Genomic DNA, 57,671 nt, shown 5'->3' with positions numbered 1-57,671 from the left:
TTGTAGAACAGGGCGATGGTGTTCACAGTGGGTGCCAGGCCGTACACCTTGTCCTTGTACGTGCCGGCGCTCAGCACGCCTTCAGCGAAGTTTTCCGTGCTGACTTTGAAATCGGCAAGGGGAGCCAGGGCGCCGGTGGCCGCGATTTGCTGGAGATCCGGGTTGTCCAACATGAGGACGTCAGGGAGGGTCTTGGAGGAGGACTGCTGGAGAACTTTGGAAATGAGTGATTTTCCGGGGACAGTTTCCCGCTTGACTGTAACGCCCAGCTGGGTGCCGCACTTGGTTAGGGCATCGCCGATGAACGACTTGTCGGGCTCGTTGTTGTAGTAGTCCATCACGGAGAGTTCCGTGACGGCCTCGGAGGACGAAGCGGCGGTGGAGGTGCCGCAGCCGGAGATGACCAGCGGCAGGCCGACCAGGGCGGCCACTGCCAGTGCGAGCGGACGGGATGTCCTTTGTGCTGACTTCATTGTCTGTTCCTTCTTCTGGGGATCGATTTATCGATGCGTATCGACGATGCGTATCGATGAGTTCGGAAAGGGATGCGGATCGGGGGCTACAGAGAGGGACTTAGCTGCCGTGGGGTGGGCGGAGCGTGCTTGAACGGTGCGTAATGACCGTAGGTACCAGTTCCAGGGATTCGTGTGGTCCTTGGTTCTCGGCTTCGAGGAGGTCGCAAATAATCTTCACCGCGCGGCGGGATACCTCTGCCGGGCGGAGGTCAATGGTGGAAAGCGGAATGGGCTGGAGTTCAGCCAGGGTGGGGGAGGCACTGCCAATGACGGAGACATCCACCCCCGGAGTCAGGCCGCGGTTGTTCAATACCCGACGGAGTACGTCCTGGACAGTCCCGTCCGGTGCGATGAACGCCGGAACTCCGGTGGTTTCGGCAAGAGCCTTGTCAACAGAGGTGGCGATGACATCGCGGTCGGTGCCGCCCGGCAGGTGCAGTACGCGGACGCCGGCATCTTGGGCGGCCTTGTCGGTGCCGGACATGAAGCGTTCTACGTAATTTACGTGGCGCTCCACCACCTCCGGTTGCCAACCGATCACGGAAATAACACTATGTCCGGCCGCTGCCAGATCTTGGACGCATTGTTCCCCGGCCATTTCAAAGTCCGCATCGATGCAGACCAAGCCGGAGGGATCGTGCGGGATTCCGATCAGCACCACGGGTACGTTAAGGCTGCGAACCACGGGGAGGCGTTCGTCATCCCCTTCAACCTGCATGAGGATCAGGCCATCGCAAATCTGCTGGCCCACCACGCGCTGCAGTCCGGGTGCGCCTTCGTCCTCTGTGACCAGGAGAATGTCGTGGTCATAGAGTCTCGCGGTGTTGGCGATGACGGACACGAACTCCATGATCGAGGCCATGTGCAGTTCGGGTATGAAGGGGATCACCAGGCCGATGACCCGGGTCTTGCGGCTGGCAAGGGCACGAGCGCCGGCATTGGGTTGATAGGTCAACTGCTGAATAGCGTCTTCAACCTTCTTGCGGGTCTTCTCGGAGATCGGCCGCTTGCCACTCAAAACGTAGGAGACCGTGCTTTGAGCTACTCCGGCGGCTTGGGCAACGTCCTTGCTGGTGGGCATGCCTTGACCTCCTTGTGCTCTCTGCTGAACAGTTCCTGTGGCTTGTCGATACGTATCGTCGATGCGCATCGAGAATGAGTATGACATGGGTCACTCAGCCTCCGCAAGACCTCATTCCCAAACTTTGTGCTTAGCTGGCTCCTATGGATGGGACGACTTCAGCTCACCAGGGTGTCCACTGCGACGGTGCCGTCAACGCATGGCCGATCGCCGGGGACGTGTACCGGATGGGGCGCCACGAATGGGTCACCGAAGCCGGGTGGCAGCAGATGTACGACGACGGCGTCCGCACCGTGATCGATCTCCGCGCCTCGCGCGAGCGGCGGCAACGCGACACCGATCCCGAGGTGCCGGACGACGTGAAGGCGCGTATCGACGTCGTGCATTGCCCAACGGAAGATCCGGACCATCGGGACTTCAGCGAGCTTTTCGGCCCGTACCTGAAGGACCCTGCGCAGTACGGTGATTATCTTGAGCTGTTCGCTGACAAGATCGCGGCGGTCTTCAAAGCCATTGCGGCGTCGCCCGGCAAGGTGGTGGTTCACTGCTCGGCGGGAAGGGACCGTAGCGGCGTGATCGCTTTGATCCTGCAGCGATTGGCCGGGGTTGGTGATGAGGAAATCGTGCACGGATACGAACTCGCAGCGCGGGGGATCAACGAACGGCATCGCACCCACGGGGCGCCGCATGCCCACGATCCCTACCTGTCCGAGACCGCGCTGGAGGCCATGTTGACCGAGCGGCGGGCGAGTCTGAGGGCATTCCTGGCGTCGCTGGATGCGGCCGGGTTCCTGGCAGAGAACGGTGTTTCCGGACGGGAGTTGGCCGCCGTCCGGGCAAAACTCGGAGTAGCCAGCGCTGCTAAGATGCAGAGTTGACTAATCTCTGACATGGATGGATCCGCATGACTTCCGGCGCCCGCGTCACCATCGTGACCCGAACCAAGAACCGACCCATCTTCCTGGCACGTGCTTTGGATGACATCTTCGCCCAGACCTTCCAGGACTTCGAGCTGGTGATAGTCAACGACGGCGGTAACCCGGCCGACGTCGAACACCTCACCTCCCAGCGGTCGGAAGCGGAACGGTCCCGCATCACCACCATTCACCATGCTGAGTCAGCCGGCATGGAGGGGGCATCGAACGCTGGCCTCAAGGCCGGTTCCGGCGAGTTCGTGGTGATTCATGACGACGACGACTTCTGGGCCCCCGAGTTCCTGGCCCGCACAGTGGCCTACCTTGACGATCCCGCGCACGCTGCTGAAAGCGGTGTGATGGTGCGTACCGAGATCGTCATCGAGGAGCTTGTGGAAGACAAGATCGAGCCCATCCGCCGTGAGATCTTCTGGGCCGACATGCGGCAGATAACGCTGGCAGACATGCTCAAGATCAACCGCGCGGTGCCTATATCTTTCCTGTACCGACGCAATCTTCACGATCATGTTGGTTACTACAACGAGAACCTGCCGGTGGTGGGCGACTGGGAATTCCACCTTCGCGTCCTGAGCCACTCGCGTGTTGGCTTCCTCGACGGCGAACCTCTCGCCTTCTGGTCGCAGCGGCCGGAATCCGCAGGGCACCACAGCAACAGCATCTTCGCGAAGGTTGCCGAGCACGCCCAGTACGATGCCCTGGTCCGCGACGATTACCTCCGCGACCAAGCCGCGCAGGGTGGACTCGGCACCATGCTTTACCTGACGCGCGTACTTTCTGAGCAAGAGGAACTCATCGTTGCCCAGCAGCGACGTCTGGACGAGTCCGCAGCCAAGCTCGACCACATCCTGGAACGCCTGGAGGCGCTGAACCAGACCGTGGTTGTGCGGACCAGCGTGGGGGAGTTCTTGAAGAAGCCCATGCTTTTGGTGCGGAAGTTGCTCAGGCGGGGTTAGGCGGTTCCCACGCGGGAACGCCCTGGGCATGAATCTTCACTTCATATAAGAACAACGTATCGACGAACCCCAATGATGCACCCTAATATCGCGATCAGGCCGCAAGTTATGCGGCCTTTTCGTTCGCATCGAACATGGGGGTCAAATGAGGGGCAACTCACGCAGCCGTTTTCGGCTCGCTTTAACACTAGTGGCAGGAATTATCCTTGCCACGCTGCCGGCCGGAATCGCATCCCCGGCACTGGCGGCAACCCCAGCAAGTATTTCAGGGACCGTCACGGTGCCCGCTGGCGTGGACGTTACTAAGATTCGGGTGAGCAGCAGCGGACCAAGCTACAAATCCGTGTATGCCAACAGCAGTGGACAGTACAGCCTTACCGGGCTGGAGGCCGGCCAGTACAAGGTTGATTTCCGGGAGGACACGGAAGTGCCATTGGTGTATGGCTCCTACTACGGCTCCGTTGACTATAACCTTGCGACGCCTATCACCGTAGGTGAAGGTGCCGCCGTCGCAGGTATTAATCAGTCGCTCAAGACTGGTGGCATCATCACCGGGAGCGTCACCGTTCCAGCTGGCGCGGATCCCACCAAGGTCTACGTCAACGCGTACAGCGACAACGGGGGCTCCGGCTACGGCGCTGTTAAGGCGGACGGGACATTCAAGGTCACCGCGCTGGCGACTGGCAACTACAAAGTGTCGTTCCGATACGTCAACTACACGGCATCGCCTGTGGTGGATGCCTACTATCCGGGTGGCGGATTCGAGACGGCCTCACTGGTAGCGGTTGCTGAGGGGAAGACCACACCTGGAATAAACCAGGCGCTCAAACCTGCCGCCATCATCTCAGGAAAGATTTCGGTACCAGCCAACTCGCCCGCCTTCTCTGGGTACGTAATGGTCATGAAGGGTCCGGACTTTTCGCTCAACGCTTCGGCAGGGTCCGATTACATTGGCGACGTGGACTCCAGCGGCGAATATGCAATCGGGGGGCTTGAGCCTGGGACATACAAAATCAACTTCAGGCCGTTCGGCGGCACCTGGGCGCAAATGTGGCACGGTGGCGTTGCCGGATTCAGCACCTCCCCGACCCTGACGGTCACCCAGGGGCAACAGCTCGGCGGACTCCAGGACACGGCTGTTGCAGGTGGTTCAATATCGGGTTCGGTGGCTGGAGGCACCAATCAATATGTCACTGCTGTTGCCGCGGATGGAACTGTGGTCGGAGGGGCATCCGCTTCTAATCCTGCCACTGGGTACACCGTCAATAACGTCTTCCCTGGAAGCTACAAAGTCCAGTTCAATCGCTCAAGTGGTGTGACTACTACCCAGGAAGCCCAGTATTACAAGGACCTCCCCGAGTCCAGTGGCGCCGGAGGTGCTACATCGGTGACAGTCTCGGCAGGGCAGAACGCTGCGAATATTGATGCCACCACACGTACCGGAGGTACGGCTTCGGGCACGGTTGTGGGCGCTGACGGCGCCCCTCTTGAGAATGTCCCGGTCCGCGTATACACAAAGGATGGTTCCCTGGTCACCCGGGCTGCCCGAACAGCGGTAGACGGAACGTTCAAAGTGACTGGGCTCAGCGCCGGGAATTACCTGGTGGCAGCCAACATGCTCGGCGGGCCGCTGGGTCCGATTTTCTCCGGCAACACAAGAGTGGAGGCCAACGCCGCGACTGTTGCTGCTGCACTCGGCCAGAATACGGACATTGGGACGCTGAGCTATGCCACGGCCTCTCAAGGGACGCCGGTGTTCTCGGATGTTCCGGTGGATGCGCAGTTCTCTGCTGAGATTTCGTGGCTTGCTGAGAAGGGGATTTCCACTGGTTGGACCGAGGCCAACGGGTCTACGACGTTTAGGCCGTTGCAGGCGGTGAACCGTGATGCGATGGCGGCGTTCATGTATCGGTTGGCGGGTAAGCCTGCCTTTACGGCTCCTGCGGTGTCGCCGTTTGCGGATGTGCCTGCCGGGGCGCAGTTCTACAAGGAGATCACTTGGCTTGCAGCTCAGGGGATTTCCACTGGCTGGGTTGAGGCTGATGGGTCCAAGACCTATCGGCCTTTGCAGCCGGTGAACCGGGATGCGATGGCGGCGTTCATGTATCGGTTGGCGGATAAGCCTGCGTTTACGGCTCCTGCGGTGTCGCCGTTTGCGGATGTGCCTGCCGGGGCGCAGTTCTACAAGGAGATCACTTGGCTTGCAGCTCAGGGGATCTCCACGGGGTGGACCGAGGCTGATGGGTCCAAGACGTATCGGCCGTTGCAGGCGGTGAACCGGGACGCGATGGCGGCGTTCATGTTCCGTTACAACACAAAGTTCGGCTCCATCTAGCCTGACGAATCAATTGGAAAGGGTTGGTTCCATTTCGATGGAAGCCAACCCTTTCTGGCTGGGCGGGTTCAAATAACATCGGCGTTTAGAATAATTGGCTTTCTCCACTAGGATCGCGAGGGGCCGCCATTTGCGGCCCCTTCGTTCGCATGAAACATGGGGGACCCATGAGGGGTTATTCTCGCGGCCGTTTTCGGCTCGCACTCACTCTATTAGCAGCAATCATCTTGGGTGCCTTGCCTGCCGGGATCGCATCCCCGGCGTTTGCAGCAACTACGGGCAGTATCTCAGGAACGGTCACTGTGCCTGCGGGCGTGGATGTCACCAAGGTAACAGTCTTCGCTGGCCCGGAAATCGGTGGCTATCAAACGGCCAGTGTGGCCTCGGATGGAACGTTCACGGTCACTGGACTTCCCGCGGTTAACCACTGGGTAAATTTCTCTTACTTCGAATCCCCGTCTCCGGTAGTCGGGGCCTATTACTCAACCTCTCCGGATGGTTCAAGAACGCTCGTCAACGTTTCAGCGGGTGCCACTACCTCTGGCATCAATCAGACGCTGAAGCCCGCTGCGATGGTCTCGGGCAATATCTCGGTTCCTGCAGGTATGCCCGCTTTCACCGGGCAGGTCAGCCTTGAGGCCGGGCCTGACTACACCAAGAATGAGTTCGTGGGATCGGCGTGGATTAGTGCCGACAAGTTGGGGAACTACACCATCGGCGGTTTGGAAGCCGGAACCTACAAGCTTCGCTTCGCGTCATACAGCGACAAGTGGGCCACCATGTGGCACGGCGGTGTGGCCTCTGCCGGCAGTTCGCCGTCGGTGACAGTGACTGAAGGGCAGCAGCTCGCGGGCATTCAGGACTCTGCCGTTGCGGCCGCCACTATCGCGGGTTCCATCGCGGGCGCACCTGCTCCGGGCCCCACGATGAGTGGTCCGGGCATGAGTATTACTGCCATTGCCCAAGACGGCACTGTTGCAGCGTCTACGGTCATGGAAACGTCGCAGACCACCTACGCGCTGAAGAACCTGTTGCCGGGTGCGTACAAGGTTCAGTTCAACCGGACCAAGGGATTCATCTCCAATTACGAGGCCCAGTTGTATAAGAACCTCTCGGAGTCCGGGGGCGCGGCTAACGCGACTCCCGTGACTGTAGCCGCCGGCCAGACCGTTTCCAGCGTCAACGCAACCGTTCGCCAGGGCGGAACGCTGACTGGGAAGGTTCTGGGCTCTGCTGGTACTCCCCTGAACGGTGTGCGGGTCAACGTTTACACCAAGGACGAGTCTCTTGTCACCCGTTTCTCCTACACCGCAGCGGACGGGACCTTCAAGGTCACCGGCCTGACCACGGGACTCTACTTTGTCTCAGTGGAACCTGCCGGTGAGTCCGGTCCGATCTACTCCGGCAATGTCCTCACCGAAGCCAACGCCAGGTCCGTTTCCTCGTTCGTAGGCCAGAACACGGATCTCGGCACGCTGAGCTACGCGACTGCGACGCAGGGTACCCGAGGCTTTGACGATGTTCCCCTAGGCGCCCAGTTCCAGAATGAAATCCTCTGGTTGGCCAACGAAGGAATCTCTACCGGTTGGGAAGCCAATGGGTCCAGGACTTACCAGCCCCTGACCCCGGTGAATCGTGACGCCATGGCTGCGTTCATGTACAGGTTGTCGGGTGAGCCTGAGTTCACGCCGCCTGCTGTTTCTCCCTTCGCTGACCTCCCCACGGACGCCAAGTTCTACAAGGAGATCACCTGGTTGGCGGAGAAGGGCATCTCCACGGGCTGGGAAGAGGCTGACAAGACCAAGACGTACCGTCCCTTGCAGCCCGTGAATCGCGATGCGATGGCGGCGTTTATGTACCGCTTGGCTGGCGAGCCTGAGTTCACTCCACCTACGGAATCGCCGTTCATCGATGTGCCCGTCGGCGCTCAGTTTTATAAGGAGATCACCTGGCTTGCAGCTCAGGGCATCTCAACGGGTTGGGCCGAATCAGCTGGCAAGTCCTTCAAGCCGCTGCTGCCCGTGAACCGAGATGCGATGGCAGCATTCATGTTCAGGTTTGACGCAAAGTTCGGCGCTATCTAGCCGAGTCACCGGCCTCAAGCCAGGACACGCGAAGGGTCGGTCTCCCACCAGGGAGCCGGCCCTTCGTTGTGTTCCAACCAAGCAGCAAAATTCCTGCTGTACTCCACCGGGCATTCATGTACCCTGTATATATTACCGAACGGCCGGTCAGTAATGTTGGTTCCCGTCAGCAGGGACCGTGCCGATTTCACGTGCCTTGGAAGGACCCGTCGACGATGACCACTACCGCAGTCGCCCCGGAAACCACAGCCGTTGCAACCGTCCCCAGCTATGTCCAGGATGCTTGGTGGACGCCGGCAGCCGAAGCCAGGAAAGTCCCGGTCCGTGATGCCAGCACCGGAGAAGTGCTGGCCAACGTCAGCACCGACGGACTGGACCTTGCCGCCGTCGTGAATTACGGCCGCACCACCGGGCAAACTGAACTTGGGAAGCTGACGTTCCACCAGCGTGCGCTCAAGCTCAAAGAGCTGGCCATGTACCTCAACGGGCGCCGCGAAGAACTGTACGAATCCTCTTCGCAGAGCGGTGCCACCAAGATCGACAACATGATCGATATCGATGGCGGGATCGGTGTGCTCTTCACGTTCGGCTCCAAGGGTCGCCGCGAACTGCCCAACTCGCAGGTTGTGGTGGACGGTCCCATGGAGACGTTGTCCAAGGACGGATCGTTCGTCGCCGAGCACATCTACACCCGGATTCCCGGCGTCGCAGTCCAGATCAACGCGTTCAACTTCCCGGTCTGGGGCATGCTGGAAAAGTTCGCTCCGGCGTTCCTCGCCGGCGTCCCCACCATAGTGAAGCCGGCCACGCCCACGGGTTACGTTGCCGCTGCGGCGGTCAAGGCAATCGTTGAGTCGGGAATTCTCCCGGCAGGCTCCCTTCAGCTGATCTCCGGTTCTGCCCGGACCATCCTTGATGAGCTCGACTACCGCGACCTCGTTTCCTTCACCGGCTCGGCATCGACTGCCAACTCGCTTAAGGGCCACAAGAATGTGGTGCAGGGCGGCATCCGCTTCACCTCCGAGACCGACTCCCTCAACGCAGCCATCCTCGGCCCCGACGCGGTCCCCGACACCCCGGAGTTCGACGCTTTCATCAAGGCGGTGGTCACTGAGATGACCGTCAAGGCCGGCCAAAAGTGCACCGCGATCCGCCGCGTTATCGTCCCGCAGGAGCTGACGGCCGACGTCGCTGCTGCCGTCGGTGCGCGAATCAACGAACGCGTCGTGGTTGGCGACCCGCGCGCCGATGGCGTCACCATGGGCGCCTTGGCGTCGCTGGAACAGCTCGCCGACGTCCGTGCGGCGGTTCAGTCAATGCTCGACGCCGGCGGTGAGCTTGCGTACGGATCTCTCGATTCGCCGTCGGTCACCTCCGTTGGCGGCGGCGTGGGCGTGGTGGAAGACGGTGCCTTCATGTCGCCGGTCCTCCTGAGCTGGGCAGACGCCGAAGCCGAAGAGGTCCACTCACTCGAAGCTTTCGGGCCAGTGTCCTCGGTGATCGGGTACTCGGATCTCGCCGACGCCATCCGTCTGGCAGCCCGCGGCTCCGGCTCGCTGGTGGCATCGGTGTGCACCAACGATCCTTCCGTGGCGCAGGAACTGGTGCTGGGCATCGCTGCCCACCACGGCCGCGTTCACATGCTCAACCGCGAAGACGCGCGCTCGTCCACCGGCCACGGTTCCCCGGTCCCACACTTGGTTCACGGCGGTCCCGGCCGCGCAGGTGGCGGCGAGGAGCTGGGCGGCATCCGATCCGTCCTGCACCACATGCAGCGCACGGCCATTCAGGGTTCCCCGAACATGCTGACCGCCGTTGCGGGCCTCTGGCATACGGGCGCTGACCGGAACTTCACCGTAGAAACCGAGGGGGAGCACCCGTTCCGGAAGCACCTCTCCACCCTCCGCATCGGTGACGCTGTTCGCTCGGACCTTCGCGAGGTCAAGCTTGAGGACATCACTGCCTTCGCGAACTCGACGGGTGACACCTTCTACGCACACACCAACCAGGAAGCCGCCGAGGCCAACCCGTTCTTCCCCGGTATTGTGGCCCACGGTTACTTGCTTTTGAGCTGGGCTGCAGGGCTCTTTGTTGAGCCAGCTCCGGGTCCCGTGCTGGCCAACTACGGCTTGGAGAACCTGCGCTTCATCACTCCTGTTGCAGCAGGCGACTCCATCCGGGTCACGCTGACGGCCAAGAAGATCACCCCCCGCGAGACCGACGAATACGGTGAGGTGGCTTGGGACGCCGTCCTGACCAATCAGAACGACGAAATCGTGGCCACGTACGACGTCCTCACCCTCGTGGAGAAATAGCCGTCTTCCACATCCCGCGGGTTTGAGGGGGTCGCTCTCTACCTACGACGAAACGCCTTTCCACGTTACGTGGGAGGGCGTTTCGTCGTTCGGGGGACCAATGGTCAGGAGGGGCGTCCACTGGCGGATCCGGCTCCTGGACGATCGGCCGAAAGCCCGGAGTCCGGGGGATGTGAGAGACGGTCGGCCGGGAGGCCGCGGGATGTGAGAGAGGGCCGGTGGGAAGCCCTAGGGATGTGAGAGAGGGCCGGTGGGAAGCCCTGGGGGATGTGAGAGAGGGTCAGGCGGCCGTGTGGAGGCCGTCGAAGGCCATGGTGATGACGTCGTCGGCGAGCTTCTCCGGGGACAGCGAGCCGCCCGGCTTGTACCACTCCACGATCGAGTTGATGGTGCCGAACAGGAGGCGTGTGACGGTGCGCGGATCGATGTCCTGGCGCAGCGAGCCATCCTCGCGGGCAGCGGCAATCAGCTCGGCCACCTTATGGTCGAAGGCGCGACGACGTTCCAGGGCATCACGCTCGATCTCCGTGTTGCCCCGCAAGCGCAGCAGCAGGGTCACGAACGGGAGCCTGTCCACCAGCACCGCAATGGTCTGCCGCAGCACGAACTCCAGCCGAGCATCGGCGGGCCCGGACGTAGCGGCTGGCTCCTCCAGGATGGCTTCCAGCCCTCCCAATGCGTGGTCAAGGGCGAGCTTCAGAAGATCGCCCTTGGACGGCACGTGGTGGTAGATGGCTGACTTCGAGATCCCGAGGTTTTCGGCCAGGATGCCCATGGACGTAGCGTCGTACCCGTGGCGGTTGAAGACGTCGACGGCGATGCGGAGCACCGACTGCTGGTCATAACCGGGCCGTCCGCGCTTGGTGGTGGTCTCAGTAGGCATGCTGGCATTTTCTCACGATCTCTACGGGTGAACGCGTTCAGCCCTTGGGGCGCATGTCGTAAATCCGGCGGAGCTTACCGTTGGACCGCTCAAGGGAACCGGGCTCTACAACGTCAACCACGCAAGATGACCCGACATGAATCTTGATCTGTTCACGCAAGGTGTGTGCCGCCGTCGTACCTGCCTCGGACGGAACGTTCTCGCGGCGCTCGATCTTCACGGTCAGGGAATCCATGCGTTTGCCTTCGGGGCGGGTAATTTCGAGCTGGAAGTGCGGGCTGAGCTCGGGGATGCGCAGCGCGATTTCCTCGATCTGTGACGGGAACAGGTTCACGCCGCGCAGGATGATCATGTCGTCGCTGCGGCCGGTGATACGGCCCATGCGGCGGTGCGCGGGCCGTGCGGTGCCCGGCAGCAGGCGGGTGAGGTCCTTGGTGCGGTACCGGATGATCGGCAACGCTTCCTTGGTGAGGGAAGTGAAGACGAGTTCGCCGGGTTCGCCGTCGGCCAGCACGGTCGAGTGGTCGAACGGATCGATGATCTCGGGGCGGAAGTGGTCCTCCCAGATGTGGCAGCCGTCCTGCGTTTCAACAGCTTCGCCGGCGACGCCCGGGCCCATGACTTCGGAGAGCCCGTAGATGTCCGAGGCTTTGATGTTCATGGTGGTTTCAAGCTCGTGACGCATTTCTTCGGTCCACGGTTCGGCGCCCAGGACGGCGTACTTGAGCGAGGTGGACGTGGGGTCGATGCCTTGGTGTTGCATGGCATCGGCGATGGTGAGCAGGTAGGTGGGAGTGGCCAGGATGGCGTCCGGTTTGAAGTCCTGGATGAGCTGGATCTGGCGTTCGGTCTGACCGCCGGAGATGGGGATGACGGTGCAGCCGAGCGCTTCAGCACCCGCGTGCGCGCCGAGGCCGCCGGTGAACAGGCCATAGCCGTAGGCGTTGTGGACCTTCATCCCGGGCCGGACGCCGGAGGCGCGGAAGGAGCGCGCCACCAGCGTTGCCCAGTTGGCGAGGTCGTTCTTGGTGTAGCCAACAACGGTGGGGCGGCCGGTGGTGCCGGAGCTCGCATGAATTCGCGCCACCTGATCCTGCGGGACGGCGAACATACCAAAGGGGTACTCCAGCCGGAGGTCTTCCTTGGTGGTGTAGGGGAACTTGCCGAGGTCGCTCAACTCGCGGAGATCCGTGGGGTGCACGCCTGCTTCGTCGAACTTGCGCTTGTACAGCGGCACGCGATCGTAGGCGTATGCCACCGTGTGCTGGAGGCGAGTGAGCTGCAAGGCCTCGAGTTCGTCGCGGGAGATGGTTTCTTCACGGTCAAGCACTGGGGCGGTTTCCTTGGTTGAGGATGCTGCGGGTGCGGCCACGGTGTTCTGCGTCATGGGTTTCCTACTTCTTGGAGATGGTGCGGCTGCGGCCACGGAACTCAGCGATGAGCTCCCCGCTGGCGGGATCGGAAGCTGTGGGATCAGAGGCGTCTTCGTCCGGGGAAGCCGCATATATCTGGATGTCGTAAAGGCCGCTTCGGCCGGTGCTCGCGCGGCGGTTTGCGACGGCGGTGATCACCTGGCCCTGGAACGCCGGCTTGATGAAGTTGATATCGACGCCGGACGCCACCGTGATGTTGGCAGCTTGCTTGGGCGTAGGGTTGGCCGGGTTGCAGGCCAGTGCGAAGGCGGTGTCGCCGAAGGCGAAGATCATTCCGCCGTGTGCCATGCCGAACCCATTGAGCATTTCCTGGCGGAGATGCATGCGGATGGTGGCGTGGCCGTCGTCGAGCTTGAGGACCTCGATGCCCATCCATTCGGACGCGTAGTCGTTCGTCAGGATGTGGTGCTGTGCACCGGAGAGGGTTGTTTCAACCATGCGTCATTGCCTCCAGCTTTATTTACCGAATGTTCATTAGGTAATCCCAGATCGCGCCACGTGTCAAGACTGGACCATGATTCGCCCGTACCTAGTAGCCTCGGAGTCATGCCCGAAATTGAGCTTCCCATCATCACCGATCGACTTATCCTGCGGCGGTTCGAGGCCGAGGACCTTGAACGGTTCCACGGTTATCAGTCGCTTCCCGAAACTGCCCGGTACCTCCTGCGCAACGAGCTGACCAAGACCAAGTCCATGGAGGTCCTCGGCAGGTACGCCAACTTCGAGTTCAACCAGGAAGGCGACTGGGTGTGCCTTGCCATCGAGCGCAAGGACCACCCCGGCCTGATGGGCGAGGTAGTGCTGAAGTGGTTGGAGGGTACCGGACAAGGTGAGCTGGGCTGGATACTGCATCCGGAGGCGCGTGGCCACGGCATTGCCACGGAGGCAGCGGAAGCCGTCATGAAGCTGGCATTCGAGAAACTGGCCTTCCATCGCATCGACGCAAAGCTGGATGCACTCAACGCCGGTTCTGCTGGTATCTGCAAACGCCTGGGCATGCGGCTCGAAGCCACCCTGGTGGACAACTGGCACTACAAAGGCCAGTGGGCCACCGAGAACATTTACGCGATTCTGGACTCGGAGTGGCGCACGCGGCACCATCCGTGGACCCGGAAAATCAGCTGACGGGCCACGTTTTGTGGTGTTTCAGCTGTTCGGTCAATTGCGCTGCAGGCAAAGGACGGCTGAAGTAGTAGCCTTGGCCGCTGGTGCACCCGATGCTCAGGAGGTACTCGGCCTGCTCGGCGGTTTCCACGCCCTCCCACACAGCAGCCAGGCCGCAGGCGCGGATGAGCTGCAGTACGGCGGCGAGAAGGGCTGGCTGCGAAGGGTCGCTGCCCAGGGCGGAGAGCAGCGTCCGATCCACTTTGACCGTATCCACGGGCAGTTGGCGAAGGTAGCTGATGGAGGAGTAGCCGGTGCCGAAATCGTCAATCTCCAGTCCCACGCCAAGGCGGCGCAGGCTGTTAAGCGTGTAGCGGTCCAGGTCGTTGCCTTGGATCACGGCGCTTTCGGTCAGCTCCAGGACCAGTAGCGACGGGTCCAGGTCGGCTGAAACGAGCGCCTCGCGAACGTCTTCAATGAACTCAAGACGCTGCAGGTCCGCTGCTGAAACGTTGATGCGCATGCTGAAGTTGTGGCCCGCCGTCAGGGGGTCGGTTCGCCATTGCTTCAACTGCTCGACGGCGGTGCGGAGCACCCAGCCGCCCAGATCGGAGATCATTCCCGTTTCCTCGGCAATGGGAATAAACTCATCCGGCATGATGATTCCACGGGTGGGGTGGTTCCAGCGGACCAGGGCTTCCACCCCCTCAATCTCGCGGGTATCCAGCCTGATGATGGGCTGGTAATAGAGCACCAGCTGAGAATCGGTGATCGCCTCTTTGAGCTCGCCCACCAGTTGGTTCCGCATTTGCCGGGCCAGCAGCATGTCAGGGGCGAACACCTTGAGCTTGCCGCGCCCGTCCGCCTTGGACTCGTACATGGCGATGTCCGCTTCCATCATGAGCTCTTCTGCACGCTGGCCTGGATCGGCCATCCGGAGCCCCATGCTGACCCCGCAGCGGAGGTGTTGGCCCTCAATCTCCATCGCCCCCACCACGGCGGCGAGGATTCGGCTGCCAATGGCGCTGGCCTCTGCAGGGGTCACCTCCGGAAGCAGGACAGCGAACTCGTCGCCGCCCATGCGGGCAACCATGTCCTGCTCGCGGACCGCACCGCTGATACGGTTCGCCACCGTTTCCAGGACTTTGTCACCGATGGTGTGGCCAAGTGAATCATTGATGGCTTTGAAGCCATCCATATCCAGCAGGAGGATCCCCGGCCGTTTGTTGCCCTGCACGCTTTTCGCTTGCGCCTCGCTCAGGGCGGTGGCGAAAGCGGAGCGGTTGTTCAAGCCCGTCAGGGGATCCGTCATGGCCATGCGCTGCATCGCAAGGTGCGCTTCGTTGAGCTGTTGCGTCCGGGCTTGCACCCTTTGCTCCAGCTCTTCATAGACGATCTGTAGATCTTCGGCCAAGAGGTTGGTGCCCATGATCACGGCGTCAATCTCGTCGCGTGCCTCGGAGACCCGGATCCTGGTGTTCAGGTCTCCGGCCGCCAACCTGACGATGCCTTCCAGGAGGAGCCCCAAACGGGGGTCGTTCGCGGAGTACATTTCTGAGTCAGACATGCTCACTCCCCGTGCGGCCCGCCCCGGACGCTTTGCCGAAGATGCTCGCGGACGGCTGCGCTGCGCTCGGGCAGGGCCGCTTGGTCGAAGAGCTTTGCTGCTTCTTCGAAAGCAGCCATGCCTTCTTCATGTCGCTCGGACGCCAGCAAGGTCCGTCCGAACAGAAAATGGGCTTCGGCGGACGTTTGGGTAGCCAAAATGGAGGAACGCGAGCAAAGGGGTTCAAGGATCGCCAGGGCTTCCTGCATATCGCCGGCGAGGTAATTCCAATGGGCGCGGACCAAGGACATTTCCAGATGATCCCGCTCGGAACCGCCCACAATATCGGTAGCGAGCTCTGCCCTTTCAATGCAGCGAAGGGTCGCCGCGTCACCGAGTTTTGCCTGCAACCGCATTTCCGCGGAGGCGCGGTTGAAGCGAGCCCACAAATCAACGTCCTTTGACGGTGAAAGCCTTTCGGCGGCCAGATCGTGGTACCGACCCCCATCTGCAACGCGATCAGCCAGGAAAGCAACGTTTCCGATGACCCAGTAACCCTTGCCCGCGGTGTCTTCATCAATGTCATCAGAAATCAACGTCTCAAGAACAAGGCATTCCCGCCACGCATCGTCCAGTAGCCGGCTCTCAGCCAAGGCGGCGATGAGGGCGCGTTGGGCAAGGACCTGAACATAGAGGAGATCCGGGTCCGTGGCGGCAAGTTTTGCGGCGTCGGCCGCCATGGTTGCGGCTTCGGCAAGTCGGCCGAGGCCTTGCAGCCCGATGGCTACCATTGTTCCTGCCTTGGCACCGAGCTCGGCTGAGGAAGCTGTGAGGCTGTGATCATTGAGGGAGGTCGCCAGTGCCAGGTATTCCTCGATGGTTCCTTGGTCACGGAGGCACTCCGCCTGCAGGTAACGCATGTTCCACCAGGCCAGTTCGTCGCCGGCATCCCGGGCGAATTCCGCAGCCTCAGCAGCCATCTTGAAGGCCTCGTCAAAGTCCCGCGCCTTCCATTTGGCGCGTGCATTGAGTCCGGCAACAAGGTGGGTGGCCAGGTGAGGACTTTGCATGTGCCCATTATCCATGTCATTGCGGAAGAAAAGCTCGTATAGTTTGCCCCGTGACTTTATTCAAGTCACAGTCAATAAATTCGCATCAGTACGAAAGGGCATAGCGGATGAAAAAATTTGCGGCAACCCTGCTCATGGCGGCAGTTCTGGCAGTAACGGGATTCGCTGCTCCGGCTAATGCCGAGCCTACGCAGGACAGTACGGCAATCGGCTGGTGGCCGAACAGCACCACCACAGGTAAGACGAACACCACCAGCATCGGTTGGTGGCCGAACTAAACATTGGGGGAGCGCCTCTCAAGGCCATACGAGCTAAATTGATGCCCTGGGCTGCTGCCCGGGGCATCAGTTTTGTTTCTTTGCATGTCGAGCATTAGTGACCACGGATCACATCTTCCGGGCCTGGCAATGACACCGCTGTCACAGTCCCGGAGGGCGCAGCCGAAACCTGTCACTGAAGCGGCCGGTTACAGCTAGCCAGCCTAGGGTCCTCCCACCGGCAACTCCACGGATACCGTGGTCCCGGATCCCAAAATGGAGTCAAAGGCCATGCGGCCCATATGGCGGCTGATGATGTCGTTTGCGATCGCCAGCCCCAATCCGCTGCCCGGTACTGCCGCAGAGGTGGCGTTGGACGCGCGGTAGAAGCGCGTCAGGATGTGGGGGAGGTCGTGTTCCGGGATGCCCAGGCCATTGTCTTCGATCTGCACAAGGGCTGCCCGCCCGCCATTCTCGGAAGCTGCCATGGCGCTGGTGATGCCAACACGGCCGCCCTCGGGAGTGAACTTGATGGCGTTGGCCACGATGTTGGTAAACACCTGTTCAAGCTTTGCTTCATCGGCAGTGACTTCAATGTCTTCGGTCGCCTCCGTAAAGGACACGGAAACATGGCGCGACTCTGCCAACGGCCGGAGAGTTGCCACCACCACCTGCAGGAGCTTGTCGAGATCGACCGGCTTGAGGTCCAGGTTGCTGCCGTCCTGCATGGAGACTGTGAGCATGTCCTCAATCAGCCTGCGCAAGCGGTCCGAGTTGCGGGCAATAACGTCCAGCATTTTCCTGATGCCCTCGGGAACCGGGCCTCCGGAGCCGTCCTGGATCATATCCAGGTAGGCGGTGATGGAGGTGAGGGGTGTCCGTAGCTCATGGTTTACGGTGGCCAGGAAATCGGTCTTAGCCTTGTCCAGTTGCCTCAACTGGTGCAGGACGCGCTGCTGGGCACTGATGAGGTGGCCTTGGATGAGCCCGTGGGCTACGTTCCCGGCGACGTGCTGCATCAAGGCGATCTCGGCACGCGTCCAGTCGTGACGCTCCTGCACAGTGGACAACAGGATGATGCCCATGGCGGAAGCGCCTTCGCCGACAGGAAGCAGCACAGTGGATATGGGTTTAAGTTCGCCGGACCACTCCTGAAGTGATTTGGCGATCTTCGAGTCAGGGTCTTCCCGGTGGTCCGCTACCGCGAGGACGTCCGCCTCGGCCCAGAGCCGGTTTGCCGTTTCGATGATGATGTTTTCGCTCTCGCCCAGCCTTGCCGGCAGCAGCGGAAGTCCCGGACGGTTCCATTGCGCCCGGATGCTGGGGACCCGTTCATCGCGGAAGGTGGCGAACCAAACATGGTCTGCGCCTAAGGCCTCGCCAAAACCGCGAACCACGTGCTCGGCGATCAGCTGCGGATCATTGGTCTGCCGAATTGCCGAAGAGACGTTCCGGAGGCTTTCCCGCAGTGCTTCGATTTCGCCACGGGAGCGTGCACGCTCCTTTGCGCGACCGATCAGGGTTTCAACCCGGTGGACGAGTTCCCCGGGCCTGACCGGGTTTATGAGGTAGTCAGCTACGCGCCAGGACTCCACTTCCCCAAGGTCTACAGACTCCTGAGCACCAAGAAGCAGCAGGACAGGAACCCCTGGACTGCCAAGTCCATGGGCAAGGGCGTTCTCAGCCACCACCACTGAGGGGCGGAGTTGCTGGAGATGCAAGGCCATGGAGGCGGTGTCTGCGGCGGGGAAAACCTGGAAGCCCGCTGCACGAAGCACGGACGTGGTGGCCGCCAGACGGTCATGGTCTGAGTCCGCCACGACAGCCGAGCGGGAGGCCTGCTGTTCACCGGCAACGGTCTCGCCCACTGAGCCCCTTCCGTTCCACCATTGGTCCACAATATTTGACGATTTGGCAACACCCTATCAGCGGCATAGCGGCCAGTGGCCGCCCAACTCCAAACAAGCTTTTTGAGTCGTGGGACACACCTTTACTTTGACTCCCGGATTCGACAGCCTTGAGGCAGTGAGTGTGGGGGATCCATTTCGGATTTCCACCGCAGCCGTTTGGAAACAGTGCGAGGAGAATCGTGGACCACCCAGCGACACCGCAAGACCACCAACAGGTGACATTCGAGTTGGAACTCGAAGAGCCTGGGATCCTGCGCCTGACATGGCCGCGTGGCGCCCGGATTAAGGAACCGGATGCCCAAAGGGCCATGGACAGGGTCAACGAAATTTGCGGGTCGGACCGGCATCCCATGATTGTTGACATGGCAACTACGGACGACGTCACCAGGGGCGCCCGATCGGTGTTTGCCAAACCTTGCCAGGCTTCCCGCATCGCCCTGTGGGGTTCGTCCCCAGTGGACAGGGTCATCGCCAACTTCTTCCTGGGCATCATGAAGCCGCCGTGCCCCACCAAGTTCTTCACCTCCGAAACAGAAGCGTTGGAGTGGCTGGTGGAGGCATAGAGCCCCATATATTTGGAGAATGTTCTCTGCGCTCAGGAAGTACCTGCTGATACCTCGCCTCATCAGGCTGTCCTCTGCAGCCCCGAAAGACCCGCTCACAGCTTGGGACCAGTACTGGGGAAACGTTCGTTCAACCGGTGCAACGGGCGATGTCCTGTGGGATTCGGGAAGCGCCCATGAACTCAATGGCTATCTCCCCACGCTGAAGCAGTTGGACCCCACGCTCCCGATAGTTGACGTCGGGTGTGGGAACGGTAGCTTCACCCGGCTGCTGGCGCAGCATTTTCCACACGCGCTCGGGCTCGACTACTCCGCCAATGCCGTGGACCGCGCGCGCCAGGAAGCGGCAGGGATCACGACGGCGTCATTCGCCGTGTGTGACATGACGGCACCCGGCGCCGCACAGACGGTGGCGACGGCCCTTGAAGCTGCGGGTTGGGCCGGGGACGCAAACGTGTTCATCCGAGGTGTCCTGCACGTACTGGACCGCAGCGGCCAGTCCGCTTTGGCCGCGAACCTTCTGCCCGTCGTCGGAAGCCGCGGCGGCGTTTTCCTGGCCGAGACCAACTTCCCTGGCACGCCTGTGGACTACGTCAGCCACCTCGGGGCAACCCGAAACTCGATTCCTGCGCCGCTCGAGGGGGCAATCCGGGGACTTCCGATGCCTGGCCGCTTTGGTGCCGCGCAACGGGCCAAGGCCTTCCCGACGGCGGACTGGAACCTTGTGGAGGAAGGCTCAGCGAGCATCGAGACGCGCCCGCTGAGCAACCCGTCATCCCCGGACGTCATCCCTGGCTACTACGCACTGCTCCGGGCACGCCGGGCGTAGCTACTTGAGGCCGGCGCCCGGAAGCAGTTCCGTGGCACCAAGGGAGTCGGCGACGAAAGCGTAGTCCCAGGCACGCTCGCGCCACTGCACGTACCGGCCCGAGGCGCCGCCGTGGCCGCCGTCCATTTCGATCTTCATGACGATCGGCTCACTCCCCGTGGACACGGACCGCAGCGCCTGGACCCACTTGGCGGGCTCCACATAAAGCACTCGTGTGTCGTTGAACGAGGTCACAGCTGCGATCTTGGGGTAGGCCACGGCCCCCACATTCTCGTACGGAGTGTAGGACTTCATGTACGCGTAGGCCTCCGGGTCCGTAATGGGGTTGCCCCATTCCTCCCATTCCAGGGCGGATAGCGGAAGCTCAGGATCCAGGATGGTGGTCAAGGCGTCCACGAACGGCACCTGCGCCACTATGGCGGCGTACTTTTCCGGGGCCATATTGGCGACCGCGCCCATGAGCAGGCCGCCAGCGGATCCGCCCATGGCAGCTATACGCGCGGGGTGGACCCAACCGGACTCCGCCAGCCAGTCCGTGGCTGCGATGAAGTCCGTGAAGGTGTTCTTCTTGGTGAGTTTCTTGCCGTCTTCGTACCACTTGCGTCCCAGTTCACCGCCGCCGCGAATGTGGGCGATCACCATGACGATTCCGCGGTCCAGAAGAGACAAGCGGGCCACTCCGAAGCCCGGATCCATGCTCATTTCGTAGGAGCCATAACCGTAAACCAGCCCGGCGGCCGTGCCATCCTGCTGGACCGATGCGTGACGCAGCACTGACAGCGGAACCTGTGTGCCGTCGTCGGCCGTGGCCCATTCACGGGTGGCGACGTAATCGGAAGCCGAGTAGCCGCCCAGAACCGGGCTTTCCTTTCGGAGCAGCAACTCGCCGCCGGGCTGTTCTGCGGTAGGCAGGACAAAGTCGTAGACGCGCGACGGCGTGAAGTAGGAGGTATAGCCCATGCGGATCACCGGAGCTTCGTAGTCGGAGCCGGATACACCCGCGGTGTAAAGCTCCTCATCGAAGGCGGGCTCCACGGGCGCCCCTTGAGCAGCTGTGCCCAGGCCCGCCAGCGGGAGCACCTGCACGCGCTCGATGGTGTCCTTGCGGACGGACAACACCAAGTAGGTGGACGTCACGCCAGCGCCGTTGACGCGAACGTCGTCGGAATGCTCGACGACGGTCCGCCAGTCCTGCTCGGCGAGCGGCCTGGAGAGCTCTGCCGGATCCACCAGGCTCACCATCGAATTGATGGCACCCTTGTTGTGGGTCAGGAGCAGTGTTTCCTTGCCGTCAAGGAGGAAGGGCTCGGCCTCGTAGAGGACACGGTGGTCGCGGGAAATGACGGTGCTGAGGCCGGCGTCGTAATCGTCGAAGAGGAGCAGCCGCGTTTCACTGAACTCGGAACAGCCGATGCTGAGCACCAGGTGGCGGCGGTCGGAGGAGAGGTCGAAGCCGAGCCACATGGCAACGTCGTCCTCCTGGTAGAGGACCTCATCATCAGCCACAGGCGTGCCCAGGACGTGGGCCTTTACTTGGTAGGGACGCCACGAATCATCAACCACGGTGTAGAAGAGCCTGGTGCCGTCGGGGGAGAAAGCCACCCCGTAGAAGATGTCTTCTATAACGTCCGGGAGAAGCTCGCCGGTCCGCAGATCCTTGATCCGCAAGGTGAAGCGTTCGTCTCCGGAGTTGTCCACCGCGTAGGCGTAAAGGTTGCCGTCGATAGTCACCGCGGCACCGCCCACGCTGAAGAACGGCTGGCCCTCTGCTTCAATATTGCCGTCCAGGAGCACCTGCTCGCCGGGAAGCTCAACGCCTGCTTCAACCGCCGGGGGAGTCCAGTCAGCCACAGGATCGCCCGTGTTGGCGGCCAGGACGCGGCACTGGATGCTGTACTCCTTGCCCTCCACCGAACGGCTGTAATACCACCAGCCATCCTTGCGGCTGGGTACCGACAGATCCGTTTCCTGGGTGCGGCCCTTGATCTCCCGGAACATCGCTTCGCGCAGCGGTTCCTGGTGCGCCGTCACCGCTTCCTGGTACGCGTTCTCTGCCTTGAGATGGTCAACAACCTCGGCCGATTCCTTGTCCCTGAGCCACTCGTAGTTGTCCACGAAGACATCGCCATGGTGTTCGCGGCGGGTGGGGACCTGCTTGGCGACAGGAGGCTGGAGTGTGGGTTCCTTGGCAGCGGCAGGCGCGGAAGAAGTGTGGCTCATGTGGCCACTCTATAGACGGGCTCTGACACAGAACCAGCAATTTCGCTCAGAGCGCCCGGGACACCTTTGGCAGCCATATTAATCCATGACGTGGAGCACAACGCCCGGATTCGCGTCATGACTTGCGTAGTAACCCCACTGCATATATTGCGAGCACGAATTTTGTCCCCGTTCCCGGATATTGGAGGTTCTGATGGTTCCGCTTCACGCACACAGCGTTCATGTCGGCAAGAGGGGTCGCCTTCAAGCACGGCGACATCCAGACTCGTTGCGTCGCTCCCACGTAGACCTCGAAGTCATCATTCCTGCCTACAACGAGGCAGGAAGAATTGCCAGCACACTGACACAAACAGTGGACTTCCTGGCCGTTCAGCCGTGGTCTTCGCGCATTGTGGTGGTGGATAACGGCAGCGTGGATGAGACTGCTGCGGTGGTCCACCGGATCTCCCGGGAAAAGGGAGATGCAGTGCCGATCTCAGTGCTGGGGTGTTCCCGTCGCGGAAAAGGGGCAGCTGTCCGCCGTGGCCTCCTCAGCGGGACGTCCAGGTACACGGGCTTCTTTGACGCCGATCTCGCCACGCCGCTGGCGACGCTCACTGAAGCCATGGCGCAACTCGCGAGTGGCGCTGCAGCGGTTATCGCCTCCCGTCACGCCCCGGGATCCACCTTTGTTGTGCCCCAGCACATCGGGCGCCGAATGGGCGGCACGGCCTTCCGGGCTCTGACCAAATCAAAGGTCAAAGGCATCCAGGACACCCAGTGCGGCTTCAAGTTTTTCGAACGTGATGCCCTCACCGCTGCCATGGTGCAGTGCCGCAGCACGGGCTTCGCCTTCGATGTGGAACTGCTTCTTCGGCTCCAGGACAACGACGCCAGCATTGTGGAACTCCCCGTGGCCTGGACCGATGGAGCCGAGTCCACGTTCCGTCCCTTCCAGGACGGAGTGGCCAGCTTTGCCTCAGTGATTCAACTTCAGAAAGCAACATCGTGACGGACGGCTCAACTGACATGAACTCCCCAACCCAACTCGCTGGGAAGCACGTACTGGTGCTCAACTGGCGCGACGTCAAGCACTCGCAGGCTGGCGGCGCCGAGCAGTACATGCATGAGATCTCCCGTAGATGGGTGAACAGCGGAGTTCGTGTCACATGGTTTACCGGCCAGGACATCGGCCAGTCAGCCGAGGAGACCATTGACGGCATCCGTATATTGCGCGGTGGCGGAGCGCTCTCCATCTATGGGCAGGCCGCACTCAGGCTCCTGCGCACCAACGGTCAGTTCGATGCCGTGGTGGATTGCCAAAACGGAATACCCTTCTTTTCTCCGTTGTTCCTGCGCGGGGAAATCCCGATCGTCCAACTGGTCCACCACGTTCACCAAGAGCAGTTCCGCACTCGGTTCTCCCCGCCCATGGCCGCCGTAGGCCGCTTCCTCGAAAGCAGTGGCGCCAAGACCGTGTATGGGCAGCGCGCCATCGTAGCGGTATCGCCGTCAACGCGCATGGAACTGCGAAAGCTTGGATTCGGGGGCCCCATCCACGTGGTGCCGAACGGTACCATCGACATTCCGCCCACAGTCGCCGCGCGGGCCGCTGAGCCGACTATCGCCGTCGTGAGCCGGCTGGTGCCCCACAAGCGATTGGACCTGCTGCTGGGCCAGTTCGCCGTGGCCGCCCGGAGACTTCCCAACCTGCGGATGGACATCGTCGGGGACGGTCCCGAACGGGCGCGGCTTCAGCAACTGGCCATGGACCTCGGCCTGGACCATGCCATCACTTTCCACGGATACCAGCCCAACGAGGTCCGTGACAACCTGTTGAGCCGTGCATGGATGACAGCCACCACCTCGGCATCAGAAGGCTGGGGTTGTTCAGTAATCGAGGCCGCAGCCTGGGGCGTGCCGTGCTTGGCGCTGCGGGTTCCCGGAATCAGGGATTCGGTAGTGGACGGCCGTACGGGATGGCTGGTGGATCATCCCACGGACTTCGGATCTGCCATGGTTGATGCGATCACTGAGTTGACCGAACCGGAGGCAGCCATCATCGTCTCCGGCGAGTGTCGTGAATGGGCCCGCTGCTTTACCTGGGACCGCAGCACCATGCTGCTCACAGGGGTGCTCTTGGAGGAAGCGAAGATGCGCCGCGACGGCGGAGATCCACGGGCCTTCCACTCGGACTTGTCCACCCTGGTTCAGTTTGAAGTGCCTGCGCAGTTTGAAGTGCCTGACGGTATTGATTTCACAGCCGCCCTGAGGCCGACCGACGAGTATGCCCTGGCCGACGGTCACGTCTCAATCATCATGAAGGGCCGGGACGAGTTCGAGGCTTTCGCCGCGATGAAGAAGATCGGCGTGGCCACTGCAGACATCCGATCGGCAGGCCGCAGCACGCTGCTTGCCGGACCGGGAAGTGTCTTTGCTCCGGCCGAAGCCAACGATGGCCAGCAACGGTAGCTGATCAGTGGATTTATCCGAACAGGCCATAACCACCGCAGTGAACTTGAGGCCCAGGGCTGAAAGCAGGGAAAGGACGCCTGATCAAGACGTCAACATAGCTCAAAACAGTGGCTTCCTCGCTGTGTCCGCCGGCCTGGTGGGCGTGGTGAGCTATGCGTGCACCCTGCTTATGGCCAACATGCTGGGGACAGCGGATTACACACAGTTCGCGGCTGCCGCAATGATCCTCGGAGTTGTGGGGATCGTGGCCAATGCGATGGTTCCGCTTCCGCTGTCGCATGTGGTTGCGGTGCATCCGGAAGGTTCCGAAGAGCGACGGAACGGCGTGGCCTTCTCGGTCTTCGTGTCCTGCCTGGCGGGTATTGCCGCAGCAGCCATCACCGGCGGTGTGACTCTCGCGCTTGCCACCCCGGCTCTGGCAGCAGCGGTGGCACTGGCAGCCTTCGTCATTTTCGTTGTGAATGCCCCTGCCGGGTGGCTTCAGGGCGAACTCCGCTTCACGTGGTACGCAGTGTCAACCATCGGCGAGGTTGTCTTGCGGTTGATCTTCAGCCTGCTGGTGATCGTGATGGCATGGGGTGCCGGGGGAGCTGTCCTCGGTTTTGTCGTGGGGTGCCTGGCGCCGCTGGTGGTGCCGTGGTCGTTCTATCGGGATCTCCGCTGGCGTCCGCGGGTGTTGCTCGAGAAGTGGCGATGGGCCGAAACGAGCGATATCGCGTCGGTTCTGTGCGTCGTGTCCGTGCTGGTGGGGATCGACGTCGTAGTGGTCGGCGTTCTGGACAATGGCTCGGCTGAGGCGGCAGGTTTCCAAGCGCTCGCCACCATTGCAAAGGGGCCCGTTTACGTAGCTGCGGGAACCGCGCTGGTTGCATTTCCCTTGCTTCGAACCCCTGGGGTCAAGGTCGGCGAGGTGCTGGGCGCTTCCTTCGCCTCGTTCGGGCAGCTTGTGGTGGTGGCCTTCGCCATCATCGCCACGGCACCGCCCCTGATGTCCGGCGTCATTGTTCCGCAGAAGTATCACGGCTCCCTTGGACTCCTGCCATGGCTGGCGGCTTCCGGTCTCGGCTATGCCGTCCTGATGGTGCTCGCCACCATACTCCTTGCCATGCGTGCCTACCGCCGCTGCCAAATCGGCCTCGCTTGTGCGTGTCTTCTGGTTATTGGCGGGCTGTGGATCGGCTGGCAGCTGAACGCCGTCTCGGGAATGGCTGTGGGATCTGCCATCGGGCTGTGACCGCCGGCCTGGTCCTGACACTATTGGCGCGTCCCGTGTTGGCGTCTGCCAACCCGGGAAAGCGGGCAGGCAGGTTCGCCATCCTGGCGTTCGCCTTGATCGTGGTCCTTGCCGTCGCCGCCCACCTGCAGCCCTTGCTCTGGTTGCTTCTCGCCGGCCTCAGCGGTGCCACCGTTCTTGCTCACCAGCGCGGCATGCTGCCGCACAGGAACGACTTCAAGATTTCCCGACGTCGGCAGGTTGGCAGGCGCAGTAAATCTACCGGCCGCCGGTCGCATAAGGCACCGCACCGACGTGCTTCCCAAAGCCGATGCCACTGCTCCTGATTCAGGGGAGGTGTACCGGGCAGGATGCCCTTCAGAGATTCAGAGACGGAAAGACAGCGATGAGAGTTTTGCATTTGGGCTTTGAAGATCCACGCATGCCGGGGGCAGGCGGAGGATCCGTGCGAACCCAGGAAATCAATCGCCGCCTGGCGGGAAGGGGCTTCCATGTCACAGTACTGACGACGCGCTATCCGGGCTGGCAGGAACGCATCGAAGACGGTGTGCACTATGTGCCCATTGGCTTCGGAACGGGCAGTAACCGCCTGACCAGGCTGTTGGCCTATGTTGCCCGGCTGCCCTTCGAGGTGTGGAAGCGCCGGTCAACTGCTGAGCTGGTGGTGGAGGATTTCTTCGCCCCGTTTTCCACCATGGCCGCACCGCTATGGACCAACCGCCCCACCATCGGTGTTGTCCAATGGCTGCATGCCAAGGACAAAGCACGGCAGTACAAGCTGCCTCTTCACTGGATAGAGCGACTGGGCGTGCGGAAACACCGCAGGCTCATCTCGGTTTCCCAAGGCATCGGAGATCGGTTAAAGGGACTGAACCCCAACGTGCATGTGGACGTCATCGGCAACGGCGTGGATCCCGCAGTATGGAACAACGAGCCCCGACTGGGGCAGGACGTCCTTTTCGTCGGACGCCTCGAGTACGGGCACAAGGGCTTGGATCTCCTCCTGGAAGCCTGGGCACATGCCTGCGAGAGGGTTGAGGGCAACCTTCTGATAGCGGGCACAGGCCCGGACGAGGAACGGTTGCGCACATCAATTCAAGCGGCCGGTCTCTCCGAGCGCGTGCAGATGCTCGGGTGGCTGTCCGGGGAAAGAAAGTTCCGGGCTCTCACCGACGCCCGGTTGCTGGTAGTGCCCTCGCGGCACGAGACGTTCGGGCTAGTAGCCATCGACGCACTCGCGGCAGGCACTCCGGTTATTGCCTTCGACATTCCTTGCCTGAGAGAGATCATTCCTCCGGGTACGGGCTGGATAGTCGAGGCCTTCGATGTTCTGGCACTGGCTGATGAAATTGCCTCCCGTTACTCCCAAACGGGACTGGAGCACGTAGCTGAGCAAGGGCGGAAATTTGCCGCCGGTTACAACTGGGATGCGCTCGCCGATTTGCAGGCGCAGGCTTACCGCACTGCTCTCACTGAACTGAAGAATCCTCAAATCCGGCGGCCACAGGCCGGCGACGCAGAAAGGGCTTGAATGCCGCTCCGATCACGAGTCGAACATTCCATGGCGGGCGATGCCCCCTGGCTGTTCCTGTCACCCCATCTTGATGATGCAGTCCTGTCATGCGGCGCGCTTATTGAAGCCCAGGCCCAAGGGCGGCAGATCATTGTGGCCACGCTGTTCACTGAGGCAGTGCCATCACCCCATACGCGTGCAGCCCGCTCCTTCATGCGCCAATGCACCGTTTCGGATGCGGGGGAACTGTTCCGAGCCAGGCAGTCAGAGGACCGCGCAGTGCTGCAGGACATGGGAGTTCAATCCATCCACCTCGGTGAAGTGGACGCGCTGTTTCGACGACGGCGCAAGCCACCGGTGCTGGGGAGCAGCGCGTGGGAGAGGCTGCTCCCGGAGCTCACCCACCGCTACCCCACGTACCGGTTTGACATCGCGCTGGGAAGGATCGCCCAGGGTGATCGAGCACTCATCCGCCAACTCCGCTCCGACGTCGCCGGACTCATGGCACAAACCCAAGCTGAGCTTTTGTTTTGCCCCGCGGGGGTGGGGAAGCATGTGGACCACCTGATCACCCGGGAGGTAGGCAAAGGACACCCGGACAACGTTGTGATGTATTCAGACTTCCCCTATGATCTGGCAGCCGGCCCGGACGAAACGCATATGTCCAAGTTGGGCTTTGTGCCATGGACCTGGGATACCGGACTCGACGCAAAACCCGGGCGAATCAGGCAGTATTCCACGCAGGCAGATGCCCTATTCCCCAGCGGAGTAATCCCACGGAAACCGGAAACGTACTTTGTACCCGGACCTACTAACGGCAGTGCCTGATGACTTCTGTTGCACTCAAGGTATCTCGGCCGAGGAATCGAGCGCGGAGGTCTGCCCGTGCCTCGCAGAGGGCGCTGCGGGGACACTTGTGGGTTGCAGTCCTTGTAGGCTTGTTGGCCACGGTCTTCCGGGTGTTCGGTGTTCAACGGGCCAATGACGTCTTCATTGACGAAGTAACCTACGCAGACATTGCAAGGCAGATAGCGGACGGGCACATGCCATCAATCTTTGGCACCCCGTTTTTCCTGCACCCCCCAGGCTCATACGCCCTTAATGCTGTGGTCATCCGCGTGTTGGGATTGGAAGGCCACTCCACGGATTTGGTGTTGCAATTGCGCTGGGTCAATAGTGTCCTCGGAGCAGTTGCGGTGGTTGTCTGTTTCCTGTTGGTTCGCCGTCTGGTGGGTGTTGCACCTGCTGTTGTGGCTGGCGTCATCCTGGCCAGCGACCCGTTTGTCCTTCGCATGGATGGGCGATTGATGATGGAGACTCCAGCTGGCCTGGCGGTCCTATCGGGATGGTTATTGGTCCTGTTGCTGCTCGACCGTAAGTCGGGGCGAACCCGTCTGTGGCTTGAAATCAGCGCCGGGCTGGTTTTCGGACTGGCCATTGCCATGAAAGACATGACCGCCGTGTTCACCGTGGTTCCGTTGCTTGCCGCGGTGGTCTGGCGCAGGACAGTGCCCCCGCAAACAGCCTTGCGGATCCTCGCCTGCTCCACAGTTCCCTACCTGATTTATCTGGGCTTGATCGCTGGCAGCGGGCTGTTTCCGCAGTTCATTGAACAAAAGTCTGTGGGTGTCCTACGGATGATGGGCGTCGTTCAGATGACAGGCTTCAATTCAGTCCACAGCGTTAGCCTTATAGACCGGCTCATTGACCTGGCCGGACGCTTCGGCACCAGCTATCTGCTTCTGGGCCTTTCCGTCGTTGCGGGGGCAGTGACTGCTATGTCTCCGCTGGTGGAACGGCGGGCTATTGGTTTGTTCTCGCTTTTTACCGGCTTAGTGGGTATCTACTCCGTCTTCTTCGGGGCGGCAGAGGAGCAGTTTGGCTACTGCGTGGTGCTGGCTGCCCTGGTCTCGGTGCCTGTAGCCGCTGTGATGGTGGTGAAATGGCGGCCCCGCCTCCGGGGGGTCGTCATGGCTGCCGCAGTAATCATGACCATGCTCAGTCTTTTTCTGGGTGTTCAGGCAAGATCAGTAGTCGATGACGGACTTATCCGTGCCCGGGACTGGATGAACGCCGAGTTGCCACCGTCCTCCAAAGTGGGTTTGACGTCAGTAACCGGTGAGTTCGCCCTCATGCCTCATGAGGGGTGGGAGGTCCTGCCATCCTTGCAGTCCCTGCATGACCGCGATGCCCAGTACGTCCTGACACAGGGGAGGCAATTGAGCGAGGGATACGGCTTCGCTGCACCTGAGTTCCTGGACTGGCTGGAGGACAACGCCCAACCGGTTTTCACCTTTAGGGGACCGACATCAGGCGACACCGTTGTGTGGCAATTGGACCGCATCAAGCTGGACGCTGCAGTCGCAGGAGGGCTGAATTTCCCTCCCGTGAGCGGCGGATACCCGTGAAAGGCCTGCTTCGTGTTGCCTTGCTGTTCATGGCAACTGTGATCGTCGGTTGCAGTGCGGAGACCCAGCCAGCACCGGAGCACATGTCTTTCGGTGTCCTAGGCGCCACATGCGCCTCTGCACGCCTGGCTGCACTTCACGATGCCGGAGTTTCCGTAGTGGAACTACCCTTGGCCTGGGATCGGTACCAGCCGGGAGCCGGACGAGTGGACCATCACTACGTTGCAGAGGTTCGTGAACGCCTGAACAGTTGCCGTGAGGCCGGTATGGCTGTGGTTCTGTCCCCTGGCCTGCATTACCCACCGGATTGGGTAAGAGGTCTGCCCGGAGGTGTGCTGAGGGGAAGCGGTGGGGGCGTCCCGGAGGACGAGGGGGCCGAGCTAGTATTCAGTGCCGCGGCGAGGGATGCGGCGCAAAAGTACTTGGCCATTGTTGCGTCGGACCTAGGGTTTGAGGGCATAGCAGCAATACGGGTCGGGACGAATGCCAGCGGGGAGTTGGGGTACCCAGGGCCCAGTGACGGCGGAAACGAACGCGAGTACTGGGCATTTGGTGACGCCCCCCAGTACGGCATCGGCTTGGCTGAGGGCGTTGCGCCTTCCCCCATGCCGGGGTGGATTCCGGGCTCCAGTTCATGGCATGGGCGGTCCGTAACTGACGAGCAGGTCCAACGGTGGTGGGACTGGTATTCCAGATCTACGGTGGACGCAGCCGTATGGCAGATAAGCGAGCTACGGAAACTTGGGTATCAAGGGCGAGTGCATGTTCCGGTAGCGGGCCGCGGAGTCTTGCCGAATGACAAAGCAAAAGCCATAGAAGGAGGCTTGGACGGCCGGGCCAATCCGGACGGCGCCCAGGAACGCGGCTTGGACTATTCTGCTCAGTTCGCTGTGCTCGCAACGTTGCCGGGCGTAGACGTGGACTTCACCGGCTTGGATGACGTATCGGCCGTGAGAGCGGCCGCTGCCGTGCCGCGCCAGGACCACTGCCTTCCCACTGACACCGAGAACGTGCTGACGGACGACGTATCACAGTGGTCCTCCCACAGGTACACGAGCGCCTTGGCTCGGCGAGCCGGGCTGGGACTGGTCGGTGAAAACCCCGGTCCTCCCGATGCACCTTTCACCGGCGGCTCACCGCAGTCACACAGCCTCGCCGAACAACTGCGTACGGCTCCGGGGTACGCCTTGGAATGTGGGATGACGATGTTCCTGTTTGGCTTCGAAGAGGACCTTTTTGAGGAGGAAGCCAGTGGTGTCAGCACGGATGACTACAAAGAAGTCATCCAGCAGCTGAAGTCTGCGGCAAGCTCACTCTGAGCGGAGGGCATCGGCCAGGGTCACCCGGTTCCGGCCGGAGGCTTTCGCTGCGTACAGGGCAAGGTCGGCTTCACGCAGGAGTTGCTCGGTTCCTGCACGGCGCCCCTCGGTGTACGCCGAGATGCCCGCACTGATGGTCAGGACGCCGTCGGGATCGCCGGAGTGCTCGATCCGCAGGGACTGCACTGCAGAGCGGACACGCTCCATGACCATACGAGCGCCGGGAGCCTCCTGATCCCGCAGGACCAGCAGGAATTCCTCACCGCCGAACCTGTAGACGGCGTCGGATTTCCTGACCTCGCTAGCCAGCGTCGAGGCGATGGCAACCAATGCGGCGTCGCCCGCCTGATGGCCATAGATGTCGTTGTAGCTTTTGAAGTTGTCCACGTCCACCATGGCCAGGCAGTAGTTGTGCCCGGTCACGCCCCCGCTATGCAGGGCACCCAGGTCTTCGGCCAGTTTCAGGCGGTTGTGGAGTTTTGTAAGGGGGTCGGTACGAGCCTGCTCACTCAGCGCGGAACGGTACCGGGCCAGGTCTGCATGCAAAGAGGTAATGCGTTGGGCAGCCAGGAGCCTGATGTGCAGGCTGAACGGATCCAGGGGCTTGGTGACATAGTCGTCTGCTCCGGCTTCCATTCCGGCCAGCACGTCTTTCCGGGAACCGTGCGAGGTCACCAGGATCACGTAGGTATACCGGTCCTCTTCGGCTGCCCGGATGGCGCGGCAAAGATCCAGCCCGTTGAGGCCGGGCATCATCAGGTCGGTCACAACAGCTTCCGGGCTGTGCTCCTTATAGAGTTGCCACGCCGAGTCGCCGTCGACGGCCACGATGCACTCGTGGCCCGACTGCTCGACGGCGGCCTTGGTGATCATCCGGGAGATCTGGTCGTCGTCAGCGATGAGGATTTTCACGGTGCTCCAGGTGAGTGTGCTTCAGTAAGTGTGCGCTCGAGTGCCTCGTCCACGTGGGCAAGTTCAGTGTGCAATTGGTCCAGCAGCAGCGCTCCGGTGGATCGCAGTTCCGGTCCAGCATCGCGTCCGAGCCGTTCCAGTTCCTTGCAAAGGCCGGCAGCGCCCACCGCTCCGATATTGGCGGACGCGCCCGCGAGTTTGTGGGCTGCCGCTTCCAATTCCGCGGCTTGTCCGTTTTCCAGTGCAGCACGCAATGTATCCAATGCTCCCTGGGAGTCCTGCCGAAAAGCCCTGACGGCTTCGGGCAACAGGCCCAAACCGTCGGCGGGTCCAAGTTCGCGCAGGATCTGCAGCCGCTCGAGTTCAAGAACAACGGAGTTCGACGCCGGTGCTGCCGCCTGCTGTTGCGGGACGTCCGCCGCAGCCGCGGCATCCACTCCGACGTCCGCCGTCGATGTTTGCGGTACCCAGCGCGAGAGGACTTCAGCGAGTGTGGCGAGATCCACGGGCTTGCTGATGTAGTCGTCCATGCCCGCAGCGAAGCAGCGCTCGCGGTCCTCATCCAACGCTCCGGCCGTCATGGCGATGATGGGTATTCGGGCGGAGTGGCCGTTGCGGGCTCGGATGGCCCGGGTTGCATCGAAGCCGTCCATGACGGGCATGTGGCAGTCCATGAGCACTGCTGCGTATGTGCCGGTCAGCGCGGCGGAAACGGCCTGTTCGCCGTCGTCCACTATGTGCACTTCATAGCCGAGGCGGTTTGCCATGCCGCGTGCCACCAACTGGTTGACTTCGTTGTCCTCGGCCACCAGGAGCTTGCCGAGCCGCGGCACAGGATCCGCCGATTCAACCGGGTGGGCCATTGGCGGCGGGGTAGGCATGCCAGCTGTCTTTGTGGCCAGCACACGCAATAGACGGTTGTAGAGTTCGGAGCTGCGGACGGGTTTGGTGAGGTATTCGCGAATTCCCGCCGAGGTGAGGTCGCTCCTTTCCACCTGCATGGTGGAGGTCAGCAGGATGATCCCCGGGCTGCCGGAGCCGTTGCTCTCGTCCCTGATGTTGCGGGCAAGCTGGAGGCCGTCGATATCGGGCATGCACATGTCCACCACCGCGATGTCGTAGGGGTGGCTGGACAGGGCCGCGGACCTGTACTCGTCCAGTGCGGACGCGGCGTCGGCAACCGAAAGGGGAAACATTCCCCAGCTGGCCAGTTGTGTTTCGAGCACCAGGCGGTTGGTTGCGTTGTCGTCCACCACCAATACCCGGCGTCCGGAGAGGCTGGCTGGCAAAGATTCCGTGTCCGAGGCTGCCGGGCCAACGGGGAGATCAAGGTCAAACCAGAACCTGCTGCCAACTCCAACCTCGCTGTCCAGGCCGATCCTGCCACCCATGACTTCCGTGAGGCGCCGGGAAATGGCCAAGCCCAGTCCCGTCCCTCCGTAGCGGCGTGTGGTGGAGGCGTCCGCTTGGGCGAAGGATTCGAAAAGTCTCTGGTGATTTTCGGCGGTGATGCCAATGCCGGTGTCCCTCACCTCAAAGCGCAACGACGCCTTGCCGGCGTCCTGGGCAAGAACGGAGACCTGGACTTCCACCTCACCGGAGGGAGTGAACTTGACCGCGTTGGAAGAGAGGTTCAGGAGGATCTGGCGGATGCGGCCGGCGTCGCCCATCAGGCGAGCGGGAACGTCCGGGTGGCAGTAGGAGATGAGCTCCAGGTTCTTCCCCTGCGCAGCTTCCACAACCAGTCCCGCCACTTCTTCCACCAGCGCCCGGGGGTCGAAGACGTTGATGTCCAGGTCCACTTTCCCGGCTTCGAGTTTAGAGAAGTCGAGGATGTCGTTGATGAGGGTCAGCAGTACTTCGCCGGCGCCCTTCACTCCCTGGGCGTACTGCCGCTGGCCCTCGCTCAGGGGCGTGTCCATCATGAGCGAGGTCAGGCCGATCACCGCGTTGAGGGGAGTCCGGATCTCGTGGCTCATGGTGGCCAGGAACTCGGATTTGAGACGGCTGGCCTCTAATGCTGCTTCGCGGGCGGCGAGGAGTTCCTTCTCGGCGGCTTTGCGTTCGGTGATGTCGCGGGAGATGGTGGCGACGCCACGAATGCCGGAGTCACCCCGAACCGGCGAGAGTGTCACGGACACCGGGATAACGTCTCCGTCACCGCGTAGGCGCTGGCTTTCGTAGTTCTGCACGCCGCCGCTTTGGGCAGTAACTTCCAACGCCTGGCGTTCGTTCTCCACCAAGTCCTGTGGAACAAAGAAGTCGCCTTTCCGGCCAACGGCTTCCGACGCCGGGTAGCCGAAAATACGCTCGGCGCCCGGGTTCCAGCTGGTGATGACGCCATCCGGGGTTTCGCCGATGATGGCGTCGCCGGAGGAGTTCACGATTGCTCCGAGACCCTCAAGTTCGGCCGTCCGTTCAGCAACCTTTGACTCGAGCTCGCGGGTCAGCGTGACATTTTCGACGACGATCAGCACCTGCCGCACGATGACGAAACCCAGGACAGCCAGGCCGGTGACCAGCAGGATTGGGTCGTTGATGTTGATGGCCTGGCTTCGGTTGAAGAACACGGCCATGAACACCGGGACGTACGGCAAAAGTTCCAGGATGGCCGCGTAGCTGCGGCCGTCTTTACGGGTGCTGGGCGTCTCCGTTGCCAGCGGACTGAGTGCAACCAGCAGGAAGGCGAGAACCCAGCCGATCGCCAGGAGAGATCCTGTGATGCCGGTGACACCCTCGCTGGTCAGCTTCACATACGTGAGGTCGGTCAGCGCCAGAACCAGGAAGCCGAGCCCCAGGCAAAGCCATGGAAGTCTTCGGCCACGGGCGGCCCTCATGGTCAGGACGATCACCAGCGAGACCATTACTACGTCCACAAACGGGTAGGCCAGTGTGGTCAGGAAAGCCAGAGTGTCAGTGTTGTCGGCTGCGATCAGTGGTCCAAGAACGGTGCCCCAGGCGATGAACAAGACGGCGCTCGCCACCGTCCCGACATCCAGCACCGCCCGCCACAGTGACATCCGGGGCCCGTCACCCTTGGGGAGCAGGACAAGCCCGACGGCGACGGGCAACGCATAGCCAACGAACCCGATATCCGAGGCGGAGGGGAAGGGATAGGCGTGGTCCAGTGCCACTCCGTTGAACGCCCAGAATGCTTGGGCGCAGGACCAGAGCGCCAGACCCGCCACTACGAACCAGCGTGCTGCCTTGTGGTCCCGGCGCCTTCGGGCAGCGAGGGTGTGGGTGGTCAGCGCGGTGAGTGCGGCGAGAAGGATTGCCAAGTCACCGGCGAGTTGCGCCGTCGTCGTTCCTACTCCGCTTGCCAGCCCGAAAGCCAGCAGCACCAAACAAACCGCAGCGGGCACCAGAAAGAGTGGCCAAACCTGCTGCAACGACGAGCGCACTGGAAGAACCCCGTGCTTCACTCCTGCCACTGAACCCCTGCCTTCGAACGTGGCCCCACCCAAAAGCGAACAACGCGTCTTGCCTGCGCTGAGGAGAGCATACGCCGAAACCCAAGTAAGTAGCAGTTAATGCCGTTTTGAGGGCTCAAAACGGCATCTACTGCGACTCAGTTGGGTGAGGCTGCGTGGTTTAGCGCTGCGGGGTGAGGGCTTTCGAGTAGATCACCGCTCCCAAAGCGTTGCGCAGGCTCACCGTGAACAAACCGTCCGCAGCGAGGTCCACGTGGCCAAAGTACTGGTTCTCACCGTCACGCGGTGACTCTCCAGGAAAGCGCCCGGCCTTGGCAAACAGGACTTCGGGCCCGAAAGTCTTGTCCATCTCGCTCGGACCGAAGGAGCCGGCGTTGATGGGCCCGGCCACGAACTCCCAGAAGGGGTCGAAATCGGTGAACGACGCCCGTTCGGGGGAATAGTGGTGGGCGGCGCAGTAGTGCACGTCAGCGGTCAGCCACACGGTGTTCTTGACCCCGTATTTCTTGAAGGCGCTGAGCACGCCGGCAATTTCCAGCTCGCGTCCCAGAGGAGCGCCGGGGTCACGGTTGGCCAGGCTTTCCTGGTTCACGGCTCCGTCGGGAACGATGATGCCCAGGGGCAGGTCCGCGGCGATCACCTTCCATGTAGCTTTGGATTTGCGGACTTCCTTGATCAGCCAGTCCACCTGCTCTTGGCCCAGGATGTTGGTGGCGTAGGGTTCCTTGCCGTCGGTGTTGGGGGACTTGAAGGTCCTCATGTCCAGGCAGAAGATGTCCAACTGCGGGCCGGGGGAGATTTTCCGGTAGATGCGCGCGGGCTGGTACTGGCCGGCGTCGTACGTCCCGGGGCGCCAGAGTGCGGCGGCATCGGCGATCGGCATGTTCTCCTGCCATGCCTGCCGGCCTCGCGCTGCCAGGACATTGACGTTCCGTTCGGTGTAGCGGGAGTCGTCCAGGATTTCGCCGGGGTACCAGTTGTTGGTGGTTTCGTGGTCGTCCCACTGCGCAATCACGGGGACATCGGCGAACATGGCCCGCATATTGGCGTCCAGGGAGTTGTAGCGGTGCCGGCCCCGGTACTCCTTCAGGGTTTCGGCCACCTTGGATACTTCCTCGGTGACGATGTTCCGCCATACTCGCCCGTCCTTCTCAGTCACGCTTGCGGCAATGGGGCCGTCGGCGTAAATGGTGTCGCCCGAGTGGATGAAGAAGTCTGGCTTCGTAGCGTGCATCGCTTTGTAGCCCCGCATGCCGCCGAGTTCCTCGTTGATGCCCCAGCCTTGGCCCGCGGTGTCGCCGGTCCACACAAAGGATTGCCCGTTCGACGACGAACTGCCGCCTCCGCGCGCGTCTTCAGTGCCGTCGTCGTACTTTCCGTTGGTGGAACCCGGCGCTGTGCTGAAGGTGCCACGCACTGCCTCGCCTGGACCATTCTCATCCTCGAAGGTCAGTTCCAACGCGAAGCGTGTGCCTGCGGGAAGGCCCTTGGCATGGATTTTCGCGGTGAAGTCGCTGGCGTCCGTGGCCAAAGGTCCGCGCATGGTCCGGCTGAAACCGTAGCGTCCGCGAAGGATCTCGCCCGCGCTGTCCACCGCCTGAAGCTGTGCCGTGAGTCGGCCAGGGCCGGAAGCGCGTGACCAGAGGACGGCGGAGTTCGTTGTTACGTCGCCGGTGGCAATCCCCGTGGGAAGCGTGAGCCGCTTGCGCACCAGGGGGATGGCGGAAGGGGTAGCAGACGCGGGTGCGGCGGTGCCGGTGGCAACGCCGGCGAGGGCGAGCGTGGCAAGGGAAGTCTTGACGAGTGAGCGGCGCGAGAGGTCAGTCATGGTTCCACAGTGCGTGGCCAGCGTGAACGGAGGGTGAGGGCGAGATGAAACCCAACTGTCTCGCATTTTGTGGCTGCTACCAGCGCTGGGAGAGCCACAAATGCCAGTTAGTTGGGCGGCCGGCGTGCCCCGGAGCAAGTAGTCCAATTCCGGAAACTGCGTAATGCCCAAGTAACCATTCAGGCCATCAGAAGGAAAGTCGAGTAGTTCCTACTCGTGCGGCGGGCATGGCCCTATTCCTACCATTGAAATTCCTAGGGTTATAGCAATTCCGTTCCTCCGGCTCAGCGGTGGACCGCACCCCCAACAATTGTGGGCGGTGCCCCTCCCAATACGTAGCTGCGCTTTCCTACCCAGGTCCACAGGGGCCTGTCTTGCGCGGTCCAGAGCCATGGAGTCCGGGGTTTCCCATGAACATGAATGACTTAGATCTTCAAACTTCCCTGTCAACCAAGAGCAATGGCGATGTTCGGCGGCCGCACTCCAGTAAATCCAAACTGTTGATTGCCGGCGCAGTGCTCGCGATATTAGCGTTGATCCCATTATTTTTTGGCGTCGTCAACTGGGCGACGCAACCGGCGGGTAACACCGACCAAAATGTTTCACAGGAACAAGCGCCTTTTTCAAAAGACGACAGTGCAAAAGCACCCGCAGCTTTGCCGGTCCAGGATGCCGAAGAGGAGGTAGCGCCGGAAGTACAAGCGGCTCCGGCAGCTGAAGTGCCAGCAGCTCCCGCTGCCGAAGCACCCGCCCCAGCACCCGCTCCAGCCCCTGAGCCAGCCGCACCAGCTCCCGCTCCTGTCGAGGTGGCCCCAGCTGCGCCAGCTGGTGACCCCAACCTCTACACGGTGGCTTCCGGGGACACAGTAGGTGCCATTGCCTCCCGTTTCGGGGTGGATGTCACTGCGATGTTGGCTGCCAACGGACTCAGCGCCTATTCGGTGATTGTCCCGGGACAGGTTTTGAAGCTCACCGGACCGCCCATCGCGGTAGCCGCTCCCGCACCGGCTCCAGCCGCTCCCGCCGCGCAGGCTGCCCCCGCGCCAGCACCGGCCGCTCCCGCAGCTGCTGCTCCAGCTCCCGCAGCAGCTCCGGCCCCCGCACCGGCTCCCGCTGTCCGGACCATCTACGTAGCTGGTGCCGGTGGCCAGTCGATGGTGGACGCCTGCATCGGGCCCATCCACTACACGCCCACCAACGCTTACGCGACGTTCATCACGGAGCACGATTTCTGTGGAGGTTGGGGACGGTTCTCGGGAATCGGTGTGGGTGAAACGGTGTCGATCCCAGGCTACGGAACGTTCACGGCCACGGGCCGGGGCCAGGTACCCAACCCGGGAAGCACCAACGACGTCGCAGCAGTCTTCGGCGGATTCCCTGCAGTTGTCCTGCAGACCTGCATCCCCGGCACCAGCCAGATGCTGGTGATCGCCCTCAACTAAGCAAGAACCAACTAGGCCGGCGCCGTCAGGCGCGCGAAACGGAGGATGCCTAGGATGGCCGGGGCCAGCTCATCCTCCATCTGGTGGTAGACCTCTTCCGCTCGTCGGTAGGGGTCTACCACATCGTTGTCTGCAGGATCGGACGGTAGCGCGAGGTGGCGGACTGAGGCCGCCCGGGTGGGAAGCGCACGCCAGAACTCCGTGATGTCCCCGGCCGGGGCCGTATCGCCCCGGTTCTCCAGCACGGACAGCATCCGGGCAAATTCCCGCACGGTGAAGGTTCGCTTTAGCAAGGACGCGTCCAACTGGAGGACTTCGCCGCGGTGCTTGGACGTCATGGCCAGCACCAGGTCGGTTTCCTTGAGGATCTTGGGGGTCAGCTGCCTGGCCGCAAAACCGTCAGGGTTTCCGCGGAAAGTGCTGATGATCCGGGCCGAGAGGGGCTGGATGGGCTCACCAACCATGGCGCGAGTGCCGGCGCTGCGGACTTCGAAGGACCCGGGACTGACCTGGTTGAGCCCGGTCTGCAGCAACCGTTCGGCCACGGGGGAGCGGCAGATGTTCCCGGTGCAGACGGTGAGAATCCTGAAGGGATGGGGCGATTCCACGTAAGGCTCTTTTCTAGCGGTGACTGGGACAGCTGAGGTCCCACCCCAAGTTAACACGGCGGGCAGCGAGGACCTTGTCAACAACGCAGGGCCACGCAAACAGGACCAAGCGCCGGCCGCACCAAAGGCTCGAACGCTTGACTGAAATCATCCGCTCCGCATATTCTGAACGAACGGTCGGTAATTTATTAGGAGCAACCATGGCATCGCAGAATCTGCAGTCAGTGCCCGCTGAGCTGTCCCCGGAAGAGCAGGAGCGGGAGGCAGCCGGACAGGCGTATTTTGATCGCATCATTTCGGAGGACTCGCGCATCGAACCGCGCGACTGGATGCCGGCGGCTTACCGCAAGACTTTGCTGCGCCAGATCTCGCAGCACGCGCACTCGGAAATTATCGGCATGCAGCCGGAAGCCAACTGGATCACCAGGGCACCGAGCCTGAAGCGCAAGTCCATCCTCATGGCCAAGGTCCAGGACGAGGCCGGCCACGGCTTGTACCTTTACTCGGCCGCTGAGACCCTGGGCCAGTCCCGGGACCAGATGATGGAAGACCTCATTGCCGGCAAGGCCCGGTACTCGTCCATCTTCAACTACCCCACGATTTCCTGGGCTGACATGGGGGCCATCGGCTGGCTTGTTGATGGTGCAGCCATCTGCAACCAGGTTCCCCTGTGCCGTGCCTCGTACGGTCCTTACGGTCGCGCAATGGTGCGCATCTGCAAGGAAGAATCATTCCACCAGCGCCAGGGTTTCGAGATCCTGCTGGAGCTGTCCAACGGCACGCCTGCGCAGAAGCAGATGGCCCAGGACGCAGTGAACCGCTGGTATGCGCCGTCGCTGATGATGTTCGGCCCGCCGGACGACGACTCACCCAACTCCAAGCAGTCCATGGCTTGGAACATCAAGCGGTTCAGCAATGACGAGCTGCGAAGCCGGTTCGTCGGCATGATGGTGGAGCAGGTCCGTGTCCTCGGCCTGACCCTGCCTGACAAGGACATCCGTTTCAACGAAGAAACCAAAAAGTGGGAGCACGGACCCCTGGACTGGAACGAGTTCAAGGAAGTCCTGGCCGGCCGCGGTCCCTGCAACTCGCAGCGCGTCGAGCGCCGCCGTGAGGCACACGAAAACGGTGCCTGGGTTCGCGAAGCCGCAGTGGCCTACGCCCGCAAGCAAGCACAGAAAGAGAACGCAGCATAATGGCTCCTCACGGTAACCCGGAAGCACCGGCCAGCGCCGCCAGCGAAATCAACCGCGAGGCCCCCAAGGTTGCGGCAACCAACGCTGAAAGCACGACGACGGCGCCCGCCTCAGGCCCGGACGTCACCTCGCATGGCGCCAAGGAAGAAACCCCCTGGTCCCTTTGGGAGGTCTTCGTCCGCTCGAGCCGCGGCCTGTCCCACGTACATGCCGGTTCCTTGCATGCACCGGATGCGGCCATGGCCCTCCGGAACGCCCGCGATTTGTACACGCGCCGCAACGAAGGCGTCTCCATTTGGGTTGTCCCGGCCGAGGCGATTTCCTCCAGCGATCCCGACTCCAAGGGTTCCTTCTTCGAGTCCCCGCAGGGCAAGGATTACCGCCACGCAACGTACTACACCAAGAGCGAAGGCGTGAAGCACCTGTGAGCACTCAAGAAACTGCTAAAGACACTGACTTCGCCATTGAGGGCCACGGCGACATCTCAGTGGGCGTCCATGGAGCCGGCGCGTCCGGCGACGGCTCGGCCAGTGCCACCCGCATCACGCCGGGCAACGCGCTGCGCCCCGAAGACATCGCGCTCGAAATCAGCCGCGGGCAGGTCAAGCCCACTGAGGACGTTGCAGAGTTCGCCCTGCGCACCGGCGACGACGGCCTGATCCTGGCCCAGCGCCTGGGCCATTGGATTTCCCGTGCTCCCGAGCTCGAGGAAGATATCGCCCTGGGCAATATCGCCCTGGACCAGTTGGGCCACGCGCGTTCGTTCCTGACCTATGCCGGTGCCGCTTGGGACAAGTCCGAGGATGACCTCGCCTACTTCCGCAGGGAGCACGAGTTCCGTTCTGCCCACTTGTTTGAGCAGCCCAACGGCGACTTCGCCGTGACCATCGCCCGGCAGTTCATCGTGAGCTTCTACCAGTACGAGCTCTACACCAAGCTCATGGAGTCCACCGACGCCACCATCGCAGCCATCTCCGCGAAGGCCGTGAAGGAAGTCGATTACCACCGCGACCACAGCGCGCAGTGGGTGCTTCGCCTGGCTGGCGGCACCGATGAGTCCCGGGCACGCATCATCCAGGGCCTCAAGCTCGTGTGGCCGTATGTGGACGAACTCTTCGAAGACGACGAACTGACCACCCGCTTGGCCGAGGCTGGCGTCACTGTTCAGCCTTCAAGCCTTCGCGCAGAATTCGATCGCCTCACCGGAGAAATCATGGCCGAAGCGGAGCTGGAAATTCCCGGCGTCCCGCAGGCACTGGGCGGCGGCCGCAGCGGCAAGCATTCCGAATTCCTGGGCTACATCCTTGCTGAAATGCAGGTCCTGGCCCGCGAACACCCCGGCGCGAGCTGGTGAGCAGCATGACGACGCTGTCGCGGACGCAGGAAAAGACCGCTGAGCAGCGGGCCTGGGACATTGCGTCCACGGTCTGCGATCCGGAGATCCCGGTCCTCACCATTGAGGACCTGGGGATCCTCCGCGGCGTGCGGGTTGTCCCGGAGGCGACCAACACAACAAGCCAGCACGACGGCGGCGCCTCAAGTTCCGCCGTCGAGGTCACCATCACGCCCACGTACTCGGGTTGCCCGGCAATGGACGCCATTGGTGACGATCTGCGGAAGGCCTTCGAGAAGGAGGGCTACGCCAGCGTGCACATCAACCTGGTGCTGTCCCCGGCGTGGACCACTGACTGGATGACCGAATCCGGCAAGGCCAAGCTGGAGGAGTACGGGATCGCCCCGCCCAGCGGCATGGCTGCTGCAGGTGGCCATTCCGGTCCCGTCCGCCTGAGCCTGGCCGTGAAATGCCCGCAGTGTTCATCGCTGAACACCAAGGAACTCACCCGCTTTGGTTCCACATCCTGCAAGGCGCTGTTCGTCTGCCAGGACTGCAAGGAACCGTTCGACTACTTCAAAGTCCTCTAAGGAATTCCATGACCACCGAAACCCAGACGGCCAGCCGCCGTCGTGCGTCTTTCCACAACCTGACTGTCTCGGAGGTCCGGCGCCTGACGGACGATGCCATTGAGGTCACGTTCGGTGTTCCTGCCGAGCTTGCCGGGCAGTACGACTACCTGCCCGGCCAGTACGTGGCCCTTCGCACTACGTTGCCGGATGAGCAGGGCGAGCCGCACGAGGTCCGCCGCAGTTACTCGATTTGCGCAGAGCCGCGCAGCTTCGAGGACGGCAGCAGCGAGATCCGCGTGGCCATCAAGAAAGACCTGGGCGGCCTCTTCTCCACGTGGGCGAACGCCGAACTGAAGGCCGGTGATGTCCTGGATGTGATGAGCCCGCAGGGTGCGTTCATCTCGCGGCACGGCAAGGACGGCGCGTCGGTTCAGCACAACGTCATGAACTCCATGAACCACCCGGAGGAGCTGGCGGGGGAGCCGGGCAACTTCGTGGCAATCGCAGCTGGTTCGGGCATTACCCCGGTCATCGCCATTGCGCGCACTCTGCTGGCAGCCAATCCGGAGACCACCTTTGACCTGGTGTATGCCAACAAAGCTGCCATGGACGTCATGTTCCTTGAAGAGCTGGCGGACCTGAAGGACAAGTACCCGTCGCGCCTGGCGCTGCATCACGTGTTGTCCCGCGAGCAGCGGATCGCTCCGCTGATGACGGGCCGTATCGATTCGGAGAAGCTGCAGGCGCTGCTGAGCAGTGCCATCCGTGCCGAGGATGTGGACGAGTGGTTCCTGTGCGGGCCGTTCGAGCTCGTTCAATTGTGCCGTGACACCCTTGCTGCCCGCGGTGTTGAGCCCGAGCACGTTCGTTTCGAGTTGTTCACCACTGGCCGTCCGGACCGTCCCGAGGGCAACGCCGGCCGACCGGTTGTGGAGGACGAGTCGCAGGACACGTACAAGATCACCTTTACCTTGGATGGTCTCACCGGCGACGTCGCCAGTCCCACCCATGCTCGCGAATCCATCCTCAACGCCGCTTTGCGTGTTCGCCCGGACGTTCCGTTCGCGTGCGCCGGTGGCGTCTGCGGCACCTGCCGCGCCAAGCTGATCACCGGTACGGTGACCATGGATGAGAACTACGCCCTTGAGCAGGACGAGCTGGACAAGGGCTACGTCCTGACCTGCCAGTCCCACCCCACCAGCGAAGAAGTTACCGTCGACTTCGACGTCTAAGGAGTCCCCATGATCGAGCTCTCCATTGCCAACGGCATTGCCGAAATCGTCCTTAATTACCCGGACAAGCTGAACTCGCTCAACGAGGACGCGCTTGCCGAACTGGACAAAGCGTACGACGACGCTGCTGCCGCCGCCTCACGCGGTGACGTGCGGGCGCTGCTGCTTCGCGGAGAAGGCCGGGCCTTCTGTGCCGGCCGCGACATCTCAGGCGTGACCCCGGATACCGACGACGCAGAGGCCTACCTCGGCGGACTCGTGGAACCATTGCTGAAGAAGATGGCAGCGTTTCCGGCGCCCACGTTTGCTGCCGCCCACGGGGCCTGCCTGGGGGTCGGGCTGGGGCTGTTGTTGGCCACGGACGTGGTGTACGTGGCGGACAACGCCAAGTTCGGTTCACCCTTCGCCAAGCTCGGTGCCACGTTGGACTCGGGAGGGCACTGGTACTTCACGGAACGCCTGGGCATGCACCGCACGCTGGACCTGATCTACACCGCCGACCTCATTTCCGGGGCGGAAGCCGTGGAGCAGGGGATGTTCAGCCGGGCGATGCCGGCCGATTCCCTCTTGCCGGTGACACGGGAGATCGTGTCGCGGGTAGCCACGGGGGCGACAGGTGCGTTCAACGCGTCCAAGGAACTCGTGGCACACATCCGAGACCAGCGCCTGGGCTTGTGGGCATCCATGGCCGAGGAAAACACAGAGCAGGCACGGCTTTGCAAGACCGACGACTACGCCGAGGGTTTCCGTGCCTTCCAGGAGAAGCGGGCGCCGATTTTCAAGGGCTAGGTTCCTTGCGCGCAACGGGTCCCGCCCTTGTTCGCACCCCTCACCGTTGTACGGCGAGGGGTGCGAACAAAGACAGGTTTCGTGAGGCTCGCTTAGACGGTCCGGGCGTCCAACAGGGCCGACGAATAGTAGGTGCGGATCGGGACTGAATCATGGTTCCCCCGGGAACGTCCATGGTTCAGCACCTGCAGGGCGTAGTTCCAAACCAGAAAAGGCCAACAAGACGTGGCTCAGATAGAGAATACAAGGCGCGCGGCTTAAACTTAGCCACACGTATGAAACGCGCTTAGCGGGTCAGCGTGCTGAGAACGGAGTGCGCCATGCTCAAGATGATCATGTGCAAGCTAAACCTTCACCACCACTGGCACGTGGAATCCGCGGAGGATGGCAGCGGCCGGTACAGGCGATGCACCCGCTGCGGCAAATACGACCGGGACTGGGACGGTAGCGGCTTTATGCACTGAGAGAGGCTCGAATTCACCATCCGAAAGTGTCTGTTATGGCACGGTCGGTCTTGTAGTCGGCCTTATCCGGGTATGCCCACCGGAGGATCTTGTACTCGCCTCCCCGCCGAATTGCTTCAATGGCAACAAACTCCTGGTTTCCTGCCCGGTTGAACTCCACTACTATTCCGAGCACTTCTTCTTCCCCAGGCACCATCTGGTAGATCTTGGGAACCCAGATTATTGGCTGGGGGTCGGCGTCCTGCTTCGCCGCCATTTCTGCTTCGCTTTTCTTGCACTCATCCACGGTTTGTTCGTTGGAACTGTCCAGGAGGTCGCAGAATTTGCCGTCGTGACCAGCTAATGAGTAGGCGAAGGTGATTCCGAGGTCACTTGCTTTGGCATCATCGTGCCCTTGGGCGCATCCGCTCAGGATCAGGGTGGCCACTGCAATCGATGCCGCAGCTGCCAGATACTTCCTCATGCTGTGTTGCTCCTATTTTGCCGCTTCGCCAGATAGCACCTTGGTTAGTTCCTCATTGGAGAGTTTCATCCAGCCCGAATCTCTGGACCCCTGCAGCGCGGCTTCCGGACTCTGTGTCTGGAGCCACCATTTGGCTTCGAAGACGTGCTGACCCAGCATCACGCGGTCGCCCTTGTGATAAACGCTTGTGGCTGACCACGCCGGATATGTTCCGGCGGGAACAGTGACTTCAGGCTTGGGCCGGTCGCCGGGCAGGACAGGGCCGATCAGTTTCCACGGCGCAGCAGCTTTGTCCGGTACGGGATCGTTGGGGACGTCGTCTTTGGTCCACCACTTGGCCTCGTAGACGTTGCCGTGCCAAACGATCCTGTCTGACTGCACATACGTGGCCACGGGAGACCAGATCGGGTAAGGGCTGGTAGCGGGGTCGTCCACTACTGCCGTGGCGGTGGTTGTGCCCGTTGGCAGCACCGGAGCGGGGGAGTCCGTGGGTTTGGAGTCAATGTCAGCACCCAGCACATCGGAGAAACGTGTGTCACGCTGCGGCACGCCACTGCAGGCGTCGGACACCACAGTCAAAGTGGGATAGTTTGGGCCGCATTCGGCGTCCCGGTTCAAGGACCACATGGACATCCTGCCAATGCTTTTGCCTTGCGCGAAGTCGTGCAAACCTTGGGCGTCGGCGAGGGTGAAAACGTCAGCCACAATGTCGTTCTGGCCGATCATGGGGGTTAAGCCAATTTTGCGCCACAGGGTTTGTGCCCCAAGGTTCTGCTGCGCTGCGGAGTAGATTTCACCCAGTTGGGAGTGGGTCGCCTCGGCTGCGGCGATTGAGGCCTGCAGCATGGACTGTCCGGCCACTCGGCTTTCGCCGTAGTCCATGGTCATGATGTTCACCCCGGCAAGTTCCACACCGGATGAGAGAAACTGCTCGACGGCGGCCGACCCGTCTGTAGTCAGCCCCGACGGAGCCACGGGTAGCGTCAGCCAGACGGAGAGGCCCTTGCCCTCGGCCCACCTTCCTTGCTGCACCGCGCCGATGGCTTTGGCTTGCCGTGCGATGGCTTCCTTATCCGTCAGGGCGGTTCCCTCGATATCGAGGTCAACGGTGTTGAGGTCGTAGCGGTCGACCACGTTCGAGTAGGCCTGCTGAAGCCGGTTGTCGTCGGTGCACGCGGTGGCGAGTTCCTTGTTCGATAGCCCACCGAAGGAAACGGCGATGTCACCGCCGGTTTGCCGGAGCCTGGCAATGCGTCGGTCCAGATCAAGGTCTGAGGCGGCCGTATCCAGACTGTAGAAGGAGCCCCAGGATGGCGTGCACCCGTCCTTGGCGTCGGCCACGATGAAGGCCAAAACCACGGACTTGGTGGTGTCGCTGACTGGCTGCTCGAACGCGTACCGAGGTGTCGCCGTTACGTCGACGTACCCAGTGAAAAGTGAAGGTGACGCTGCCGCGGCACGGGTATCAGTGTAGTTACGCCAGGAAACGACGCCGGCCCCCACCACCACAGCTATGACAGCCAGCAGTACGGAGAGCCGAATCCAGGACAGCTTTCGCCCAGGAAAGTGCTTGGACATTAATCCCCCAACATTGAGACCCAAAAATTCGAGTGAGCAGAGTTAAAACCCATGAATGAGGCCAAGAAACTGTTTCAACAAATTCCGTGGACCACACGGGAATCGTAAGGCTCCTGCTATCGATTACTATAAGGGCAATCGGCGACGCCTTTGTTACAGAAGGTGGACGTTCAACCGGCTACAGGGCCGGAAGGGCGCGGTTCACAGTTTTGATGGGGAATAATGACGGACCAGTTGGTTGATTTGTCCGATGTAGAGCGGGACACCAAAGAGCTTCCCGCGGAGCGTCTGGAAAATACAGGGCGAAAGAGGCAGTGGGGGTCGGAACGGCGGTCCGAACCGTTGGCCATTGTTCACCCAACGCCGTCGTCGCGAAAGATCGTTCTTGGCAGGCTTGCCATGCTCGTGACGGTTGGGGCATGGCTGTATTACGTTGTCTCCACCATCATTCGGCAGCTTGTTGACAATCCGAACTCAGGATTCCGCTTCGGATTTGAGTCGATTTCGTACCTTATTGTTGTCACGTTCCTGACGTTCTCCGCCCTGATGTACCTTATGGCGCGGCAAGGTGCTCTGTACCGGTTCAAGGAACATCGCAGGGTCCCTCGAGGTGAACTTGATAATCACTTCGCCAACTACAAAGAGGCCGTGACGGTGTTGGTACCGTCCTACGCAGAAGAACCCCAGGTTGTGCGGGGTACGCTGTGGTCGGCCGCCCTTCAGGAATTCCCGGATCTGCGGGTGGTGCTCCTGCTGGACGATCCTCCGCATCCTACCGAGCCGGAGAAGATCCACCGCCTTGAACAGACCAGGGCGCTGGCGGGGCAAATTGCAGATGCGTTATCTGCTCCGGCAGAGCGCGCAAACAAGGCGTTGGCTACTTTCCGGGAGAGACACGCGTCGCCCCTTGCAGCGGAAACCCCTGCCACGATTGAAGCGGACGAGCTCCAACTCCTGATTGCGGAGTATGAGGCAGCGGTGGAGTGGCTGGAAGCGATGGCTGAGGCTGAAACCGTGGAAGACCATGTGGACGAATTCTTCGTGGACCTGGTCATCATGGGACTGGCTCGTGAACTTCGCTTGGTTTTGTTGGCGCTGAATGCAGCGGAGGCGCAGAACACGGCTCCAAACCCGGAGCGGATGGAACAGCTTTACCTGAGGCTCACGTGGATTTTCAACGTTCAAACCGAGACTTTTGAGCGTAAAAGGTATGCCAGTCTGTCCCACGAAGCCAACAAGGCCATGAACCTCAACGCCTACATTTCCCTCATGGGAAAACGTTGGCGGCGGGAAGAGACTGCTGGAGGCATGGTTCTGCGTCCATCCCTGGTGCCACGTGATGACGATCTGTTGGTTCCGGACAGTACCTATTTGCTGACCTTGGATGCTGATTCCCTGCTGCTGCGGGACTATTGCCTGCGCTTGGTGTACTTCCTGGAATCTGCGGGTAACGAGCGTGTGGCAGTGACGCAAACACCGTATTCCTCATTCCGGGGTGCACCTACCCGGATTGAGAGGATTGCCGGTGCCACCACGGATATCCAGCACATTCTGCACCAAGGCATGACGTACTATGGAGCCACTTTCTGGGTGGGTGCCAATGCGATTATCCGTAAGCGCGCCCTCGAGGACATCGTTGAAGTTGAGACGGTTGGCGGGTTCGAAATCCGCACCTATATCCAGGACCGCACCGTCATTGAGGACACTGAATCCAGCATTGACCTGGGCACTCATGGTTGGACGCTCGTAAATTATCCGGAGCGCCTGAGTTACAGTGCAACGCCACCGGACTTCGGTTCACTGGTGGTGCAGCGTCGACGCTGGGCCAACGGAGGCTTGCTGATCCTTCCCAAGCTCTGGAACCAACTTTCGCAGCGGCGGAACCAGCGGCAAAGAATACTCATCCGCGAAGTTCTCCTGCGCGTGAACTATATGGCGTCGATTACCTGGGCCAGCTTCGGGCTTCTTTTCCTGCTGGCTTATCCCTATGACAGCAGGCTCCTAAGTCCTGCAGTCTTTATAGCTGCCCTGCCGTACTTCCTATGCATGGGTTCAGACCTTCGCGATTGCGGCCATCGCTTCAGCGACATCTTCCGGATATACGGTTTCAACCTCATCCTGCTGCCGGTCAACCTCGCCGGCGTCCTGAAATCCCTCCAGCAAGGACTGACGGGGGACAAGATCCCCTTTGTCCGAACCCCCAAGGTCAAGGACCGGACAGCCGCCCCCGCCATTTATGTCCTGATTCCTTACGCAATCGTCGCGTTCTCGGTACTGACCGTTTGGAGGGACGCCCAACAGGGGAATTGGGGCAACGTTGCCTTCGCCTCACTGAATGCAGTGCTGGCCATGATGTGCATCCAGTCGTATATCGGCCTGTGGAACTCTGCGGTGGATGTTGTCCTGGGAGCAGTCAATTGGCTTTACGTGACGCCCAAACCGAAAGCAAAGCCCGAATCGTTGGTTGTCCCCAAAACGGCCGAGGAAGTTGATTGGGAATCGATCCTCTACCACGGCGACCGCAGGCTCAACCGGGACCTTCGCTGCGGAACCGACCGTCGTCGTCGAATTTCACTTCGCTGAAAAAGGGCCCTCCGCCATGTGGCGGAGGGCCCTGTTTTCCTTCTCTCAACGCTAGTCGGACCAGATGCCTCCGTCGAGCAGCGCTACGGCGCTGTCGAGGATGCCATCACTGGTATCAGCAACGGCAATTTCCACGGTGACTGGTACGCCCGGTTGCACGGGAACCGAACATGTGAGGGCGGTGGTCATCCCGTCCATGGCGGTGTTGAATCCGCTTGCTCCGGCGGCATTGTCAATGTAATAGCTTTCATTCGTGTGATCGTTGACGTTGTTCACGCTGATTGGGCTCTGGGTACCGGGTACCAATGCGCAGTTGGTTCCGTTGACGAAGACGCCCATGACGTCGTTGTAGGCGCTGCCCACGTATTCGGGGTATTCCTCGCTGGCAAAGAAGTAACGCACATGGAGGGTGTCGCCTGAAGGAACGATTTTGGCCCAGTAGGAGGCTGCATCAAAAGTGGGCAGATCGCCGATGAAGTTGGACAGCGTGGCGTTTCCTGGTGTTCCCAGATCGCTGGACGCCTGCTGTTCGGGTGTGCCAACGGAGTTCTGCATGTTGCCCGTGGACAGGATCCATGCGGCGCCACCGGGACCATAGTCAGTTGCCCTGCCCCACTGGGACGAGTCACCTGCTCCGCCGTCTTCTTCCACGGCGATGCCGTCGCCGAATACTTCCTCAGAGACGTCGCCAACGGGCGGTGTGGGCTTGCAGAGGTCACCTTCCCAAAGAACCAGGTTCTTGGTGATCTCCTTCTTCCACTCGTCTGTCAGCTTCATGCCGAAGACCTCGACGCCGGCAATCACGCCTATGCGGCCAGCCAGGCCTACCTCGTGTGCACAGGTTTCCGGACCGGTGGCGTAGTTGGCGTATGCGTCGAATCCACCCGTAAGTCCCGCGATTCCATACAGCTTTGCGGTCAGAGTGGGTCCGATGGTTACTGAAGATTCACTGGTCAGCTGAGGGCCTTGGAATGTTGCTTCGGCGTTGCCGCCATACTCAGCGACGGGCTGGAAATTGCCGTCTTTGTAGGACATGCCAACCGTAGTGGTTGCAGATGCTGCAGCCGTGACGTAGGTATCTGCGGTCCATTCGCTCTTCGCCTTGAGGTCGATTGAGGAGATGAACTGAATGTCTACAGGGACTGGGCCAACTTGGATATGCGCCCAGGTATTGACCGTGCCAAGGTTCTTTTCCGCGGTTCCGGTCAGCGTTCCCGTTGCGCGTGCAGTTGTTTCGGCGGACAAACCAGTGTCCAGCGTGAACTTCGCTTCCTTCAGTGACGCCCAGTGAATATCCACTTCTGCGTTGACAGCAGAATCAACACCGACTTCACTGCTGAGTGCCAGAGTTCCGGTGCCCTCCACATCCACGGTCTTCCACGCAGTTCCTGTGACGGATTTGCTCAGGGTGTCAGAGAATTTGAACGTTTTCTCGAAGATAGGCAGGGACACGTCACTTGGGGTGGCCAACTCGTCCGCTGGAATTCGACCGCCGTTACGGTTCAAGGGAGCCGCGGAGGCCTGCCCGTTATCAACAATGTCCACACCATCCGCTGGAATGAACTCCTGCTTCACGATGGTGGTGGTGGGGGTGACCAAACCGTTGGTGTCGTAAATGGCGTCCGGCAGGGTGGCCTGTTGGACAACAGCTGTCTGTTTTCCGTCCGGAGCATTAGTAACCTGCTGGACGCGAACCAACATTCCGTCCGGAGTAAACTCCGAGAAACCAGAAACAAGTACGTTGCCGGGGTCGATATCCGGTGCTCCCGCACCCACGGAGTTGAACGTGATGGTTGTATCGCCCTGAATGTATTCCTGTGCCAAGGTGTTGGTATCAATCACCAGGGTATCCGGCGAGGTCACAACACCATCCGCTGCAGGGGGCAAAGATAAGCGGTACAAGTATGCCGCCATGGCGTCACGGTTGATGGGTGAGAGCGGGCGGTAGGAAGCCGTGCCGTCTCCGTTATCCCAACCGGTAGCGATTCCCTTCGCATGGAGCCAGGAAATCTCGGTGTAGAACTGCGTCGTGCTGGTGATGTCAGAGAAGGGTGGCGTTGCTGGTGCCTGGAAATCAGGCTTGTTTTCAAAGCGGTAGAGGAAGGCCGCCATGGCGTCGCGGTTGATCGGGGCCGTAGGGCGGTACTCCCGTTTACCGTTTCCCACATCCCACCCGGTGGAGATGTCCTCCTGGTGAAGCCATGCCATTTCCTTGTAGTGCTGCTGGCCGGGGCTGACATCCTGGAACGGGGAGGTGCTTGGTGCTGTGAACTCCGGCGATCCTGCCAGCCGGTAGAGGAACGCGGCCATTGCATCACGATTGATTGCGGTCAAAGGACGGTATGTTCCGTCGGACCAGCCGGTGGAGATGCCTTCATTTGCCAGCCAGGACATTTCTTTCGCAAACATCATGCCTGCGGGTACGTCGGTGAATGTCACGGCATTTTCTGTTTCGCCGGCGGCTGTCGCTGCTGTCTGGCCGGTAAGTACCAAGGAGGCACAAAAAATGCCGACCATGGCGGTTCGGCTGGATCGGGAAAAGAGGGACCTTCGGGGGTGCCCCGCTTTGGGGCTGGGCATAGGCGTATCAGGTGACGTGCTCAAGGGGCGCTCTCTCATAAAACATAAAATGGTCTCCCGCCAATTGCCTCATTGGCGGGAGACCCGGGTGCGAACGGAATTACTGCGAGTCATTTATGGCTGATTTGCGATACTGAGCTATCGCCAAGTGGGCGTTTCTTTACTGCTCCAGCAGGCTTTGCGTGTAAGCAAATTTAGCTGTTGCCGTGATCATAAAGGTCTTTTAGTTATTAAGTCCATACACACCGCGAATATGAAGCAAGGCACCTGTCTGTTGCAGTGTCAACAAAGCGGGACAACCACATCACGTCTGTGCGGGCAATGCCTGACTAGCTGTCACTAAAGCAGGTCAAGGACAGCGCGGACGATGCTGTCGGTGTCCACCCCGTGGTAGCGATAGACGTCGTCAATACCGCCCGCCTGGCCGAAGGTGTCGACGCCGAGGTTGCGGCTTCTGACTTGGTGCACGTTGGCGAGGAACGCCAGTGTGTGGGGGTGACCGTCCAGCACCGTGACCATGGGGACGGCGCGCTCGGAGGGCAGGATTTGCTCCAGGATCCAGGACGGTGCGTCCTGGTTCTGTCCGTTGCGACCCTGCAGCGCCTCGTACAGAAGGCCGGGACTCGTAACGCAGACAACGTCCACGGTGGTGCCTTGGGCGGCGAGCCGCTCGGAGGCCGCAAGCGCCTCCGGGACCAGGGCGCCCATGGCGACGATCGTCGCCGACGGCGTCGCGGCCGCGCGCAGCATGTAGCCGCCAGCCACCGCTTGGCGACGGCGACGCTCACGGGCGGCAGGATCCTCCGGGACGGCGGCCAGTTGCTGGTCGACGGGTTTTGTGGAAAGACGCAGGTACGCGGATTTGCCGTCCGAGCGTCCGAGTTGGGACATGGAGGCGAGCAACGTCCACTCGACGTCGATCGCGAAGGCCGGTTCGTAGCTGGTGCAGCCGGGCTGTTCCAAGCCGATGGAAGGCGTCTTGATGGACTGGTGGGCACCGCCTTCGGGTGCCAGCGTCACGCCCGACGGAGTCCCTACCAGGATCGACTGCCCTCCGGCATAGATACCGTAGGACCATGGTTCCAAGGCTCGCTCAACGAACGGGTCATAGAGCACGCCGATCGGGAACAACGGCTGGCCCCAACGGCTCCAGGTTGCGCCAAGCTCGCCCAGGAGGCTGACAAGGTTGACCTCGGCTATGCCGAGTTCGATGTGCTGCCCTGTGGGCTTTTCCCGCCAGTGCATGACCGTCTCGCTGTCGTCGCTGAACCAGTTCCGGCGCTCTTCCACTGACCAGACGCCCACCTTGTTCAGCCAGCCGGCGAGGTTGGTGCTGGAGCTCACGTCCGGGCTGACGGTGACCAACCGGCGCGCCACTTCGGGCGCCGCACGGGTGACGTCGAGCAGGGTACGGCCCAGAGCCGCCTGTGTGGTTGCAGTGCCCGAGGGCGTCCTGCCGAAATCAGCCGGTACTGAGGGCGGGGCGACAGCAGGCTGCGCGGAGCGCTGAAGGGTTTCGGCCGTCATTCCCACCAGTTGCCCCTCGGTGCTTGCGGGGTCGAACCGCGTCCAAGGCGCGTCGGGGTTCTCGCCCATTCCGTGGGCGAGTTGTCGGTACTGATCGATAGTAAGCAGCGAGGAGTGGTTCTGCGGATGGCCTTCGGTGGGCAGCCCGTTGCCCTTGACGGTGTAGGCGATGATCACGGTGGGGCGGGTGTCATCGATCTGCGCGTAGGCCTCGCGCAACGCGGCAAGGTCGTGCCCGCCCAGGTTCCTGATGGCCCGCGTCAGGATCTGGTCCTCGACGCCGGCAATAAGTTCCGCGATGGCCGCACCCCCGGCGCCCTCACCCGGGAGCCTGCGGCGCAGCTCCTCGGCGGAGCAACGCAGAAGCCGCTGGTATTCGGGATTGGACATGTCAACAATGCGTGCCCGGAGTGCATCGCCTCCTGGCCTGGCCATGAGACTTTCCAAAAGATGGCCGAAACGCACGGTAATGACCTGCCAACCAGCGGCCGCGAAGAGGCGCTCAATCTTGCCCGCGGCAATGTTTGGCACCACCCGGTCAAGGGACTGCCTGTTCAGGTCTACGATCCAGACGACCTCGCCGAGATCCGCAACATTCGAGTCCAGCACGGCTTCCCAGACAGCGCCCTCGTCCAGTTCGGCGTCGCCGACCAGCGAGTACTGGCGCCCACGGTTCGGTGTGCCGCTTACGGTCTCGATGTAACGCCGCGAGATGGCACCCCAGATCGGCGCGGTGGCCCCGATACCGACAGAGCCAGTGGAGTAGTCAACGGGATCCGGATCCTTGGAACGGCTGGGGTAGCTCTGCAGCCCGCCGAACTCACGCAGCGTCGTGAGGTACTTTTCATCCAAGCTGCCCAACAGGTAGTTGATGCTGTGGAGCACCGGCGAGGCGTGGGGCTTCACCGAGACACGGTCCTCGGCGCGGAGCTGCCCGAACCAGAGCGAGGTCATGATCGTGGCAATGGAGGCACTCGAGGCCTGGTGCCCGCCCACCTTGATGCCGGATGTGTTGGGCCGCACTTTGTTTGCGTGGTGGATGATGGACGTCGCAAGCCACAGGACACGGCGTTCTATCACAGCAAGTGCTTCCAGCTGGGGGTCGTCGAGGGGCGGGACGGTCTTCGCCGCCAAGTCATCATTGACTGGGGTCAGGTTCATGGGATGCCTTAAGGGTGTGTTGGTGGTCCAGGGGTGGCGCGAGCAGTTATTGGGAGATCAGTAGTCCTCGCTTGAGGACTCCAAGGGGTGTTGCGAGAGTGCTGATGTCCTGCATGGGGTCCTCCGCCGTGACGATGAGGTCGGCCCACAGACCGGGCCGGATGCGACCCACTTGCGTCTCCATCCCAAGCATGTCGGCGGCTTCACACGTGGCAGATTTCAGTGCATGCTGTGCTGCCAGTCCGGCGTCGACATAGCGTTCCAACTCGCGGGCAAGAAGATCAAAGGTGACGTGGGCAGGGCCGGCGTCCGTCCCTGCCACGATTGACACGCCGGAGCGGAGGAACTCGGTCACGTTGGTAAACCGCGATTCCAACCGCGCCACCACATTGCGGTCCTGGGGGTTGGATAGTACTGGGTGGCCCTCTCGCAACTGCCGGGAAACGATGTCCGCTGAAATGACGGTGGGCACAATGTGGATCCCGGCATCGGCCGCCCTTCGCAATAGCTCGCGATCGGGAGCGCACTGCTCGTCCGGCCCCAGCATCGAGGCATGTTCCAGGGAGTGCACGCGTGCCTCGATGCACGCGGCCATTGAGGAACTGGCATGGGCATGGGCTGCAGTCCTCATGCCGTAGGAGCCGGCGATGACCACCGCCTCCCGGAGCAGGACGGGATCGAATTCAAAGACGCTTGGACTGGTTCCGGGAGTAAATCCGCCGCCGCTGGCCATGAGCTTGATCCAGGTGGCGCCGGCCGCGTGCTGTTCGGCGATGATGGCCTCGATATCCTCACGGGTGCGTACCTCTCCGTTCATGTCGTGACCGTGCCCGCCCACGCGACAGATCGGCGCACCGCAATGAACCACGGTGGCGACATCTGACACCATGCCCAGGGCTGCCCTCATGGGAGCAAGCAGGTGCCTGGGTGTCCCGCAGTCCCGTACCGTGGTTATTCCGGCACGAAGCGCAATCCGCGCATTCGCCACCACCTGCGCAACGATCTCGTCATCGCTGCTGCCCTGATAGGTTCCCTTCGGGTCATCACCACCATCGAAGGCCAAGTGAACATGGGCATCCATGAGTCCGGGGGCCACGAACCTGCCCTTAAGATCCAGGACGCTGCCCATGCCCGGTTCACTGCCGGCAGGAACAATACGGGAGATCTGTCCTGCCTTTAGCCACACATCGCTCAGGGAACCGGACGTCCCCGACTCGGGATCAACAACACGTGCATTGAGCAGCACGGTGACGTCGTCGCCTGTCCGGGCCGCGCGGCTGACGCTGTACGGTACGGGGCGGTCGGCCACATCAAAAGTGATGGTCATGTTAGTTGCTCCTTGGGCTTACGTGCAGCGAGTAGGTTTCGTCCAGCAATTCCCTGAGCGCGTCAGCGGCGAGGCGTACGTCTTCCGTGTCAACGTCCAGATGGGTGACGGCACGAATCGTGGACGGGCCAAAGGCGCCCATCCGGATCCCGCTGGTCTGCAGCAGGCGATCCACCAGCACGTGCGCGGTGACAGGGAAATCGACCAGGTCAAAGAGGACAATATTTGTTTGGACTGTTAGCGGATCGATCGAAATATGAGGGTTGACAGCAAGCAGTTCAGCCAGCAGGCGGGCATTCCCATGGTCATCTGCGAGCCTGTCCACGTTGTTGCGGAGGGCAAACGTACCCGCTGCCGCCACAATGCCTGATTGACGCATGGAGCCACCCCACCGTTGCTTGAGCCGCCAGGCCTCATTGATGAAATCAGCGTCGCCTGCCAGCACGGCTCCTATTGGGGCGCCCAGTCCTTTGCTGAGGTCCAGCCAGACTGAGTCGAACGGGGCACAAAAATCGTGGGCAGATACGCCAGTGGACACCACCGCATTGAGCAGGCGGGCGCCATCCATGTGGGTTTTTATCCGGTGAGCCCGTGCCACATTCGTCACTGACGTGATGCCCTCCAGCGACCAGCATGTGCCGCCTCCGAGGTTGGACGGCTGCTCTATGGAGAGCACCGCATTCCGGGCGAATGATCTCCCCTCGGGGCGGAGCGCCGCTTCAAGCTGGGCAACCGAGAACACGCCGTGGTCTGCTTTGATCGGCCTGTACAGGGCACCGGCCAGGGCGGGCGCCCCGGTTTCCTCATGGCACAGCGAATGCGCGGTCTCGTCAACAAGAATCGCGTCGCCAGGGCGGCAGTGCAGAGCATAGGCGATCTGGTTGCACATCGTTCCTGATGGCAGGAAGACAGCTTCCTCCTTGCCCAGAAGCTCCCGTGCCAGGGCAACCAGTTCGTTGGTGGAGGGGTCTTCACCCTTTTGTTCGTCCCCGACTTCGGCGTTGGCCATGGCCTGGCGCATGGCTTTTGTTGGCCGGGTAATAGTGTCGCTGAAAAGGTCGATTCTGATGGGGTAGCTTGATCCGACGGGAATCACTGTGCGGCCTTGGGCGCCTTGGCAGTGCGGGGCTGGAACAACTTGTACCCGTCCCGTGGAATGCCCACGCGAACGTGCGGGGAATCCGTGCGCTCACGGGTTTCGACCACCAAGGACTGCTCGCCGACGCCCACCCTGTACCGGAAATGGTGGCCGTGATAGGACCTCTCAAGGACGGGCCCGTTGACAGTCATTTCGTAGCCGTCAGACGACGCATCGTCAGGCAACAACGCCAGCGCTTCCGGACGAACGGCAACCACGACGCCGTCGGAATCAATGGCGGATGGTACGTGGATCGCTTGGTCCAACCCGTCGATCTTGATCGTCAGGATTCCCTTTGAGCGGCCAATCACTGTTCCCTCCAGCAAGTTGCTGGTGCCAACAAAATCAGCAACAAAGAGATCGGCAGGATCGTTGTAGATCTGCTCCGGCGTACCAATCTGCCGGACGGTTCCGGCCGACATGACAGCAATTTTGTCGCTCATTGCCAGGGCTTCGTCTTGATCGTGGGTCACAAACACCGTGGTCACGCCAATCTTGCGTTGCAACTGAAGCAACCAATCGCGAGTACGTTCCCGCAGCTTG

At 61.6% G+C, this 57,671-nt stretch carries 45 protein-coding genes (2 of these 45 running past the window's edge); 25 read left to right on the top strand and 20 right to left on the bottom strand.

Translation table 11 applies throughout. The features are described 5' to 3' along the window. Both ACNAOT_RS18340 and ACNAOT_RS18335 read right to left on the bottom strand, forming a co-directional pair. Positions 1–473 carry the start of a sugar ABC transporter substrate-binding protein gene (locus ACNAOT_RS18340; protein WP_091470545.1) on the bottom strand. It extends 763 nt beyond the left edge of the window, so 473 of the gene's 1,236 nt are visible here — the first part of the coding sequence; its start codon is at positions 471–473; the stop codon falls past the left edge of the window. 100 nt (positions 474–573) lie between these two features. Further along, entirely contained in the window at positions 574–1,596 is a 1,023-nt protein-coding gene (locus ACNAOT_RS18335; protein ID WP_420178889.1) for a LacI family DNA-binding transcriptional regulator, read from the bottom strand. 143 nt (positions 1,597–1,739) lie between these two features. Here ACNAOT_RS18335 and ACNAOT_RS18330 point away from each other — a divergent pair, with 143 nt between their 5' ends. The 5 genes from ACNAOT_RS18330 (at position 1,740) to paaZ (ending at position 10,218) form a co-directional block, all read left to right on the top strand. After that, positions 1,740–2,474, top strand: coding sequence for a tyrosine-protein phosphatase (locus ACNAOT_RS18330; RefSeq protein ID WP_420178888.1), 735 nt, complete (start codon positions 1,740–1,742; stop codon positions 2,472–2,474). A gap of 26 nt (positions 2,475–2,500) precedes the next feature. Next, a complete protein-coding gene (locus ACNAOT_RS18325) occupies positions 2,501–3,484 on the top strand; it encodes a glycosyltransferase family 2 protein (RefSeq protein ID WP_178995088.1) in 984 nt (327 codons plus the stop codon). A gap of 145 nt (positions 3,485–3,629) precedes the next feature. After that, on the top strand, positions 3,630–5,819 hold the full coding sequence (locus ACNAOT_RS18320; protein ID WP_420178887.1) for a carboxypeptidase regulatory-like domain-containing protein: 2,190 nt from the start codon (positions 3,630–3,632) through the stop codon (positions 5,817–5,819). Positions 5,820–5,986: 167 nt separating this feature from the next. Beyond that, positions 5,987–7,903 (top strand): S-layer homology domain-containing protein, encoded by a 1,917-nt coding sequence (locus tag ACNAOT_RS18315; RefSeq protein WP_420178886.1) that lies wholly within the window; start codon positions 5,987–5,989, stop codon positions 7,901–7,903. Between the two features lie 215 nt (positions 7,904–8,118). Beyond that, complete coding sequence (gene paaZ, locus ACNAOT_RS18310; protein WP_420178885.1) at positions 8,119–10,218, top strand: phenylacetic acid degradation bifunctional protein PaaZ; 2,100 nt, start codon at positions 8,119–8,121, stop codon at positions 10,216–10,218. A 280-nt stretch (positions 10,219–10,498) separates the two neighbouring features. Here the strand turns inward: paaZ and ACNAOT_RS18305 are convergent, their stop codons facing one another. The 3 genes from ACNAOT_RS18305 to ACNAOT_RS18295 are packed head-to-tail and all read right to left on the bottom strand — an operon-like array spanning position 10,499 to position 12,972. Next, a complete protein-coding gene (locus ACNAOT_RS18305) occupies positions 10,499–11,101 on the bottom strand; it encodes a TetR/AcrR family transcriptional regulator (protein ID WP_091470557.1) in 603 nt (200 codons plus the stop codon). 37 nt (positions 11,102–11,138) lie between these two features. Continuing rightward, complete coding sequence (gene paaK, locus ACNAOT_RS18300) at positions 11,139–12,488, bottom strand: phenylacetate--CoA ligase PaaK (RefSeq protein WP_091470559.1); 1,350 nt, start codon at positions 12,486–12,488, stop codon at positions 11,139–11,141. Positions 12,489–12,495: 7 nt separating this feature from the next. Next, entirely contained in the window at positions 12,496–12,972 is a 477-nt protein-coding gene (locus ACNAOT_RS18295) for a hotdog fold thioesterase (RefSeq protein ID WP_091470560.1), read from the bottom strand. Positions 12,973–13,080: 108 nt separating this feature from the next. Here ACNAOT_RS18295 and ACNAOT_RS18290 point away from each other — a divergent pair, with 108 nt between their 5' ends. Continuing rightward, a complete protein-coding gene (locus tag ACNAOT_RS18290) occupies positions 13,081–13,659 on the top strand; it encodes a GNAT family N-acetyltransferase (RefSeq protein WP_091470562.1) in 579 nt (192 codons plus the stop codon). On the opposite strand, the gene ACNAOT_RS18285 is transcribed toward ACNAOT_RS18290, so the two are convergent. Continuing rightward, positions 13,652–15,205, bottom strand: a complete 1,554-nt coding sequence (locus ACNAOT_RS18285) for a putative bifunctional diguanylate cyclase/phosphodiesterase (protein WP_420178884.1) — start codon at positions 15,203–15,205, stop codon at positions 13,652–13,654. The two genes, ACNAOT_RS18290 and ACNAOT_RS18285, sit on opposite strands and share 8 nt — an antisense overlap. Positions 15,206–15,207: 2 nt before the next feature. After that, positions 15,208–16,254: a hypothetical protein gene (locus tag ACNAOT_RS18280; protein WP_420178883.1), complete on the bottom strand. Its 1,047-nt coding sequence runs from the start codon at positions 16,252–16,254 to the stop codon at positions 15,208–15,210. Positions 16,255–16,361: 107 nt separating this feature from the next. Here ACNAOT_RS18280 and ACNAOT_RS18275 point away from each other — a divergent pair, with 107 nt between their 5' ends. After that, the gene (locus tag ACNAOT_RS18275; protein WP_017199100.1) at positions 16,362–16,532 is read left to right on the top strand and encodes a hypothetical protein; all 171 of its coding nucleotides are present in this window, start codon (positions 16,362–16,364) and stop codon (positions 16,530–16,532) included. Positions 16,533–16,735: 203 nt separating this feature from the next. Here ACNAOT_RS18275 and ACNAOT_RS18270 read toward each other — a convergent pair whose 3' ends face one another. Continuing rightward, entirely contained in the window at positions 16,736–18,379 is a 1,644-nt protein-coding gene (locus tag ACNAOT_RS18270) for an ATP-binding protein (protein ID WP_420178882.1), read from the bottom strand. Positions 18,380–18,600: 221 nt separating this feature from the next. Between ACNAOT_RS18270 and ACNAOT_RS18265 the strand changes: the two genes are divergently transcribed. Both ACNAOT_RS18265 and ACNAOT_RS18260 read left to right on the top strand, forming a co-directional pair. Then, the gene (locus tag ACNAOT_RS18265) at positions 18,601–18,984 is read left to right on the top strand and encodes an STAS/SEC14 domain-containing protein (protein WP_091470568.1); all 384 of its coding nucleotides are present in this window, start codon (positions 18,601–18,603) and stop codon (positions 18,982–18,984) included. 19 nt (positions 18,985–19,003) lie between these two features. Next, positions 19,004–19,813: a class I SAM-dependent methyltransferase gene (locus ACNAOT_RS18260; RefSeq protein WP_420178881.1), complete on the top strand. Its 810-nt coding sequence runs from the start codon at positions 19,004–19,006 to the stop codon at positions 19,811–19,813. Here ACNAOT_RS18260 and ACNAOT_RS18255 read toward each other — a convergent pair whose 3' ends face one another. Next, a complete protein-coding gene (locus tag ACNAOT_RS18255) occupies positions 19,814–22,033 on the bottom strand; it encodes a S9 family peptidase (protein ID WP_420178880.1) in 2,220 nt (739 codons plus the stop codon). Positions 22,034–22,226: 193 nt separating this feature from the next. Here ACNAOT_RS18255 and ACNAOT_RS18250 point away from each other — a divergent pair, with 193 nt between their 5' ends. From ACNAOT_RS18250 to ACNAOT_RS18215, 8 genes are all read left to right on the top strand, one after another. Then, positions 22,227–23,024 (top strand): glycosyltransferase, encoded by a 798-nt coding sequence (locus ACNAOT_RS18250; protein WP_420178879.1) that lies wholly within the window; start codon positions 22,227–22,229, stop codon positions 23,022–23,024. A 17-nt stretch (positions 23,025–23,041) separates the two neighbouring features. Then, the gene (locus tag ACNAOT_RS18245; RefSeq protein WP_420178878.1) at positions 23,042–24,484 is read left to right on the top strand and encodes a glycosyltransferase family 4 protein; all 1,443 of its coding nucleotides are present in this window, start codon (positions 23,042–23,044) and stop codon (positions 24,482–24,484) included. A gap of 124 nt (positions 24,485–24,608) precedes the next feature. Beyond that, positions 24,609–25,721 carry a lipopolysaccharide biosynthesis protein gene (locus ACNAOT_RS18240; RefSeq protein ID WP_420178877.1) on the top strand — a complete coding sequence of 371 codons (1,113 nt, stop codon included), beginning with the start codon at positions 24,609–24,611 and terminating at the stop codon, positions 25,719–25,721. Next, positions 25,718–26,047, top strand: coding sequence for a hypothetical protein (locus tag ACNAOT_RS18235; protein WP_420178876.1), 330 nt, complete (start codon positions 25,718–25,720; stop codon positions 26,045–26,047). Before ACNAOT_RS18240 ends, ACNAOT_RS18235 begins: the two co-directional genes overlap by 4 nt. Before the next feature lie 119 nt (positions 26,048–26,166). Continuing rightward, entirely contained in the window at positions 26,167–27,252 is a 1,086-nt protein-coding gene (locus ACNAOT_RS18230; RefSeq protein WP_420178875.1) for a glycosyltransferase family 4 protein, read from the top strand. Further along, positions 27,253–28,062 (top strand): PIG-L deacetylase family protein, encoded by an 810-nt coding sequence (locus ACNAOT_RS18225; protein ID WP_420178874.1) that lies wholly within the window; start codon positions 27,253–27,255, stop codon positions 28,060–28,062. After that, entirely contained in the window at positions 28,062–29,642 is a 1,581-nt protein-coding gene (locus ACNAOT_RS18220) for an ArnT family glycosyltransferase (RefSeq protein WP_420178873.1), read from the top strand. Before ACNAOT_RS18225 ends, ACNAOT_RS18220 begins: the two co-directional genes overlap by 1 nt. Further along, positions 29,639–30,961 carry a hypothetical protein gene (locus ACNAOT_RS18215; protein WP_420178872.1) on the top strand — a complete coding sequence of 441 codons (1,323 nt, stop codon included), beginning with the start codon at positions 29,639–29,641 and terminating at the stop codon, positions 30,959–30,961. Before ACNAOT_RS18220 ends, ACNAOT_RS18215 begins: the two co-directional genes overlap by 4 nt. Here ACNAOT_RS18215 and ACNAOT_RS18210 read toward each other — a convergent pair. From ACNAOT_RS18210 to ACNAOT_RS18200, 3 genes are all read right to left on the bottom strand, one after another. Continuing rightward, the gene (locus tag ACNAOT_RS18210) at positions 30,953–31,873 is read right to left on the bottom strand and encodes a diguanylate cyclase (protein ID WP_420178871.1); all 921 of its coding nucleotides are present in this window, start codon (positions 31,871–31,873) and stop codon (positions 30,953–30,955) included. The two genes, ACNAOT_RS18215 and ACNAOT_RS18210, sit on opposite strands and share 9 nt — an antisense overlap. Further along, positions 31,870–35,238 (bottom strand): response regulator, encoded by a 3,369-nt coding sequence (locus ACNAOT_RS18205; RefSeq protein ID WP_420178870.1) that lies wholly within the window; start codon positions 35,236–35,238, stop codon positions 31,870–31,872. Before ACNAOT_RS18205 ends, ACNAOT_RS18210 begins: the two co-directional genes overlap by 4 nt. 229 nt (positions 35,239–35,467) lie before the next feature. Further along, positions 35,468–37,135: an alkaline phosphatase D family protein gene (locus tag ACNAOT_RS18200; RefSeq protein ID WP_420178869.1), complete on the bottom strand. Its 1,668-nt coding sequence runs from the start codon at positions 37,133–37,135 to the stop codon at positions 35,468–35,470. 410 nt (positions 37,136–37,545) lie between these two features. On the opposite strand from ACNAOT_RS18200, the gene ACNAOT_RS18195 reads away from it, so the two are divergent. Next, the gene (locus ACNAOT_RS18195) at positions 37,546–38,577 is read left to right on the top strand and encodes a LysM peptidoglycan-binding domain-containing protein (protein WP_420178868.1); all 1,032 of its coding nucleotides are present in this window, start codon (positions 37,546–37,548) and stop codon (positions 38,575–38,577) included. A gap of 11 nt (positions 38,578–38,588) precedes the next feature. Here ACNAOT_RS18195 and ACNAOT_RS18190 read toward each other — a convergent pair whose 3' ends face one another. After that, on the bottom strand, positions 38,589–39,185 hold the full coding sequence (locus ACNAOT_RS18190) for a low molecular weight phosphatase family protein (RefSeq protein WP_091470584.1): 597 nt from the start codon (positions 39,183–39,185) through the stop codon (positions 38,589–38,591). 200 nt (positions 39,186–39,385) lie between these two features. Between ACNAOT_RS18190 and paaA the strand changes: the two genes are divergently transcribed. Genes paaA through ACNAOT_RS18160 form a run of 6 tightly spaced genes read left to right on the top strand, consistent with a single transcriptional unit; the run spans position 39,386 to position 44,307 of the window. After that, entirely contained in the window at positions 39,386–40,381 is a 996-nt protein-coding gene (gene paaA / locus ACNAOT_RS18185) for a 1,2-phenylacetyl-CoA epoxidase subunit PaaA (RefSeq protein ID WP_024817856.1), read from the top strand. Continuing rightward, positions 40,381–40,809, top strand: a complete 429-nt coding sequence (gene paaB, locus ACNAOT_RS18180) for a 1,2-phenylacetyl-CoA epoxidase subunit PaaB (protein ID WP_178995060.1) — start codon at positions 40,381–40,383, stop codon at positions 40,807–40,809. Before paaA ends, paaB begins: the two co-directional genes overlap by 1 nt. Beyond that, positions 40,806–41,735, top strand: a complete 930-nt coding sequence (paaC, locus tag ACNAOT_RS18175) for a 1,2-phenylacetyl-CoA epoxidase subunit PaaC (RefSeq protein WP_420178867.1) — start codon at positions 40,806–40,808, stop codon at positions 41,733–41,735. Before paaB ends, paaC begins: the two co-directional genes overlap by 4 nt. A 5-nt stretch (positions 41,736–41,740) precedes the next feature. Further along, positions 41,741–42,304 (top strand): 1,2-phenylacetyl-CoA epoxidase subunit PaaD, encoded by a 564-nt coding sequence (gene paaD, locus ACNAOT_RS18170; RefSeq protein ID WP_420178866.1) that lies wholly within the window; start codon positions 41,741–41,743, stop codon positions 42,302–42,304. 8 nt (positions 42,305–42,312) lie between these two features. Continuing rightward, a complete protein-coding gene (gene paaE, locus ACNAOT_RS18165) occupies positions 42,313–43,518 on the top strand; it encodes a 1,2-phenylacetyl-CoA epoxidase subunit PaaE (RefSeq protein ID WP_091470592.1) in 1,206 nt (401 codons plus the stop codon). A gap of 9 nt (positions 43,519–43,527) precedes the next feature. Next, positions 43,528–44,307 carry an enoyl-CoA hydratase/isomerase family protein gene (locus tag ACNAOT_RS18160; protein WP_420178865.1) on the top strand — a complete coding sequence of 260 codons (780 nt, stop codon included), beginning with the start codon at positions 43,528–43,530 and terminating at the stop codon, positions 44,305–44,307. Positions 44,308–44,784: 477 nt separating this feature from the next. Here ACNAOT_RS18160 and ACNAOT_RS18155 read toward each other — a convergent pair whose 3' ends face one another. Together ACNAOT_RS18155 and ACNAOT_RS18150 are read right to left on the bottom strand one after the other, a co-directional pair. Beyond that, positions 44,785–45,234: a hypothetical protein gene (locus tag ACNAOT_RS18155; protein ID WP_420178864.1), complete on the bottom strand. Its 450-nt coding sequence runs from the start codon at positions 45,232–45,234 to the stop codon at positions 44,785–44,787. Between the two features lie 12 nt (positions 45,235–45,246). After that, entirely contained in the window at positions 45,247–46,812 is a 1,566-nt protein-coding gene (locus ACNAOT_RS18150; protein WP_420178863.1) for a chitinase, read from the bottom strand. A gap of 222 nt (positions 46,813–47,034) precedes the next feature. Between ACNAOT_RS18150 and ACNAOT_RS18145 the strand changes: the two genes are divergently transcribed. Then, on the top strand, positions 47,035–49,395 hold the full coding sequence (locus ACNAOT_RS18145) for a glycosyltransferase family 2 protein (RefSeq protein WP_420178862.1): 2,361 nt from the start codon (positions 47,035–47,037) through the stop codon (positions 49,393–49,395). 51 nt (positions 49,396–49,446) lie between these two features. Here the strand turns inward: ACNAOT_RS18145 and ACNAOT_RS18140 are convergent, their stop codons facing one another. The 5 genes from ACNAOT_RS18140 to ACNAOT_RS18120 all read right to left on the bottom strand — a co-directional run. After that, a complete protein-coding gene (locus tag ACNAOT_RS18140) occupies positions 49,447–52,014 on the bottom strand; it encodes a choice-of-anchor L domain-containing protein (RefSeq protein ID WP_420178861.1) in 2,568 nt (855 codons plus the stop codon). 300 nt (positions 52,015–52,314) lie between these two features. After that, positions 52,315–54,663: a transketolase-like TK C-terminal-containing protein gene (locus ACNAOT_RS18135; protein ID WP_420178860.1), complete on the bottom strand. Its 2,349-nt coding sequence runs from the start codon at positions 54,661–54,663 to the stop codon at positions 52,315–52,317. A 46-nt stretch (positions 54,664–54,709) separates the two neighbouring features. After that, positions 54,710–55,990 carry an amidohydrolase family protein gene (locus tag ACNAOT_RS18130; protein ID WP_420178859.1) on the bottom strand — a complete coding sequence of 427 codons (1,281 nt, stop codon included), beginning with the start codon at positions 55,988–55,990 and terminating at the stop codon, positions 54,710–54,712. Between the two features lies 1 nt (position 55,991). Then, a complete protein-coding gene (locus ACNAOT_RS18125; protein ID WP_420178858.1) occupies positions 55,992–57,086 on the bottom strand; it encodes a threonine aldolase family protein in 1,095 nt (364 codons plus the stop codon). Next, positions 57,083–57,671, bottom strand: the 3' portion of a protein-coding gene (locus ACNAOT_RS18120) for an ABC transporter ATP-binding protein (RefSeq protein WP_420178857.1). It continues 515 nt past the right edge of the window; the window shows 589 of its 1,104 coding nt (coding positions 516–1,104); its start codon lies beyond the right edge, outside the window; the stop codon is at positions 57,083–57,085. Before ACNAOT_RS18120 ends, ACNAOT_RS18125 begins: the two co-directional genes overlap by 4 nt.

It is taken from the genome of Paenarthrobacter sp. TA1.8, assembly GCF_048595705.1.
Lineage (GTDB): Bacteria > Actinomycetota > Actinomycetes > Actinomycetales > Micrococcaceae > Arthrobacter > Arthrobacter nitroguajacolicus.
The sequence above is the reverse complement of the archived record's forward strand: the minus strand, read 5'-3'. Positions and strand labels throughout refer to the sequence as shown.

What these genes read in the sequence shown, in the direction of transcription:
- paaZ (WP_420178885.1), top strand. Translation starts at nt 8,119, where the DNA reads ATGACCACTACCGCAGTCGCCCCGGAAACCACAGCCGTTGCAACCGTC.
- ACNAOT_RS18295 (WP_091470560.1), bottom strand. Translation starts at nt 12,972, where the DNA reads ATGGTTGAAACAACCCTCTCCGGTGCACAGCACCACATCCTGACGAAC.
- ACNAOT_RS18220 (WP_420178873.1), top strand. Translation starts at nt 28,062, where the DNA reads ATGACTTCTGTTGCACTCAAGGTATCTCGGCCGAGGAATCGAGCGCGG.
- ACNAOT_RS18250 (WP_420178879.1), top strand. Translation starts at nt 22,227, where the DNA reads ATGGTTCCGCTTCACGCACACAGCGTTCATGTCGGCAAGAGGGGTCGC.
- ACNAOT_RS18325 (WP_178995088.1), top strand. Translation starts at nt 2,501, where the DNA reads ATGACTTCCGGCGCCCGCGTCACCATCGTGACCCGAACCAAGAACCGA.
- ACNAOT_RS18305 (WP_091470557.1), bottom strand. Translation starts at nt 11,101, where the DNA reads ATGCCTACTGAGACCACCACCAAGCGCGGACGGCCCGGTTATGACCAG.
- ACNAOT_RS18255 (WP_420178880.1), bottom strand. Translation starts at nt 22,033, where the DNA reads ATGAGCCACACTTCTTCCGCGCCTGCCGCTGCCAAGGAACCCACACTC.
- ACNAOT_RS18160 (WP_420178865.1), top strand. Translation starts at nt 43,528, where the DNA reads ATGATCGAGCTCTCCATTGCCAACGGCATTGCCGAAATCGTCCTTAAT.
- ACNAOT_RS18245 (WP_420178878.1), top strand. Translation starts at nt 23,042, where the DNA reads ATGAACTCCCCAACCCAACTCGCTGGGAAGCACGTACTGGTGCTCAAC.
- ACNAOT_RS18320 (WP_420178887.1), top strand. Translation starts at nt 3,630, where the DNA reads ATGAGGGGCAACTCACGCAGCCGTTTTCGGCTCGCTTTAACACTAGTG.
- ACNAOT_RS18200 (WP_420178869.1), bottom strand. Translation starts at nt 37,135, where the DNA reads ATGACTGACCTCTCGCGCCGCTCACTCGTCAAGACTTCCCTTGCCACG.
- ACNAOT_RS18285 (WP_420178884.1), bottom strand. Translation starts at nt 15,205, where the DNA reads ATGTCTGACTCAGAAATGTACTCCGCGAACGACCCCCGTTTGGGGCTC.
- ACNAOT_RS18155 (WP_420178864.1), bottom strand. Translation starts at nt 45,234, where the DNA reads ATGAGGAAGTATCTGGCAGCTGCGGCATCGATTGCAGTGGCCACCCTG.
- ACNAOT_RS18140 (WP_420178861.1), bottom strand. Translation starts at nt 52,014, where the DNA reads ATGAGAGAGCGCCCCTTGAGCACGTCACCTGATACGCCTATGCCCAGC.
- ACNAOT_RS18335 (WP_420178889.1), bottom strand. Translation starts at nt 1,596, where the DNA reads ATGCCCACCAGCAAGGACGTTGCCCAAGCCGCCGGAGTAGCTCAAAGC.
- ACNAOT_RS18150 (WP_420178863.1), bottom strand. Translation starts at nt 46,812, where the DNA reads ATGTCCAAGCACTTTCCTGGGCGAAAGCTGTCCTGGATTCGGCTCTCC.
- ACNAOT_RS18280 (WP_420178883.1), bottom strand. Translation starts at nt 16,254, where the DNA reads ATGCAAAGTCCTCACCTGGCCACCCACCTTGTTGCCGGACTCAATGCA.
- ACNAOT_RS18275 (WP_017199100.1), top strand. Translation starts at nt 16,362, where the DNA reads ATGAAAAAATTTGCGGCAACCCTGCTCATGGCGGCAGTTCTGGCAGTA.
- ACNAOT_RS18195 (WP_420178868.1), top strand. Translation starts at nt 37,546, where the DNA reads ATGAACATGAATGACTTAGATCTTCAAACTTCCCTGTCAACCAAGAGC.
- paaK (WP_091470559.1), bottom strand. Translation starts at nt 12,488, where the DNA reads ATGACGCAGAACACCGTGGCCGCACCCGCAGCATCCTCAACCAAGGAA.
- paaE (WP_091470592.1), top strand. Translation starts at nt 42,313, where the DNA reads ATGACCACCGAAACCCAGACGGCCAGCCGCCGTCGTGCGTCTTTCCAC.
- ACNAOT_RS18135 (WP_420178860.1), bottom strand. Translation starts at nt 54,663, where the DNA reads ATGAACCTGACCCCAGTCAATGATGACTTGGCGGCGAAGACCGTCCCG.
- ACNAOT_RS18260 (WP_420178881.1), top strand. Translation starts at nt 19,004, where the DNA reads ATGTTCTCTGCGCTCAGGAAGTACCTGCTGATACCTCGCCTCATCAGG.
- ACNAOT_RS18145 (WP_420178862.1), top strand. Translation starts at nt 47,035, where the DNA reads ATGACGGACCAGTTGGTTGATTTGTCCGATGTAGAGCGGGACACCAAA.
- paaB (WP_178995060.1), top strand. Translation starts at nt 40,381, where the DNA reads ATGGCTCCTCACGGTAACCCGGAAGCACCGGCCAGCGCCGCCAGCGAA.
- ACNAOT_RS18330 (WP_420178888.1), top strand. Translation starts at nt 1,740, where the DNA reads ATGGATGGGACGACTTCAGCTCACCAGGGTGTCCACTGCGACGGTGCC.
- ACNAOT_RS18290 (WP_091470562.1), top strand. Translation starts at nt 13,081, where the DNA reads ATGCCCGAAATTGAGCTTCCCATCATCACCGATCGACTTATCCTGCGG.
- ACNAOT_RS18315 (WP_420178886.1), top strand. Translation starts at nt 5,987, where the DNA reads ATGAGGGGTTATTCTCGCGGCCGTTTTCGGCTCGCACTCACTCTATTA.
- paaD (WP_420178866.1), top strand. Translation starts at nt 41,741, where the DNA reads ATGACGACGCTGTCGCGGACGCAGGAAAAGACCGCTGAGCAGCGGGCC.
- ACNAOT_RS18130 (WP_420178859.1), bottom strand. Translation starts at nt 55,990, where the DNA reads ATGACCATCACTTTTGATGTGGCCGACCGCCCCGTACCGTACAGCGTC.
- paaA (WP_024817856.1), top strand. Translation starts at nt 39,386, where the DNA reads ATGGCATCGCAGAATCTGCAGTCAGTGCCCGCTGAGCTGTCCCCGGAA.
- ACNAOT_RS18225 (WP_420178874.1), top strand. Translation starts at nt 27,253, where the DNA reads ATGCCGCTCCGATCACGAGTCGAACATTCCATGGCGGGCGATGCCCCC.